At 60.6% G+C, this 57671-nt stretch carries 49 protein-coding genes and 1 other RNA gene (2 of these 50 running past the window's edge); 21 read left to right on the forward strand and 29 right to left on the reverse strand.

The window, feature by feature from the left end; genetic code table 11:
* The 8 genes from smc to ACI7M0_RS08155 all read left to right on the forward strand — a co-directional run.
* Positions 1–1407: the 3' portion of a chromosome segregation protein SMC gene (smc, locus tag ACI7M0_RS08120; RefSeq protein WP_129933253.1), read on the forward strand. It extends 2082 nt beyond the left edge of the window; the window shows 1407 of its 3489 coding nt (coding positions 2083–3489); its start codon lies off the left edge, out of view; its stop codon occupies positions 1405–1407.
* Positions 1408–1611: 204 nt separating this feature from the next.
* The gene (zipA, locus tag ACI7M0_RS08125) at positions 1612–2505 is read left to right on the forward strand and encodes a cell division protein ZipA (RefSeq protein WP_020193514.1); all 894 of its coding nucleotides are present in this window, start codon (positions 1612–1614) and stop codon (positions 2503–2505) included.
* Positions 2506–2724: 219 nt separating this feature from the next.
* Positions 2725–5055, forward strand: a complete 2331-nt coding sequence (gene ligA, locus ACI7M0_RS08130) for an NAD-dependent DNA ligase LigA (RefSeq protein ID WP_129933250.1) — start codon at positions 2725–2727, stop codon at positions 5053–5055.
* A 224-nt stretch (positions 5056–5279) separates the two neighbouring features.
* An RNA gene (gene ffs, locus ACI7M0_RS08135) (signal recognition particle sRNA small type) lies at positions 5280–5376 on the forward strand.
* A 396-nt stretch (positions 5377–5772) separates the two neighbouring features.
* Positions 5773–6411, forward strand: coding sequence for a DarT ssDNA thymidine ADP-ribosyltransferase family protein (locus tag ACI7M0_RS08140; protein WP_054830880.1), 639 nt, complete (start codon positions 5773–5775; stop codon positions 6409–6411).
* Positions 6412–6419: 8 nt separating this feature from the next.
* Complete coding sequence (locus ACI7M0_RS08145) at positions 6420–7124, forward strand: DUF6977 family protein (RefSeq protein WP_054830881.1); 705 nt, start codon at positions 6420–6422, stop codon at positions 7122–7124.
* Positions 7125–7609: 485 nt separating this feature from the next.
* Positions 7610–8326, forward strand: coding sequence for a hypothetical protein (locus tag ACI7M0_RS08150; RefSeq protein ID WP_129933247.1), 717 nt, complete (start codon positions 7610–7612; stop codon positions 8324–8326).
* Positions 8327–8372: 46 nt separating this feature from the next.
* Entirely contained in the window at positions 8373–9320 is a 948-nt protein-coding gene (locus ACI7M0_RS08155) for a hypothetical protein (protein ID WP_129933244.1), read from the forward strand.
* Positions 9321–9897: 577 nt separating this feature from the next.
* Here ACI7M0_RS08155 and ACI7M0_RS08160 read toward each other — a convergent pair.
* Positions 9898–10602, reverse strand: coding sequence for a recombinase family protein (locus ACI7M0_RS08160; protein ID WP_129933239.1), 705 nt, complete (start codon positions 10600–10602; stop codon positions 9898–9900).
* A 452-nt stretch (positions 10603–11054) separates the two neighbouring features.
* Positions 11055–11300 carry a helix-turn-helix domain-containing protein gene (locus tag ACI7M0_RS08165; RefSeq protein ID WP_087534842.1) on the reverse strand — a complete coding sequence of 82 codons (246 nt, stop codon included), beginning with the start codon at positions 11298–11300 and terminating at the stop codon, positions 11055–11057.
* A gap of 152 nt (positions 11301–11452) precedes the next feature.
* Here ACI7M0_RS08165 and ACI7M0_RS08170 point away from each other — a divergent pair, with 152 nt between their 5' ends.
* From ACI7M0_RS08170 to ACI7M0_RS08180, 3 genes are all read left to right on the forward strand, one after another.
* On the forward strand, positions 11453–11731 hold the full coding sequence (locus tag ACI7M0_RS08170; protein ID WP_256658264.1) for a hypothetical protein: 279 nt from the start codon (positions 11453–11455) through the stop codon (positions 11729–11731).
* A gap of 107 nt (positions 11732–11838) precedes the next feature.
* Entirely contained in the window at positions 11839–12276 is a 438-nt protein-coding gene (locus ACI7M0_RS08175; RefSeq protein ID WP_129933237.1) for a hypothetical protein, read from the forward strand.
* A 381-nt stretch (positions 12277–12657) separates the two neighbouring features.
* On the forward strand, positions 12658–12882 hold the full coding sequence (locus ACI7M0_RS08180) for a hypothetical protein (protein ID WP_087534844.1): 225 nt from the start codon (positions 12658–12660) through the stop codon (positions 12880–12882).
* 522 nt (positions 12883–13404) lie between these two features.
* Here the strand turns inward: ACI7M0_RS08180 and ACI7M0_RS08185 are convergent.
* The 3 genes from ACI7M0_RS08185 to ACI7M0_RS08195 form a co-directional block, all read right to left on the reverse strand.
* The gene (locus tag ACI7M0_RS08185) at positions 13405–14880 is read right to left on the reverse strand and encodes a DEAD/DEAH box helicase family protein (RefSeq protein ID WP_129933235.1); all 1476 of its coding nucleotides are present in this window, start codon (positions 14878–14880) and stop codon (positions 13405–13407) included.
* Positions 14881–15764: 884 nt separating this feature from the next.
* The gene (locus tag ACI7M0_RS08190) at positions 15765–17066 is read right to left on the reverse strand and encodes a site-specific integrase (protein ID WP_121161260.1); all 1302 of its coding nucleotides are present in this window, start codon (positions 17064–17066) and stop codon (positions 15765–15767) included.
* Between the two features lie 272 nt (positions 17067–17338).
* Entirely contained in the window at positions 17339–17758 is a 420-nt protein-coding gene (locus tag ACI7M0_RS08195) for a helix-turn-helix domain-containing protein (protein WP_129933233.1), read from the reverse strand.
* 83 nt (positions 17759–17841) lie between these two features.
* Between ACI7M0_RS08195 and ACI7M0_RS08200 the strand changes: the two genes are divergently transcribed.
* On the forward strand, positions 17842–18330 hold the full coding sequence (locus ACI7M0_RS08200) for a DUF2938 domain-containing protein (protein ID WP_104887837.1): 489 nt from the start codon (positions 17842–17844) through the stop codon (positions 18328–18330).
* A 15-nt stretch (positions 18331–18345) separates the two neighbouring features.
* On the opposite strand, the gene ACI7M0_RS08205 is transcribed toward ACI7M0_RS08200, so the two are convergent.
* The gene (locus tag ACI7M0_RS08205; RefSeq protein WP_010955016.1) at positions 18346–18525 is read right to left on the reverse strand and encodes a hypothetical protein; all 180 of its coding nucleotides are present in this window, start codon (positions 18523–18525) and stop codon (positions 18346–18348) included.
* Positions 18526–18557: 32 nt separating this feature from the next.
* The gene (locus ACI7M0_RS08210) at positions 18558–18752 is read right to left on the reverse strand and encodes a hypothetical protein (protein ID WP_020193510.1); all 195 of its coding nucleotides are present in this window, start codon (positions 18750–18752) and stop codon (positions 18558–18560) included.
* A 456-nt stretch (positions 18753–19208) separates the two neighbouring features.
* Between ACI7M0_RS08210 and ACI7M0_RS08215 the strand changes: the two genes are divergently transcribed.
* Entirely contained in the window at positions 19209–19484 is a 276-nt protein-coding gene (locus ACI7M0_RS08215) for a hypothetical protein (protein WP_012051686.1), read from the forward strand.
* A 62-nt stretch (positions 19485–19546) separates the two neighbouring features.
* Here the strand turns inward: ACI7M0_RS08215 and ACI7M0_RS08220 are convergent, their stop codons facing one another.
* The gene (locus tag ACI7M0_RS08220) at positions 19547–20500 is read right to left on the reverse strand and encodes an IS110 family transposase (protein WP_392523497.1); all 954 of its coding nucleotides are present in this window, start codon (positions 20498–20500) and stop codon (positions 19547–19549) included.
* Positions 20501–20819: 319 nt separating this feature from the next.
* Entirely contained in the window at positions 20820–21626 is an 807-nt protein-coding gene (locus ACI7M0_RS08225; RefSeq protein WP_129933785.1) for an ABC transporter substrate-binding protein, read from the reverse strand.
* Positions 21627–21747: 121 nt separating this feature from the next.
* Between ACI7M0_RS08225 and dnaX the strand changes: the two genes are divergently transcribed.
* Positions 21748–23823: a DNA polymerase III subunit gamma/tau gene (gene dnaX, locus ACI7M0_RS08230; protein ID WP_129933784.1), complete on the forward strand. Its 2076-nt coding sequence runs from the start codon at positions 21748–21750 to the stop codon at positions 23821–23823.
* Between the two features lie 63 nt (positions 23824–23886).
* Positions 23887–24222 (forward strand): YbaB/EbfC family nucleoid-associated protein, encoded by a 336-nt coding sequence (locus ACI7M0_RS08235; RefSeq protein ID WP_003254305.1) that lies wholly within the window; start codon positions 23887–23889, stop codon positions 24220–24222.
* Here ACI7M0_RS08235 and ACI7M0_RS08240 read toward each other — a convergent pair.
* Entirely contained in the window at positions 24219–24425 is a 207-nt protein-coding gene (locus ACI7M0_RS08240) for a hypothetical protein (protein WP_165366997.1), read from the reverse strand. The two genes, ACI7M0_RS08235 and ACI7M0_RS08240, sit on opposite strands and share 4 nt — an antisense overlap.
* A 155-nt stretch (positions 24426–24580) precedes the next feature.
* On the opposite strand from ACI7M0_RS08240, the gene recR reads away from it, so the two are divergent.
* Positions 24581–25183 carry a recombination mediator RecR gene (recR, locus tag ACI7M0_RS08245; RefSeq protein ID WP_003254304.1) on the forward strand — a complete coding sequence of 201 codons (603 nt, stop codon included), beginning with the start codon at positions 24581–24583 and terminating at the stop codon, positions 25181–25183.
* Positions 25184–25301: 118 nt separating this feature from the next.
* On the opposite strand, the gene ACI7M0_RS08250 is transcribed toward recR, so the two are convergent.
* The 12 genes from ACI7M0_RS08250 to ccoN (ACI7M0_RS08305) form a co-directional block, all read right to left on the reverse strand.
* A complete protein-coding gene (locus ACI7M0_RS08250) occupies positions 25302–25850 on the reverse strand; it encodes an adenine phosphoribosyltransferase (protein ID WP_009683910.1) in 549 nt (182 codons plus the stop codon).
* 55 nt (positions 25851–25905) lie between these two features.
* On the reverse strand, positions 25906–26640 hold the full coding sequence (gene fnrA / locus ACI7M0_RS08255; protein ID WP_003254301.1) for a Crp/Fnr family transcriptional regulator FnrA: 735 nt from the start codon (positions 26638–26640) through the stop codon (positions 25906–25908).
* Between the two features lie 186 nt (positions 26641–26826).
* Positions 26827–28209 carry an oxygen-independent coproporphyrinogen III oxidase gene (hemN, locus tag ACI7M0_RS08260; protein WP_010955013.1) on the reverse strand — a complete coding sequence of 461 codons (1383 nt, stop codon included), beginning with the start codon at positions 28207–28209 and terminating at the stop codon, positions 26827–26829.
* Between the two features lie 105 nt (positions 28210–28314).
* A complete protein-coding gene (locus tag ACI7M0_RS08265; protein ID WP_104961085.1) occupies positions 28315–28998 on the reverse strand; it encodes a sulfite exporter TauE/SafE family protein in 684 nt (227 codons plus the stop codon).
* Positions 28991–29206 (reverse strand): cbb3-type cytochrome oxidase assembly protein CcoS, encoded by a 216-nt coding sequence (gene ccoS, locus ACI7M0_RS08270; protein ID WP_010955011.1) that lies wholly within the window; start codon positions 29204–29206, stop codon positions 28991–28993. The genes ACI7M0_RS08265 and ccoS overlap by 8 nt, the downstream gene beginning before the upstream one ends.
* Positions 29185–31659, reverse strand: coding sequence for a heavy metal translocating P-type ATPase (locus tag ACI7M0_RS08275; RefSeq protein WP_129933782.1), 2475 nt, complete (start codon positions 31657–31659; stop codon positions 29185–29187). The genes ccoS and ACI7M0_RS08275 overlap by 22 nt, the downstream gene beginning before the upstream one ends.
* Before the next feature lie 136 nt (positions 31660–31795).
* On the reverse strand, positions 31796–32326 hold the full coding sequence (locus tag ACI7M0_RS08280) for a FixH family protein (protein WP_064493445.1): 531 nt from the start codon (positions 32324–32326) through the stop codon (positions 31796–31798).
* A gap of 15 nt (positions 32327–32341) precedes the next feature.
* Positions 32342–33757, reverse strand: a complete 1416-nt coding sequence (gene ccoG / locus ACI7M0_RS08285; RefSeq protein WP_129933781.1) for a cytochrome c oxidase accessory protein CcoG — start codon at positions 33755–33757, stop codon at positions 32342–32344.
* Positions 33758–34053: 296 nt separating this feature from the next.
* Complete coding sequence (gene ccoP, locus ACI7M0_RS08290) at positions 34054–35031, reverse strand: cytochrome-c oxidase, cbb3-type subunit III (RefSeq protein WP_014590224.1); 978 nt, start codon at positions 35029–35031, stop codon at positions 34054–34056.
* A complete protein-coding gene (locus tag ACI7M0_RS08295; protein WP_003254287.1) occupies positions 35028–35219 on the reverse strand; it encodes a CcoQ/FixQ family Cbb3-type cytochrome c oxidase assembly chaperone in 192 nt (63 codons plus the stop codon). The genes ccoP (ACI7M0_RS08290) and ACI7M0_RS08295 overlap by 4 nt, the downstream gene beginning before the upstream one ends.
* Positions 35220–35224: 5 nt before the next feature.
* Positions 35225–35833, reverse strand: a complete 609-nt coding sequence (ccoO, locus tag ACI7M0_RS08300) for a cytochrome-c oxidase, cbb3-type subunit II (RefSeq protein ID WP_010955006.1) — start codon at positions 35831–35833, stop codon at positions 35225–35227.
* Complete coding sequence (gene ccoN, locus ACI7M0_RS08305) at positions 35833–37275, reverse strand: cytochrome-c oxidase, cbb3-type subunit I (RefSeq protein ID WP_003254284.1); 1443 nt, start codon at positions 37273–37275, stop codon at positions 35833–35835. Before ccoN (ACI7M0_RS08305) ends, ccoO (ACI7M0_RS08300) begins: the two co-directional genes overlap by 1 nt.
* A 742-nt stretch (positions 37276–38017) precedes the next feature.
* On the opposite strand from ccoN (ACI7M0_RS08305), the gene ACI7M0_RS08310 reads away from it, so the two are divergent.
* Positions 38018–38929, forward strand: coding sequence for an IS110 family transposase (locus tag ACI7M0_RS08310; RefSeq protein ID WP_405314569.1), 912 nt, complete (start codon positions 38018–38020; stop codon positions 38927–38929).
* A gap of 332 nt (positions 38930–39261) precedes the next feature.
* Here the strand turns inward: ACI7M0_RS08310 and ccoP (ACI7M0_RS08315) are convergent, their stop codons facing one another.
* From ccoP (ACI7M0_RS08315) to ccoN (ACI7M0_RS08330), 4 genes are read right to left on the reverse strand one after another with little or no spacing between them, the layout of a single operon-like run.
* Positions 39262–40203 (reverse strand): cytochrome-c oxidase, cbb3-type subunit III, encoded by a 942-nt coding sequence (ccoP, locus tag ACI7M0_RS08315; RefSeq protein ID WP_010955004.1) that lies wholly within the window; start codon positions 40201–40203, stop codon positions 39262–39264.
* On the reverse strand, positions 40200–40394 hold the full coding sequence (locus ACI7M0_RS08320) for a cbb3-type cytochrome c oxidase subunit 3 (protein ID WP_010955003.1): 195 nt from the start codon (positions 40392–40394) through the stop codon (positions 40200–40202). The genes ccoP (ACI7M0_RS08315) and ACI7M0_RS08320 overlap by 4 nt, the downstream gene beginning before the upstream one ends.
* 5 nt (positions 40395–40399) lie before the next feature.
* Positions 40400–41008 carry a cytochrome-c oxidase, cbb3-type subunit II gene (gene ccoO / locus ACI7M0_RS08325; RefSeq protein WP_010955002.1) on the reverse strand — a complete coding sequence of 203 codons (609 nt, stop codon included), beginning with the start codon at positions 41006–41008 and terminating at the stop codon, positions 40400–40402.
* Between the two features lie 13 nt (positions 41009–41021).
* The gene (gene ccoN / locus ACI7M0_RS08330; protein ID WP_064493230.1) at positions 41022–42446 is read right to left on the reverse strand and encodes a cytochrome-c oxidase, cbb3-type subunit I; all 1425 of its coding nucleotides are present in this window, start codon (positions 42444–42446) and stop codon (positions 41022–41024) included.
* 50 nt (positions 42447–42496) lie between these two features.
* On the opposite strand from ccoN (ACI7M0_RS08330), the gene ACI7M0_RS08335 reads away from it, so the two are divergent.
* Positions 42497–43189 carry an alpha/beta family hydrolase gene (locus tag ACI7M0_RS08335; protein WP_010955001.1) on the forward strand — a complete coding sequence of 231 codons (693 nt, stop codon included), beginning with the start codon at positions 42497–42499 and terminating at the stop codon, positions 43187–43189.
* Positions 43190–43303: 114 nt separating this feature from the next.
* On the opposite strand, the gene ACI7M0_RS08340 is transcribed toward ACI7M0_RS08335, so the two are convergent.
* Together ACI7M0_RS08340 and ACI7M0_RS08345 are read right to left on the reverse strand one after the other, a co-directional pair.
* Complete coding sequence (locus ACI7M0_RS08340; protein ID WP_003254278.1) at positions 43304–43588, reverse strand: pyrimidine/purine nucleoside phosphorylase; 285 nt, start codon at positions 43586–43588, stop codon at positions 43304–43306.
* Positions 43589–43662: 74 nt separating this feature from the next.
* Entirely contained in the window at positions 43663–44214 is a 552-nt protein-coding gene (locus ACI7M0_RS08345) for an exonuclease domain-containing protein (RefSeq protein ID WP_019437882.1), read from the reverse strand.
* A gap of 171 nt (positions 44215–44385) precedes the next feature.
* Between ACI7M0_RS08345 and ACI7M0_RS08350 the strand changes: the two genes are divergently transcribed.
* Entirely contained in the window at positions 44386–45186 is an 801-nt protein-coding gene (locus ACI7M0_RS08350; RefSeq protein WP_010954999.1) for an ABC transporter substrate-binding protein, read from the forward strand.
* Between the two features lie 63 nt (positions 45187–45249).
* A complete protein-coding gene (locus tag ACI7M0_RS08355) occupies positions 45250–46263 on the forward strand; it encodes a GNAT family N-acetyltransferase (protein ID WP_014590234.1) in 1014 nt (337 codons plus the stop codon).
* A 227-nt stretch (positions 46264–46490) separates the two neighbouring features.
* Here the strand turns inward: ACI7M0_RS08355 and ACI7M0_RS08360 are convergent, their stop codons facing one another.
* A complete protein-coding gene (locus ACI7M0_RS08360; RefSeq protein WP_010954997.1) occupies positions 46491–47021 on the reverse strand; it encodes an RNA polymerase factor sigma-70 in 531 nt (176 codons plus the stop codon).
* A 305-nt stretch (positions 47022–47326) separates the two neighbouring features.
* Between ACI7M0_RS08360 and ACI7M0_RS08365 the strand changes: the two genes are divergently transcribed.
* Positions 47327–57671, forward strand: the 5' portion of a protein-coding gene (locus ACI7M0_RS08365; RefSeq protein WP_129933703.1) for a non-ribosomal peptide synthetase. It continues 2609 nt past the right edge of the window; 10345 of the gene's 12954 nt are visible here — the first part of the coding sequence; the start codon lies at positions 47327–47329; the stop codon falls past the right edge of the window.

Genomic DNA, 57671 nt, shown 5'->3' on the forward strand with positions numbered 1-57671 from the left:
CGCCGCCGCACCCAGGATGAAAACCGCCTGCACGGCGAGCTGAAGGCCAGTCTTTCGGCCAGCCGCGCGCGCGCCGAGCAGGTCGAACTGCGCCGCCGCCGCCTGCAGGAAGAGCTGAGCGAGCTGGAAGAACAGCGCGCCCTGGAACACGAGCAACTGGGCGAAGCGCGCCTGCTGCTGCAAGAGGCTCTGGAGCTCATGGCCCAGGACACCGAGCAGCGCGAACAGTTGATGGCCCGCCGCGATACTCTGCGCGAAAGCCTTGACCGGGTGCGTCAGGAGGCCCGCCAGCACAAGGACCACGCTCACCAGCTGGCGGTGCGTCTGGGGTCGCTGCGTGCCCAGCACGACTCTACCCGCCAGGCGCTGGAGCGTCTGGAGCAGCAAGCTGCGCGCCTGACCGAACGCCAGGAACAACTGAGCCTGAACCTGGAGGAGGGTGAAGCCCCGCAGGAAGAACTGCGTCTGAAGCTGGAGGAGCTGCTGGAGCGGCGCATGAGCGTCGACGAGGAAATGCGCCTGGCTCGCCTGCACATGGACGAAGCTGACCGCGAACTGCGCGATGCCGAAAAACGCCGCACCCAGGCCGAGCAGCAGGCCCAGCTGCTGCGTGGTCAACTGGAGCAGCTGCGCCTGGAGTGCCAGGGCCTGGATGTGCGGCGCAAGACCTTGCAGGAACAGTTGCTGGCCGACGGCTATGACCTGCAAGGCGTGCTCGCCACCCTGGAAGCCGAGGCCAGCGAGCAGGGCACCGAGCAGGAGCTGGAACAGCTTGAAGCGCGCATCCAGCGCCTGGGGGCGATCAACCTGGCGGCCATCGAAGAATACGAGCAGCAGTCCGAGCGCAAACGTTACCTGGACGCCCAGGACGCCGACCTGGTCGAAGCGCTGGAGACCCTCGAAAACGTCATCCGCAAGATCGACAAGGAAACCCGCAACCGCTTCAAGGATACCTTTGATCAGATAAATGCCGGATTACAGGCACTTTTCCCAAAAGTTTTCGGGGGTGGCAGCGCTTATCTGGAACTGACGGGCGAAGATTTACTCGATACAGGGGTGACGATCATGGCGCGCCCACCGGGCAAGAAGAACAGCACCATCCATTTGCTGTCCGGCGGCGAGAAGGCACTGACCGCCTTGGCGCTGGTGTTTGCCATCTTCAAGTTGAACCCCGCACCGTTCTGCATGCTCGACGAGGTCGATGCGCCGCTGGACGATGCCAACGTCGGGCGCTACGCGCGTCTGGTCAAGGAAATGAGTGAAAGCGTGCAGTTCATCTACATCACCCATAACAAGATTGCCATGGAGATGGCGGACCAATTGATGGGGGTGACCATGCATGAACCAGGTTGTTCACGCCTTGTTGCGGTTGATGTGGAGGCGGCCATGGCCATGGTCGACGCTTGATGCACGACGATAGGGGCACATTCTGCAGCGAAATGCCCCGCCGTGTGCGACAGACGGTGTAAAGTTGTCTTTGGTCGTGCTAGCTTAATGTCACTCGTTTTTTGCGTGGGTAAAACGCCTGTCAGAACATAGAGTTGGCGCCACGTGTTAAAGGGCTTTGAACCCTTTGTTTTCAAGCATATTTTTATAGAGGCACGGGATTACATGGAAATCGGTCTGCGCGAGTGGCTGATCCTCATCGGCATCATTGTTATCGCCGGGATTCTTTTCGACGGCTGGCGCCGCATGCGCGGCGGGAAAGGCAAGTTGAAATTCCGTCTGGATCGCAGTTATTCCAACCTGCCGGACGAAGAGGGTGGCAGTGCCGAGGTGCTCGGCCCGTCGCGAGTGCTCGATACCCACAAGGAGCCTGAGCTGGACGAAAGCGACCTGCCGTCGCTCAGCGCGTCTGCGCGTGATCGCGAGCGTGAGCCCAAGCCGGTCAAGGCCAGCAAGCGCGGCAAGCGTGCCAGTGCGGCTGCTGATGTGCAGCAGGGTGACCTGAACCTGAGCGCCGAGCCGCGCGAGCCCGACCTGTTTGCCGACAGCGATGACGACTTTGCCGCCGACAACAACCGTAGCAGCGGCGCAGCGCCTGCCAGCAACAGCGTCAAGGAGTTGCCACCTGCCGAAGAGGTGCTGGTCATCAGCGTGATCTCGCGCGACGAGGGTGGCTTCAAGGGCCCGGCGTTGTTGCAGAACATCCTGGAAAGCGGCTTGCGCTTCGGCGAAATGGACATCTTCCACCGCCACGAGAGCATGGCTGGTCACGGCGAGGTGCTGTTCTCGATGGCCAACGCAGTCAAGCCTGGCGTGTTCGACCTGGACGACATCGATCACTTCAGCACCCGCGCGGTGAGCTTCTTCCTCGGCTTGCCGGGCCCACGTCATCCGAAGCAGGCTTTCGACGTGATGGTTGCTGCGGCACGCAAGCTGGCCCACGAACTGAACGGTGAGCTCAAGGATGACCAGCGCAGCGTGCTGACTGCCCAGACCATCGAGCACTACCGCCAGCGTATCGTCGAGTTCGAGCGCCGTGCGCTGACCCAGAAACGCTGACAGATCCAGACGAAAGAGCAGCCTGAGGGCGTGCTGGCCGGTTCGGGTATCGTCGTTGCCTGTGCCGGCCTCTTCCCGGGTAAACCCGCTCCTACAAAGGCATGTGATGCCCTCGTAGGAGCGGGTTTACCCGCGAAGAGGCCGGCACAGTCAATAGACACCTAAAACTCCACGCACCACCCCAAGCTGCTCTTTTGCTTTGCAAGAGAAGACAATCCCATGACCGCCGAAACCCGTATCCTCGAACTGCGTGCCGAGCTCGATCAGCATAACTATCGCTACTACGTGCTCGACGAGCCCAGCGTGCCCGATGCCGAATACGACCGCCTGTTCAACGAGCTCAAGGCGCTGGAAGCTGAACACCCGCACCTGGTAACCCCCGACTCGCCCACCCAGCGTGTGGGTGGAGCTGCCTTGGCTGCGTTCAGCCAGGTGCGCCACGAAGTGCCGATGCTCAGCCTGGGCAACGCCTTCGAAGAAGCCGACCTGCGTGAGTTCGGCCGTCGCGTGGTAGAAGGCCTCGATCAGCCTGGCGCGGTCGACTACAGCTGCGAACCCAAGCTCGATGGCCTGGCCGTGAGCCTGCTATACCGCGACGGCCAGCTGGTGCAGGGTGCCACCCGTGGCGACGGCACCACTGGCGAAGACATCAGCGCCAACGTACGCACCGTGCGCAACATCCCGCTCAAGTTGCAGGGTAAGGGCTGGCCGGCAGTGCTGGAGGTGCGCGGCGAGGTGTACATGAGCAAGGCCGGCTTCGACCGGCTCAATGCCGCCCAGGCCGAGGCCGGTGGCAAGACCTTCGCCAACCCGCGCAACGCTGCCGCTGGCAGCCTGCGCCAGCTGGACTCGAAAATTACCGCCAGCCGCCCGCTGGAGTTCTGCTGCTATGGCGTCGGCCAGGTGTCCGAGAGCATCGGCGACAGCCACATCGGCATCCTCGAGCAACTCAAGGCCTGGGGCCTGCCGATCAGCCGCGAGCTCAAGCATGCGGCGGGCATCGAAGAATGCCTGGCCTACTACCGCGACATTGGCGAGCGGCGTAACAGCCTGCCGTATGAGATCGACGGGGTAGTGTTCAAGGTCAACAGCCTGGCCGCCCAGCGCGAACTGGGCTTCCGCGCCCGTGAGCCGCGCTGGGCGATTGCCCACAAGTTCCCGGCCATGGAAGAGCTGACCGAGGTGCTGGACGTTGAGTTCCAGGTTGGCCGTACGGGTGCCGTAACGCCTGTGGCGCGGCTGAAGCCGGTCAAGGTGGCCGGTGTGACGGTGTCCAACGCCACCTTGCACAACATGGACGAAATCGCCCGCCTGGGCCTGCGTATCGGCGACACGGTGATCATTCGCAGGGCCGGCGACGTGATCCCGCAGGTGATGCAGGTGGTGCTGGAGCGTCGTCCGCAAGGCGCCCGCCCGGTAGAGGTGCCAAGCGCATGCCCGGTCTGTGGCTCGCAGGTCGAGCGTACCCGGCTGGTAAAGCGCAGCAAGGGCAAGGAAACCACCAGCGAAGGTGCGGTGTACCGCTGTGTCGGCCGCCTGGCCTGTGGCGCCCAGCTCAAGCAGGCGATCATTCATTATGTGTCGCGCCGTGCCATGGACATCGACGGTCTGGGTGAGAAGAGCGTCGAGCAGTTGGTGGATGAAGGCCTGATCGGCTCGCCGGCTGACCTGTACAAGCTGCAGTTCGAGCAGATCGTCGGCCTGGAAGGCTTCGCCGAGGTGTCTACCCAGAAGCTGCTGGATGCCATTGAAGCCAGCAAGCGCCCGAGCCTGGCGCGCTTCATCTACGCGCTGGGCATCCCGGATGTCGGCGAGGAGACTGCCAAGGTGCTGGCCCGCTCGCTGGGCAGCCTGGCGCGCGTGCAGCAGGCATTGCCGCAGGTGCTGACCTATTTGCCGGACATCGGTCTCGAAGTGGCCTACGAGATCCACAACTTCTTTGAAGACGAGCACAACCAGAAGGTTATCCAGCAACTGCTCGACAGCGGTATGCAGTTGCAGGACGAAGGCGAGCTGGCTGCCGAATTTGCCGCCAGCACCACCTTGGCCGGGATGATCGCCAAGCTCGACATTGCCTCCGTCGGCCCGACCGGTGCCGAGAAGTTGGTGGCCAAGCTCGACAGCCTGGACAAGATCATCGCCGCCGACGGCATTGACCTGCGCCAGGCCCTGGCGGCCAAGCAGGCCGACGCAGTGCGTGAGTTCTTCAAGGATGAAGCAAACCAGAAACTGGCCCGGGACATCGAAGCGCAGCTGCTGGCGTTCGGCATGCACTGGAGCAGCGAGAAGAAGGTGGCCGAAGGCTTGCCGCTGGCCGGCCAGACCTGGGTGCTGACCGGTACGCTGGAGCGCATGAGCCGCGACATTGCCAAGGACAAGCTGGAAAGCCTGGGGGCCAAGGTTGCCGGTTCCGTTTCCGGCAAGACCCACTGCGTGGTCGCAGGGCCGGGGGCAGGTTCCAAGCTGGCCAAGGCTGCTGAGCTGGGTGTGAAGGTACTGGACGAAGATGCCTTCGTTACCTTCCTGGCCGAACAGGGCATAGCGGTCTAGGCATCCGTGCCCCCCAGTTGGGGGCAACTGTCTTCTCAAAACTTGAAAAGCCTGCGCGGTCGCCCGTAGGAGCGGGTTTACCCGCGAAGAGGCCCGTCCAGGCCGTCTCGACCCTGACAAGTCATTGAGAAATGATGACTTTTTCTGCCGCGGTGGTTGTATCTGCTCCAAAGACCGGTACAATGGCGCCACTCGCTGCTCAGCGAGGCATGTAGTGGTGGCCCCATCGGTCCCCCCGCATTGATTACCCGTTAACCTGGTCAGGCCCGGAAGGGAGCAGCCATAGCGGGAACATCGAGTGCCGGGGTGTGGCTGGTGGGGCCGCCTCCATTCTGTAAGTCCTTAATTTTAAAGGACTTTCTCGCTAGAAAATCTCGAAGTGGACCAGTGCTGTAGTACACCTGAGTGGTGCACTGTGCTGAGCATTCTATTCTCAGACTTCCTTCCGTCCAAGCCCGGTGTAGACCTCGCTTGTGCAAAGTCGTTATGGAAAAGATTTCCGCCCCGAGGTGCTGGCTCCTGTGGTCGAAACGGGTCAGCTACTCTTGCATGCTGATGAAAGAGGCGGGGCGGTCTGTAGGGCCTTCACTGAATGTGATTTGAGCTAAAGGATTAGCCTATTGGATAACGTGATGGCTGTTTGCTACGCTAGGTAGTGGCCACTGGCTATATTTGGCGCAGTGAAAACGACTATATGGCTACTTACCGGGAGGCACGATGCCACGGCAAGCGATCCAAAATCACGCGACCGCTTTACAAGTACCCTACCTACTCCACTTCACTCGGACGGAGAACCTATCGTCAATCCTGGCACACGGGTTGTATCCGAGAGCGCGAGTAGCCGAGTTGGGTGCTGCGCCCGTTGTGAACGATCAATACCGTTGGGATGGGCACACAGATAGCAGTTCATTGTCCATAGGTTTCCCAAACTGCCAGATGTTGTATCGGTATCGCATGGCTGATGAAGCCTCAGAATGGGCGATCCTTGTAATCAACCCTGCGGTGCTCTGGGTGAAGGAGTGTGCGTTCTGCCGTCACAACGCTGCCGATGGTCGGATCAGCAGTCAGCAACTTAGGGACCTGACCACACCTGAAGCCTTTATCGGGATGTTTGAGGAGATCGAGGGGCTCGAAGCTCGATCTGATCAGAAGCTCAAGCCATTTGATCCCACTGACGTTCAAGGTGAGGTGCTGGTTTTCGATGTGATTGAGCCGTCCCTCATTTATGCTGTGGTTTTCCAAACAGAAGCGGCTCGGGATCGTTATGCGGATCACACGGGCGAACGGAAGGTGTACATTCACCCGAATAGCAAGGGTATGTTTGGAACCCGGAATTATGTGCGGAAATTTTCATAGGTGACTTGATGGCAGCTCGACCTCTATTCATTCCGGCCCCAAACGGCCCTGCACTGGTTCGGACGGAGTACGTCGATTTCCATTGGTTTTCAGGTATGGCCGCTTCCCAAAAGCAAAAGTCCATCGATTCTTTGCATGCGGCATCGCAGGAATTACCAGGTATTACCAATGTGCTGGAGGTTTCAAGTAAGTCCCGAACGGATCTTGGAGTGGCGCTAAGCGCCTTCAATCTTACGTTTACAACCTTGAAGCAGGGCCGCACTTTCAGCGTCGAATGTGCTTTTCAGGGAAGCAAGGTCTTTGAGTTCGGCGGTCCCTACGTGGACCTTTTCACCAAGACGTCGCGTGAAGCGAAGAAGGATGAGCGCTTACAGTCCTCGGGACGGCTTACTGGATTCCGCTTTTTTGGCACTGATTGGGAGTTGGAACCACAGACAGCGTTCTACGACTGGTTGTACATCAATGCCTTGAAAAAGCTTCCAGATGTGACCGAAGCGCTGCTGGGCTACTCAGCTTTCACGGACATTGAATTCAACCCCAGTCGTTCCATCAATTGCCAGGCCTACTCGGTGGCACTGTACGTGTCACTAACAAGGCGTGGGCTGCTCGACTCTGCGACTGCTTCGAAGGAGGCCTTTCTCCAAGTCGTTGGGGATGCAGTGGTTAGCAATGCCCAAGTAGACGAGACTCGTCAGCGCGGCTTTAGGATGTGAGCTGTCTCACAAGCCCGTGGGACATTTCACTCACTTTGAGGGAAAGTCTCGCCACACCCACGCCCCTGAAAATTCAGGAACGTTGCTGGCTCTCGGCAAGTGGCTCCAGCTATTGCAGGGCGAAATATGCAGCGGGAGGATGAACCAGCTTTGGTTCATCAATGGACAACCGGTTGAGTCCTGCCGGATGTGGGTCGGTGCTTAACGCCATGGGCTCTGGCGTCTGGCCCGGTTGGCTTTGATTGCGAAATATTGCAGACACTGTGAAGCCGCCCCGAAGGCGGCTACGAGCGTAGGCGTTCTATTGCTGATGCAATGGTTTCTGCGTTCGTATCGAGCGACTGAAGGGCAATCATCGCGCTCTGAAAATATTCTCTGAACCGCTGCTTCTCAGCCATAGGGTCACGTCCTCAATGGTCGCACGTGTCCAGTTCGAGTGTAGAATCTCCTGACCTTATCAGGTCACGATCTAGAGCGAGGCGAACATGGGCGTGGTGACGAAGCAGGAAGTCGAGAGGCGATACTTCGAACAATTTGGTGTCCATTACCAATTGCCACCTGGAGATGTCCAATATGGCGACAAACCCGATGTAATTATTAAGGGGCCTGCTTCAATCGGCATTGAAATTGCTCGCCTCTACAAGTTGGACGGCAAAGAGCCTGACAGCGAACAGCAGCAGAGTCCAGATAGGATGCGCGTATTGAAGCTTGCTGAGGCCGCTCATCTTGCTGCTGGTGGACGGGCGATAGAGATCAATGTAGGGTTCAATTCTACGCATCCCATTAAAAGGGGGCGCTTGACGTCAATATCAAGGGCGTTAGCCGAGCTTGTGCTTGAGGTTTCTGAAAATGAAGAGCCTTGTATTTTGCGTAATCCAGCGGAGAATTGGCCGGAACTAGAGTTTATCTACCACAGCGGAAAGAGCTACAGGGACAACTCTTGGAAGTTAGTCCAAAGCTTCGACATACCGGCTTTGTCTATCGAGCGCGTCAATGAGATAGCGATGCAGAAGAGTGAGAAAATCAAGGCTTATCAACCCTGCGATGAATACTGGTTGCTGCTAATTGTTGACTACTGGGACTCAGCCCAAGATCAAGGGGTAGTATGGCCACCCGAAGCTATAATTCCGCGAACTCCATTTGAGCGCATCCTGATATTTAAAACCGTTTTCTCAACAGTAACGGAGGTGATCCAGCGATAGCCTCTATCCCTTCAATAATAGCCCGTACAACTTCGGAGCGGCACTCATGGCAACATCAAAGCGTAACGACGGCAAGCTATTAGAAAGCGTGGTTTCGTATATTGAGGGGTTGCGACTTCCTCCAGGCTGGAAGGTGACGCCCCGAAAACTAATGCCGTCCACGGCTGGCGGTACGGCTGCGGAATTAGACATCGTCATTAGTGGAAAAGTTGGCACAATGGACTTCACTTGGCTGATCGAGTGTCGCGATAGGCGTCAAGGTAAAGCTCCAGGGAGCTGGATAGAACAGCTAGTTACTCGCAGGGCGAGATTCAATCTATCTCGTGTTACAGCCGTCTCGACATCGGGCTTTAGCCGTGGAGCGGTAGAGCTGGCACAGCAGTATGGGATTGACCTTAGAGAGTTCAAGAAACTGACCGCTGAAGAGTTCTCTAGCTGGCCTGAACTAAACTTTATGCCGCATAGAACAGATATAATTCTACTGGAGAGCGCCATGCTGGGGTTTGATAGTTACGATTCTGCCGAGATAGAGGAGGCGATCAAGAGAAAGGTGGCTTCCCTAAATGGTTTATCTACTTTGAAATCTGTACCTGCTGGAACTGAAGTGACTATGCAGTCGATCTTCACAAAGGTAATAGATGTAAATCCCGTGATACTTGCCGAGCTGGAAGTTAACGGCCCAGCACTACCAGTTAGCTTCAAAGTAAGCATGCGCGGAAATAATAAATACATGCTAGAAACAGATGCTGGTTCAATTCCGGTGGCGATAGTAATTTTTAAGGGAAGCGTACAGCGCATCGAAGAATTTCAGCCTTTAATTGTGGCAGGAGAATACCTGCACACCCAGGATCGTACCTCCATAGCTCGTATCAGAACCTTCGCCCCTCAGAGCTTGCCTGGCATTAATATTCAAACGGAAATCCATGAGAGCCCAGATCAGGATGGAGCGACGCTCGTCCTCAGAGCTACAGAAGAGCCGCTGATCAATAAGTAGGTAGGCATGTGCTCTGAAGAGCGCTATCACCGACACTACCTTGTCACAAGTTAGTGGCCGAGCTAGGGTTTCAGCAAGGCAGGTGGCGATTAGTCCTGCCTCGTAACACTGAACGCCATATATACCATTCGCTCTGTAACGTTATATTAACCGTGCTGGAAGGAAAATATGCACCGATATGGCGGGGCATGCCGGGAGATTCAGCAGTATATGGGTCGGTATTTAACCCTATTCCCGCGCCAACTTGATACCACTATCTGAAATTTTAAAATATGGCGAGCATTAAAAACCCGCCCCGAAGGCGGCTATGAACGTAGGCTCTCTATTGCAGAGGCTATGCTGCTTGCCTGAAGGTCTAGAGCCTCCAGTGTCGCCATCACGTTATCGTGGATACTGACTGATCCCCGCTGTCTGATCCATGTACTTACCTCTTCCACCGCTGCCCTTAACGCAGTCTGGTTCATTTGCAGCGCTTCAAGGGCGTCCGCTATCGCCGCGTCCAGGTCTTCCATGGTGTGCTCACTCTAGGGGCTGATGCCGCAGGATAGATGCACATAGCACTTTGTTCTAGTGCCCCTCACTTGACCAGTTGCAATTCCAGTCGCTGCATCACTCGCATCACTGCTGTTGCTGACCATTGACCTCCACGGGCGGTAGGTATGTTGCGTGCTATCAGGCAGTCGGCCACGGCCTGTAGGCTGCTAGCGCCCTTGAGTACACACAGTTCTATAGCGTCCTTGACAAGTGCGGCTCGGTCGTCTGCCTGGCGCCGCTGGGTGGCGTGCCCTTTACCTCTGTTCAACATACTACGGCCCTTGGCGAGCGCCTGAGTGCGGTTCTCGATCTTCTGCACCGCTTCTGAGTCCCCTGCTGCTGCACGGGCTTCCAGCGACTTTAATGCGGCTTTGGTGCGTTCGCTGATAAAAGTGCGTTCCTGCTCGGCCAGAACGGCATAGATATGCAACTGGAACGTGTCGGCAGTGGGCATAGTGGCTACACGAAACTTGTGGCGCTTCATCAACCCCGCTATATGCTCTACGTCGCGGCTTAGGCGGTCCAGCTTGGCTACCACTACTGGGCGCCCGTCTGCGAAAGCCTTGGCGCCTGCTGGGCGCTCTAGCGGGTGCATGCCACCAGACACGCCCACATCTTCAAATTCAGCCACCACCATCCAGCCATGCTGCTCGGCAGCGAACTTGATGTATTCCCGCTGGGCCTCAAGACCCAAGCCCGATTCCCCTTGGCCCTTGGTGCTAACGCGGTAGTAGGCAACAACTTCCATGGTGGTGATTCCTTGCAGGTAGCTGATAATGTGACTTTACATCTGTTACAACGACCGATCAACAGTTGTAATAAGCATTTCACAACCAGACGAAAGCGCCGCCCGATGGTGGGGTAAGCCTGGGCTTGCATCACCATTCCCTCCATTAAAGGCAGGTTACTTCCCCACGTTGGGGGAAAGTCCAGGAAGCTTAGAGGCTGAATGCCACCGAATTGCGGGATGTAAGGCCGTGTAGCGTCATTTGCTTAGCGCCTTCACCGTCAATGCCACGTAATTTGGGCCTTAGATGCTAATGAGAGCAGGGCATTTCTAGGAAAGATGCCTTTGGACAATTAGTTCGGGATTAGTTATGCGTTTAGTAAACGAAGGCTTGATCTGAAGGGGCTGTGGCGCAAGGTAGCGTTACCTGGCCTCGGGTTAAGCTGGCCGGGGTGCTGTCGTAGCGAGCAAGGTCAATCGTGGGTGAGCGTCTCGACGTCTGCAACGAGGTCAGACGGTTTGCACCCGAGTGCAGAGGCTAGCTTGAAGATGATGTTGATTGTGGGTTGATGTACACCCCTCTCAATAAGGCTGACGTAATTCCGCTGCACATCTGCCTCCAGCGCCAGCTTCTCCTGTGTCAGTCCTGCCTGCTTCCGCCGCTCGCGTAGAACCTTGCCGAATGCCAACCCTGCGTCCAAACCGTACCCCCTCTGCATGAGGTAGCACTCTCGGATCGGGTTGTGCTGGCGTCTTCACAGGATACTGTGAATTTCGTTCGGGGCGTGGCATCATTCTGCTCGGACAATGGCAAGTGGCCATTGCGGCGGCGGCTGTGATGGTCGCTACTTAAGCAGAGGCAGGAATATTGATGTTGAAAGGAAGATGGTTGGCCTTGCTGGTTGCCGGCGCTGTGGTGTTGATGGCTGGATGTAGTACCCCGCAGTATCGGATGGTCAAACCTGGGGCCTCTGATGAGACGGTGATGCAGGATGACGCCAAGTGCCAGAACCAGTCTGCGATGATCCAGGTTGCAGACTGGGAGTACCGTGGCACCATTGCCGAGGGTGCAAATATCCAGCTCAAGCAACAGAAGGCATACCAGAATTGCATGATCGGCAAGGGCTACAGCGCCATCAGAATTCAGTGAGACCACTACGAGAGAAATTGACGATGCGTTGTACGATTCGAAGCGTAGCGATCACAGGAGCGCTGACTCTTCTAGCTGGGTGTACTCAGTCACGGTATGAACCAATCGTGTACACAGATGCTGCACTTGCCGAGCGATGGACGTTCACGCCGATTGAAGTTAAGTACAAAGATACCTTCTCTCCGGCTTGGAATTTCCAGAATGTGCTTGAGCATAACGCCGGGAGATGCAGCCAGGAGGCCGCAATGGGCTACATCCTTTACAGCCAGCTCCGTGGCTACGGATCGAGTAAGCGACCAGACGACCGTGCTGAAGCCTTAGCGGATTGCCAGCAATACGCCTTCCAGCGGGGGAATGAGGCCATTGCTCGCCTCAAGCAAGCCAAGGTGACCACTGAGACCTTGGAGCTGAGTAAGGATTTGTACTCGAAGTGGTCGGTTTATATGGCTGGAATGACCATATCCACACCGAAGGATGCCATGGCTGCGACCCAGTACGAGACGAGTAGGCGGGCACTGCTGACGGCGGAGAAGTTTTCCCAGTAGCTTGTCTGCGAAGCGTGACCCAGGAGTAAGTCGGTAAGCCAGTAAGTCCGTAAGACAAACGAACTTTCAACTGCGTTGCAGAGGATTACTTATGACTGAACGACACGTTTCACCCACAAGCATCTCCGGTATTGAGCAAGACAAGGCGTGGGCCAGTCAAGCTCTATTCGAGGAACTGGGTAAGCTGGCCCGGACGAAGCATCATGCAGGAGTATTGCTGTTAGCCTTTATTTGCAACGTGCGGGGTATCAGCTGATGGCGGATAAATGGGAAGGCAGACCCCCTTTGAGCTATGACCATGGTGAGCCAGTACATCCTCCGCGATGTACATTCGAACTGATGGCAGCGCTGATACAAGCGTGCCCAGATGAGGTGTCACTGATGCTGCTTCTCTTGGCACGGATGGACAGTGAAGGACGGGCGAAAATTGAGATTGAATACTTACCTCGCCTTTGTTGCATCGATAGCCAACGTATTTCTCGGGCCATGACGAGGCTGTCTGAGCTTGGCTGGCTGGATGCTGTGAACGAAGACGCGAAGCAGGATGGAATCTTCGATTGCGTCATTAGAGCTTCGATCCTTCAGCCGGGAATGGTCTTGCGTTAAATCGCTCATTGCGTCCAGTAGTGATCAAGCAAGGGGCATGCATTGTATGCTCCCTGCTTACTTCCGTCTTCGGTTATCGGCACCGTTATCCCATACCTGTTCCGCTGAGCACGGAGTGATGCTTGTAACTATGTTCAGGGGGAGGGAGGAGGAAAAGCCCTCCCCGCTCTGCTGATACCTCTAAAATAATGTAATGGTGTACAGTAAGCACACCTTGTTAAATTTGATCATGGTTGCTGCGTGCTATTGAGTGTGTCCTAATCGTGGCTGAGGCCACAGGTAATATCTAGGCAGTAGGATCAAGAGCGGGAAGGGGCTCTGCTCGCCCTTGTTCCTTCCCTCTGCATAGAATTTTATTCTCGCCTCACGGCAGGGCTATAAGAAGGGGTAGTGGTAGTTTTACCTCCCTTCTGGATTCAATTTTTTCCTCTGGTTGGCTCGACTGTTGATGAACCTGATCCTGATGATCATTGGCGATGGAAAAAATCTCTTAGAGAATTCCTAAGGGAAAATTTCCAGTGTCTAGCCTTCTTGTATGGCTTTAAGCTGCTTGTGGGGTTTTAGCCAGCTCCTTACTGTTCTAGTGGTTTTCTTTACTTGCTCTGCAATGAATTCTTCTTCGTGCCCACTCTTCCATAACATGACTGCTTGCTGTTGAAGGCTTTCTCTATTGGTCATCGAGGGTGACTTTCCTATCACCACTACCTCGGAGTAAGTGTTGTCTATGATGCAGTCTTGAATTTTATCGAGAAGAAATTCAGCTATGCTCTGGTCTTGGACGAAAAGTAGAATTTCATCTCCATGGTCTCGTGAGCGTAGAGCGGTCCTGCAGACAGATTGCAGAGTAGATTCATAAAATCTCTCGTACTTGATAGCCTCTCTAATGTCCTTCGCATCAACCGTGCGTTTTTTCGAAAGGAGGTCCGCCAGGGTCGGAATACTTCTGTTCTCGATAGGCGTTATGTTGCCATGCTGAAGACAGACAGCAATGCTGTAATCATCATATTCATTGACCCCACGACTATCGATCTTAATGGGCGTTATGTTACTGGACTCAGGTAGAGGAAGTGTGCACCAAGCGTGTGCAACTAGAATCGCCCTCTTAGAGCCAATTAATCGCAGAACGTCTTTTCTCAGCCAGGCGTCAAGAAGGCAGTCCTCTTGGTACTCGTTATATTCCTTGCCTCCTCTCATTAGTGCAATTTTCTTCGAGTAGGATTTATTTTCGAGGAACGGGTGAATGATTACTCTATTTTGGTAGCCTCTAAAGTCAAGGTTCGCATTGATCGGGGTGGTAGACCAGCCTGCTCCCCTCAAGATAACGCCAAGAAGAGATTTATCAATCTCTGCTCCCATGATAGTAGTTGACTCTGCTGCCTCGAATGCAGGGATGTAGTCTTTGACTCCGATTACTCGGACGGTTCTATTTTTCTTGGCGTCCAGTGGATCAACTTCAATCACGTACCTTTGATCTAAAAGCGATTTAAATAATTTGCGAGCTTCTTTCGATATTGTAGTGTCGTGTTTTGTGGCGAGTTCGTGAATTAATTTGTTGCAGGTGGATTTTGCTTTTATTCGCTTGCTGCCTGCTTCGCTATCGTCAATGTACTGCGCTATTACTGCTTGATATGAAATTTCTGTGAAGGTGAGTGTTTCACAATCCCATGTTGTAGGTATTTCGTCTATGTATACATGCCAGCCTTGTAATGTGCTTGGTCTAATCAGGCTGAGAGACTCATGGGTGCATATGATTATCTGATCGTTCTGTTGTAGTAGGTTTGTCTCCAAGCATTGAGTCACGGAGCCTTCTACTGTGTCGCTATCAATTGCATCGAATTTAAGGTTTAAGGTTCTCAACCTGCTTTGCACTTCTGTGGAAAGAAGCTTGGTCGGAAATGCAATGATACAGCGGTGATCCTTGTTGTGATTGAGATGGTTGATCAACCAAGTGGTTTTACCTGCTCCCGGAGGGGCTATTAGGGTATTGATGATCTTCATTGGCTTCAGTTTAATCAGGGCGCACTAGTGTGACCAAGGCGTGCCGCCCTGAAGTTGGTGGTGGAATGAATTTACAGTGGAAGGCTAATGACTTGAAGAGTATGTTTGCTAATGGCTATTAATGCGCGTGCCTGATGGAGTCGATCTTCCGCACTTGCTCCGTAGGGCATTCATCTTCGTGACCTCGTCTGATTCGGTAGAGTTCCATGCTGGCTTTGATGTAGTTTCGATAAAGTTGTAGCTCCCAGAAATATGGGTTTGCTTCTGGTCAGTTATTTTGAAACTCCGTGAGGAATGTAAGGTCAGCCTTGCTTGCGGCAATGCAGTGATCATCTTCACCTTCAGACGGATCGTCGGTAATTCCAAGGATTTCCTCATTCGCTGTCATCAGAAAGTAAAGTGCAGGGCAGTGCTCATCGTCATCAGTTAGCTCGCAATAACGGGATGCTACCGTGCGGACTACATATGGGTGCATATCATGTGGTTTATCCGAGGCTGCTGTTGTGAGGTCGCATTCTAGATATTCGAATTCTATTGTCAATGGCCATTTGAAGATTAAATTCCGAAGCGATTCTTTCCATAAGTATTGCTTGATTACTTAATTGCGTAATTCTTCAAGTAACCAAGTAACCAAGTAACCAAGTAACCAAGTAACCAAGTAACCAAGTAAGCAAGCAACCAAGCAAGCACGTGCTCACGTGAGCCATTGACCAAGTGATTGCTTGATCCATTGATCAATGGCTTACCTATACAAGTGCGTACGTGCGTACGTACGTAAATGAGTAGATGTATAGACAACCAGGCACCGGTGTGGATACTCACCGTAAGTACCCAGTGGTATAGACAACCTAGGGTTCAGGCTAGCGCTTCTGCGTGCAAAGCATTCAGCCAGGGATGTGGATGTGCTGGAGGGCTTCTAGCATCGCCTTCAGGGGGCTACGGCTGCCGTAGACGCTGAAGGTTACCGCTCCATCCTCGTGCCCAGCGATCCGCTTGATGAGCGAATCTTGCACCCCAGCATCGCGCAGGTCGTCTATGAGCGTGTGGCGGAAGCTGTGGAACGTTTTCCGGGTATCGGTAATGCCCAGCTTCGTCTTGTAGCGACCGAACCACTTCGAGGGCGCATGGCCCAGCTTGCCCCGCACTGCTTCTAGCTCAGGGAATACACGATCAGCGCCGGTAGCTTTGACTGATTCAACATACTGAAGCAGGCCCAGGTCCAGCAGGAGAGGGTGCAGGGGAAGCAGTCGTCGGCTGCTGGCGTTCTTGAGGTTCTGGCCTTCACGGCTGTCATCAATGCGAATGCACTGAATACCCTGGTGCTCAGGGAAGTCATCAACCCGCAACTGGCATAGCTCTTCTAGTCGTGCCCCGGTAAGTCGCCCCATTAGAGGCAACCAGTAGCGCCACGGGTGCTTACGTGCTTCCTTCAGTAGTGCTTCATGGTTCAGTATCGTTGCCAAGTCGCTGCGGTCGAATGAGAGTCGTGCTTCCTTTGCGGAGCCTGTCATCACCTTCATGCCAACGAGTGGATTCTCTGCAACATAGCCGTTCGTCCTGCACCAGCTAAGAAAGGCGGTGAGTTTGCGTAGCCGGTTGTTCACTGTGACCGCAGTGATGGTTTTGTAGCCGCTACCGGACTCAACCACCTGCTTCAGTGTTTTGCCCTTGAACTCTGGCCGTAACCCGAAATACTGGGGGCAACGGCTGAGCCGTTCTTTTAGCAGGCGAGCTTGTTGAGCATCGAACGCTACCGCAGGCATGTCACCCATCAGCTCGAACAGGTCGGCTAGTGCACGTTCCACATCGTCGATGCTGCCTTGCCTCCATGTGCCACCGCGTTTGCCTTCCTCTATATAGTGCTTGGAAAGGGTTGCCAGGGTAGGGCCGCCACTTGTTGGCTTCGCTGTGAGCCCCATAGCTTGCTGTGGTGCAGCGCGCGGGTTTGGCATAGGTGACGACTTGCACCATTGCACGCAAAGCACACGCAGCGTTTCCGGAGGTGTTAGGGGGTGCTCGCTCAGGTGACTGCTCACCCGCTGAGCTAAGGAGGTGGCAAGGTACAAAGCTGCTTGCCGTTCTCGCACTCGCAGGGATATGCGGAGGGTGTGCCGGTTCGGAAACAGGTGCTTTGGCAGTCGAAGGTTCAGGTAGTAAACGGACTGGCGGCGGACGATGTAGGCCATGAATGAACACCAGAGTGGACCAGTAAAGTGGACCAATTGAGTGGAACAATTCTGGACACACCCCGAGTCTTGAGCGAGCGTGCTTGGTGTCTGCACGGGTAGATGACGATCTACCTCATCAGCCTGAAACCCTTGCCCCATAAGGCCCGCATTGATTACCAAGCATGCTCGCATGCGACCTGGTCAGGCCCGGAAGGGAGCAGCCATAGCGGGAAAATCGAGTGCCGGGGTGTGGCTGGTGGGGCCGCCTCCATTTCTGGGGTCGGAAAACCTCAATCTGTAACGAACGCCTTCGTTCTTTCCTGCTTTTCGCCCAATGCTCCCGCCGCCGACAGCTTCATCAGCCGCTGGAATTTCGGGCATGCCAGATGATCTTTCTCAGGGCATTGCGCGGCATGCCGCAACCCCTTGCTCATAGCCTGCAACCGCTTGATCCGCGCATCCAGCTCGTCCGCCTTGGCCATCAGCATCTGCCGGTCGACCTGCAGGTCCACCAGCATCGCCCCCACTTCATCCAGCGAAAACCCCGCGGCCTGCCCCAGGGCGATCAGCGCCAACCGGTCTGCCACATCGGCTGCAAACTGTCGACGCTGGCCGCGCCCGGCCAAGGACTTGAGCAAGCCTTTCTTCTCGTAGTAACGCAGTGTCGATGCGGGTACGCCTGTGCGTTTGGCGACGTCGGCAATATCCATTTCGGGCCCTTGACTTGAAGTTGACTTCAACTTCTATGCTGCGCGGCATGGTAATGACCGTCAACCTTCGAGGGCTTGTTCAAATGACGTTTACTGCGATGTTTCTAGCTGCGTTGCCGATTGGCATCGGCGCCACTGTAGTGATGGACCTGTGGGGGCTGCTGCTGAGGCGGTTGGGTGTGGCAACGCTGAACTTTGCCATGGTCGGACGTTGGGCGGGGCACCTGCTAGGCGGGCGTGTTTCTCATCAGGCGATTGCCAAAGCGGAACCGGTGCGAGATGAGTTGGCGTGGGGATGGGTGATTCACTACGCCACCGGCGTGCTTTTCGCGATGCTGCTGGTTGTGATCGTAGGGGAGGGCTGGTTGCGGTCGCCTACTCTTTTACCTGCAGTAGTTGTGGGTGTGGGTACAGCCGTGGCGCCGCTGTGCTTCATGCAGCCAGCGATGGGGGCAGGGTTCTTTTCGTCCAGGACGCCGACGCCTGCGCGTAACTGCCTGAAGAGCCTGGCCACGCATTTTGTGTTTGGTGTGGGGTTGTTCTTGAGTGCGGGTTTACTTGCTTTGGTGTGACGGCAGGGAGTTGGGTCAGAGCGAGCGCAAAATCAGCATGCCTGCTAACAGCAGTACCCCTGTAGAGATTGCGCCGATGTAAAAAAGGAGCACACCCGTCCATGGCGAAGACGCTCGAAGGTTGCGCATTTCTTCGGCGAACGCTTCTGCTTCATTCAGTGCTGTTCTGGTGTGATCCTGGGCGGCGCGGTGCATTTGTTACTCCTTGTGGCTGGATTAATCGAAGCTCAGAGCTTGCTGGCCAGTGCCATTACGCCAACTATGGTCGTGACAACTGCTGAACCCGTTGCGATTGGGTACCAGAACGCCTCCTGCCGGAGCTTACGCGCTTCCGCTACAAATTTCTGTGCCTCGGCCCTTAACTTGCGGCCTTCATTTTGTAACTTCTCAAGTTCGAGATGTTCACGATCATCCTGATGCATCGGGCTGTCTATTCTGTTGCGGCGAAGGTGCCGGGGGGCGGGCTTGATTGTGTGCGGTTTGGTTCGGCCGCGAAACCGCCGTCTTCCAGTGAGTGTTGTAGTCCAATTGCGATCAAGATCGTCATGTATGTCACGTCGGAGTAATTTTAGACGGATCTGATATCAATCGAAGAAAGCTCCTACATGTCAGGTAGGTATAGCGAATTATCCTACGATCTCCGTCGTCTCCCGTCTGATTGTCCCGGTCAACCTCGCCCACTAGGCTTTTTCGGTCGCTGTCAGTTCAGCGATCGGGTGTGGAAGCCTGGGTGGTTTGGCGGCTGTCGATATGACGGTTGTGCGTGGGAGGCCTTCGGGCCTGCCGGGTTTGCCATACCCCTGGTCTTCCACCCCGCGTACAACTGTCACCCTAAGTGTGGAAGCGAAAGGGTGCTCTCAGCCCGGTATGGTGAACTCATGAAAAAACTGGTCCCCGATCCACCCCACGTCTTCGATCTTCCCCAAGGCAAGTCCCTTTCCCGCGCGATCAGCGAAGGCATCGTCCCGATGGAGTTCGCGTTGATGAATGTTTCCCACTACCTGATGTTCGCCTACAGCGATAGCCGGCGGGCGCTTGAGCGTATTCAGGACGAAGAAACCAGGCAGTTATTGGAGCATGGGTTGCGGGCCATGCAGATTGCCTGGGGGCAGGCGGATGCTGTCAGCTTGGCGTTTGAACGTAAAGGCCGGTGACATTGAGTTTGTGATAGAGATTGTGAGTGTGCCGCACAACGCTGTGGGAGATTCTATGGTTTTCAGCAAGCCAATTTGCGGCTTTTGGTGACGTATTCGCCCTGATCTCGCATCAGGGCGAATGCGACGCGAGCGAGCTTGCGAGCCAAGATCACTAATGCCTGAGTCGTTGCTTTACCGTTGCTCCGATACTGCTCATACACGTCTTTCCAGGTAGCTGACCTACTGGCCGACATCGCTGCGTTATGCAACAAACGACGGATCTCCGAACAGCCTCGCTTTGTAAGGCGGCGGCGTCCATTCTTTTGCCCGGAGTCATTCACTCGCAGATCCATCCCCAAGAAGGCGATGTAAGCGTCACTGCTTTTGAATTCGCCTCTGATAAATGCCATTACCAGTGCTGACGCTGTGAGAAAACCAATACCTTCCACGGCTTGGCAGCGAATAACCTGTTCAAGCAGCCCTGCCTCTCGCAATACTTCTTTGATCTTCTTTTGTATCAGCAAGTCCAGCCGTTCTATCGACTTGACGAAGGTTTCGAAGGCCGCTTTCAACAGGCCCTCGTTAGCCCAGCTCTGCGTCATTGCAGTACGTGCCGATACCAGCGCAGCCCTGCGCCGCAGAAGGCTCTGCAGCTTGCCGTAGACGGCGGGAGGCGGGGTCCAAGGGCGAAGATCCTCACCCTCGTTTTTCAGAAAACGGGACAGTAACCGCGCATCGGACGGGTCAGTTTTGACTCGGCCGCCAACACTCTTGCGATAGTTACTCAGTTGAAATCCATCAATGACATAAACATCGAAGCCCATGCCATGGGCTAGCTCGACCAGATCCAAGTGATAGATGTTGGTCGCTTCAACGGCGATAGCCGTGTTCAGTGGCTGCTGCCTGAGCCACTTATTGATTTCAGATTTAGAGTTTTTCAGCTTGATGATCTCATCACGCTCCTCGTGATGGATCACCAATTCAGCTTTTGCAACGTCCGCTCCGATGATCGACTTCACTACCTGCATTGCCATCGGCGGCTCTCCACGTTATGGTTTTTCGGCTTGAGGGGCTTTCACCAAGAGGCGCTGGCTTGCTTCTATCGTCGCTTGCAAACGATGCATTCTTTATCGGCGCTTTGGTGGAAGGGGTGGGGCGATGTCTCCCACGGTCTGTACTGCTCGTAACAGTCAGAATCGGGCATTTAGTCCCACCACCCCTTCAAGTCTAACCATACAAGCGGGCGTGCCCGCGAAGAATATAGCGCGGTGGATGGCACGGGCTTCGCCCGTGTTCGCGGGCAAGCCCGCTCCCACAGGGATTGCGCAAGCGGTCGCGAAATGAGCAGGGCCGTTAGTTGCGCTGGCTGTGTGCCGGCATTTTGCTGGGTATTTCGGGGCGGGCCACAGACATACTGTCCGGGTCGCCCGTCGCTTCATACCGCTGCAAAATCCGCTCTATCTCCCCCGACTGCTTCATCCTTACCAACGCCCGCAACAGCCCTTGTGTCGGTATCGCCGGATCGTTGCGCACCATGCACCCCAAATCCTGTTCGTCCAGCACCGCCAGCGCTTGCAATTGCTGCTCCGCTGGCAACCCTTGGTTGAACCACTGCAACGACAACTGGTTGCTCACCGCATGGCGATACCGGCCGGCCTGCAGCTTTTGCAGTACCAGCAACTGGTTGCGGCTGTCCTCACGGTGCAACTGGCCGTGGTCCAGCAGTGGTTGCAGGGTTGAATAGGTGTAGCCCAGCACCGTGCCGATCGCCTGGGGTGGCAGTTGCTCCGGGGGCATCGGGGTGCTGTCGCCGGCGCGGCCCACCAGTACGTCGCGCTGATGAATCAGCGGGATACTCCACACAAAATCCCTTGGACGGTCGTTGAGCCACTGGGTACTGACGTAGCAACGCACATCAATATCGCCGCTGCTCATGGCTTCCTCCAGGCGCAGGCGGGCCATGACGTGGAACTCGGGGCGAGCGCCCACTTGCCTGGCAACAGCTTGCATCAGGTCGTAAAGCAATCCCTCCACTGGCTGATCGCCTTCGAAGCGTACCAGGGGCATGCTCCAGCTCTCGGCTACGGAGAAGCGCAGCACCGGCTGGTCAGCCAGGCTGTTTGTAGACCACAGCAGTAACAGGGCCAGCAGTCTTCGCAAAGGCAATCCTCCCTGGACAATGCGCCATTCCAAGCTTAGACGAGTTGCGCAGGGTGCAATTTTGCCCCCGCTCCGCTAGCATTAGCGATCTTCCGCTCGATCAGGCTACGATGGTTTTTCGATGAGTTATCAGGTTCTTGCACGAAAATGGCGTCCGCGCTCGTTCCGCGAAATGGTCGGCCAGACCCATGTGCTCAAGGCCTTGATCAATGCCTTGGACAACCAGCGCCTGCACCATGCCTACCTGTTCACCGGTACCCGCGGGGTGGGCAAGACGACCATCGCCCGTATTATCGCCAAGTGCCTGAACTGTGAAACCGGCATCACCTCCACGCCCTGTGGCACCTGTTCGGTGTGCCGGGAAATCGACGAAGGCCGTTTCGTCGACCTGATCGAGATCGACGCCGCCAGCCGTACCAAGGTCGAGGACACTCGCGAACTGCTCGATAACGTGCAGTACGCCCCTAGCCGTGGGCGCTTCAAGGTCTACCTGATCGACGAAGTGCACATGCTCTCGACCCACTCGTTCAACGCCTTGCTCAAGACGCTGGAAGAGCCGCCGCCCTACGTCAAGTTCATCCTCGCCACCACCGACCCGCAGAAGCTGCCGGCCACCATCCTGTCGCGCTGCCTGCAGTTCTCGTTGAAGAACATGAGCCCGGAGCGGGTGGTGGAGCACCTCAGCCACGTACTGGCCGCCGAGAACGTGCCGTTCGAGGAAGATGCCCTGTGGCTGCTGGGGCGTGCGGCCGACGGCTCCATGCGGGATGCCATGAGCCTGACCGACCAGGCCATCGCCTTCGGTGAAGGCAAGGTACTGGCCGCCGATGTACGTGCCATGTTGGGTAGCCTCGACCATGGCCAGGTGTATGGGGTCTTGCAGGCACTGCTCGAAGGCGATGCCAGGGCTTTGCTGGAGGCCGTGCGTAATCTGGCCGAGCAAGGGCCGGACTGGTCGGGCGTTCTGGCCGAAATGCTCAATGTGCTGCACCGTGTAGCCATTGCCCAGGCGCTGCCCGAAGCGGTAGACAACGGCCAGGGTGATCGCGAGCGGGTATTGGCGCTGGCTTCGGCGCTGCCGGCCGAGGATGTGCAGTTCTATTATCAGATGGGCCTGATAGGCCGCCGTGACCTGCCCCTTGCGCCGGACCCGCGCGGTGGCTTCGAGATGGTGCTGCTGCGTATGCTGGCGTTCCGCCCGGCGGACACGGACGACGCACCGAAGCCGGTGCTAAAGCCAACGGGGATCAGCCAGGCCACAGCTGATCCTGCAGGGCAGGTGGCAACTGCGGCGCCGGTCGCGCTTTCACCGCCTGTCGCGGCTGTGCCGGCGGAGCCTGTTGCGCAAGCCCCGCAGCTGGAAGTGCCAGCACCCGCGACGGCTGATCATGAGCCGGAGGCCGAGGCAGATGTTGAGCTGAAGGCCGAAGCCGAGGCCATCTCCGTACCTGAGCCGGTCGCCGAAGTGGTCGACCTGCCATGGGAAGAGCCAGCCGTTGCACCCGCGCCGTTAGCGGCTGAACCTGCGCCTGAACCGGCACCTGCGCCCGAGCCTGTTGCCCCGGTGGCGCCCACACAGGCCGCCCCGGCACACGACGAGCCGCCTTTCGACCCGTCTGCCTACGCTGCCGTGGGGATGGAGCGCGACGATGAGCCGCCGCTTGACGAAGACTATTACGGTGGCGAAAGCGATCCGGCAGGTTTCAGCTACCTGGACGAATTGGCCGAACATGTTCAGGAAGACGTGTCCAAACCGGCTGCCGAACCGTTGCCGGCAGCCAAACCGGCCACCGGCCTGGCCTTGCAATGGCTGGAATTATTCCCACAGTTGCCTGTGTCCGGGATGACAGGCAACATCGCGGCAAACTGTACGCTGATTGCCGCCGATGGCGACGACTGGTTGCTGCACCTGGACCCTGGCCAGGGGGCGCTGTTCAACGCCACCCAGCAGCGGCGCCTGAACGAAGCGCTCAACCAGCACCTGGGGCGCACGCTGAACCTGCGCATCGAGCTGATCCTGCCCGAGCAGGAAACCCCGGCTCAGGCGGCGGCACGCAAGCGAGCCGAGCGCCAGCAGGACGCCGTCGCGTCGATCGAGCAGGATCCGTTGATCCAGCAGATGATCAAGTTGTTCGGCGCCAAGGTGCGGCAGGATACTATTGAGCCTGTAGAAGCCCTGGCTAGTCAGGGCCAGTAATGGATAACCATGCGGCCGGCCCGGTGCCGGGCCGCATCACATGACCCAATCGAGGTATACCCCATGATGAAAGGTGGCATGGCCGGCCTGATGAAGCAGGCCCAGCAGATGCAGGAAAAAATGCAGAAGATGCAGGAAGAACTGGCGAACGCCGAAGTCACCGGCCAGTCCGGTGGCGGGCTGGTGAGCGTGGTGATGACCGGTCGTCATGACGTCAAGCGCGTCAGCATCGACCAGAGCCTGATGTCGACTGATGAAGATGACAAGGAAGTACTGGAAGACCTCATTGCCGCTGCGCTGAACGACGCCGTGCGCAAGGTTGAGCAAAGCAGCCAGGAAAAGATGGGCGGCATGACCGCCGGCATGCAGCTGCCGCCAGGCTTCAAGATGCCGTTCTAAGGCATTGAGGTACTCAAAAACGCCGCTGATATCAGCGGCGTTTTTTTTGCGTAGATTTCAACCCAGACGCGGTCTGCTTTTTTATGTCGGGACAACTGTTTTGCTCGAACTTTGAAATTTTGCACGATCACTGTGGGAGCGGGCATGCCCGCGAACACGGGCGAAGCCCGTGCCATCCACTGTGCAGCCTGCTTCGCGGGCATGCCCGCTCCCACAGTGATCACACTGGCTTTCCAGTTTTGTGCAAGGCAGTTGCTCTCATAAAGCTGCAGGCCGCGTAGACTTGGGGTGACCTGATTTGACGCCACCGCCCCCGCTGGGTATAAACCGCCTCTTATTGAATTGTCAGGCCTTTCCCATGAGCTTCAGCCCTCTCATCCGCCAACTGATCGATGGCCTGCGCATCTTGCCAGGCGTTGGCCAGAAAACCGCCCAGCGCATGGCCCTGCAACTGCTCGAGCGCGACCGCAGTGGCGGGCTGCGCCTGGCTCAGGCCTTGACCCAGGCCATGGAAGGGGTAGGGCATTGCCGCCAGTGTCGCACCCTCACCGAGCAGGAACTGTGCCCGCAGTGCGCCGACCCGCGCCGTGACGACACACAGCTGTGCGTGGTCGAGGGGCCGACCGATGTGTATGCGGTGGAGCAGACTGGCTACCGTGGCCGTTACTTCGTGCTCAAGGGGCACCTGTCGCCGCTGGATGGCCTGGGGCCTGAGGCGATCGGTATTCCGCAGCTGATGGCGCGGATCGAAGAGCAGGGCACCTTTACCGAGGTGATCCTGGCGACCAACCCGACGGTGGAGGGGGAGGCGACGGCGCATTACATTGCCCAGTTGCTGAGCGAGAAGGGCTTGGTGGCGTCTCGCATTGCCCATGGTGTGCCGCTGGGCGGCGAGCTGGAGATGGTGGACGGCGGTACCCTGGCCCATGCCTTTGCAGGGCGCCGGCCCATTTCGCTCTGATTCATTGGGGCCGCTTGGCGGCCCATTCGCGGGTAAACCCGCGCCTACAAAACATACGCGGCCTTCGTAGGAGCGGGTTTACCCGCGAATGGGCTGCAAAGCAGCCCCAAAGGCCCACTCAGTACTCGCTGAGGGAAAACTCGGTCAGGCAGAAGGTAGGCACCCCGGCCGCTTGCAACCGACGCGACCCGTCCAGTTCCGGCAGGTCGATGATCGCCGCCGCCTCGAACACCTGCGCCCCGGTACGACGCACCAGGTTGGCCGCCGCCAGCAGCGTACCGCCAGTAGCAATCAGGTCATCGAAGATCAGCACCGAGTCGCCTTCACACAGGCTGTCGGCATGCACTTCCAGGAAGGCTTCGCCGTACTCGGTCTGGTAACCCTCGCTCAGCACATCGGCTGGCAGCTTGCCCTGCTTGCGGAACAGGATCAGCGGCTTGTTCAGCTGGTGGGCGATGATCGAGCCGATCAGGAAGCCCCGCGCGTCCATGGCGCCGATGTGGCTGAATTCCGCCTCGACATAGCGCTCGATGAACTGGTCGGCCACATAGCGCAGCCCGCGTGGCGACTGGAATAACGGGGTAATGTCGCGGAAGATCACGCCCGGTTTGGGGAAGTCCACTACCGGGCGGATCAGGGCTTTGAGGTCGAAGGCGTCGCTGTGCATTGTTGCGGGTATCCTGGGAAAACGAATGCCCAAGTATACCCGCTAAAGACCAGCGTCAGGCCTCGATTGCACCACCGGCCAGCGCGCACAGCTGGATCGGGTCGAGGATGTGCACTTCCTTGCCCTCGGCGCGCAGCAGGCCGTTCTGCTGGAAGCGGGTGAACACCCGCGACACGGTTTCTACCGCCAGGCCAAGGTAGTTGCCGATTTCGTTGCGCGACATGCTCAGGCGGAACTGATTGGCCGAATAGCCGCGGGCGCGGAAGCGCGCCGACAGGTTGACCAGGAAGGTGGCAATGCGCTCGTCGGCGGTTTTTTTCGACAGCAGCAGCATCATTTGCTGGTCGTCGCGGATTTCACGGCTCATTACCCGCATCAGCTGGCGGCGTAGCTGTGGCAGTTGCACCGACAGCTCGTCCAGCCGCTCGAAGGGGATTTCACACACCGAAGTGGTTTCCTGAGCCTGGGCCGATACCGGGTAGGCCTCGGTATCCATGCCCGACAGGCCGACCAGTTCGCTGGGCAGGTGGAAGCCCGTGATCTGCTCTTCGCCGCTGTCGCTGAGGCTGAAGGTTTTCAGGGCCCCGGACCGTACTGCGTAGACCGAGCCAAAACTGTCACCCTGGCGGAACAGAAACTCGCCTTTCTTGAGCGGCCGCCCGCGTTTGACGATTTCATCCAGCGCGTCCATGTCTTCCAGGTTCAGCGAAAGAGGCAGGCACAGAGGGGCCAGGCTGCAATCCTTGCAATGGGCCTGGTTGTGTGGGCGCAGTTTGACTGGCTCGGACATTTGAATCGATCCTTGTGGGAAAGCACACATAAGTCGTAAGGGTAACTCACGACACAGGGTGTAGGCCAGTGTGCGCGGTGATGGTGCGCGCTGGCGAAACCCCGGCAGGTGGCCTGCCGGGAGTCCTTGTGTGCTCATAGTGTGCCTGACAAGGAAGCTTGTCCATGCGGTTGAACGCCTTGTTTTTCAGATCACTCGCGAGAAGCGCTGGCGGTTGTGCATCGCCAGATAGGCGTCGAACACCATGCATACCGAGCGCGCCAGCAGCCGGCCGGCGGGCAGGATGCGAATGCCCTTGTCGTCCAGGCTGATCAGGCCGTCGCGCTGCAAGGTCAGCAGCTCGGGCCAGAGGTCGTTGAAGTAACCGCGAAAATCCAGGGTGAAAGCCTGTTCGATGGGTTCGAAATCCAGCTCGAAATGGCAGATCAGTTGCTGGATCACCGCCCGGCGTATGCGGTCGTCGTGGTTGCACAGCAAGCCGCGCTGGGTGGCCAGCTGGGCGTTGGACAGGCTGTCCTGGTAGGTGTTGAGGTCACTGCTGTTCTGGCAGTACAGGTCGCCGATCTGGCTGATCGCCGACACGCCCAGGCCAATCAGGTCGCAGTGCCCGTGGGTGGTGTAGCCCTGGAAGTTGCGCTGCAAGGTGCCTTCTTCCTGGGCAATGGCCAGTTCGTCGTCGGGCAGGGCGAAGTGGTCCATGCCGATGTAGCGGTAACCGGCGGCGGTCAGTTGGTCGATGGTGGCGTGCAGCATCTCCAGCTTGGCGGCGGCGCTGGGCAGGTCGTTGCTGTCGATGCGCCGTTGCGGCATGAAGCGCTCGGGAAGGTGGGCATAGTTGAACACCGACAGGCGGTCGGGCTGCAGGCGGATCACTTCTTCCACGGTGCGGGCAAAGCCTTCCGGGGTTTGCTTGGGCAGGCCGTAGATCAGGTCGAGGTTGACCGAGCGAAACTGCAGCGTGCGCGCAGCCTCGATCAGGGTGCGGGTCTGTTCCAGGCTCTGCAGGCGGTTGATCGCGCGCTGCACGGCCGGGTCGAGGTCCTGTACACCCAGGCTGACGCGGTTGAAGCCCAGTTCGCGAAGCAGGCCCATGGTCGACCAGTCGGCTTCGCGAGGATCGATCTCGATGCCGTAGTCGCCGGAATCGTCGTCCAGCAGGTGGAAGTGCTGGCGCAGGGTGGCCATCAGCTGGCGCAGTTCCACATGGCTGAGGAAGGTCGGTGTGCCGCCGCCAAAATGCAGCTGTTCAACACGCTGTTTAGGGTCCAGGTGGCAGGCGACCAGCTGGATTTCCTGCTCCAGGCGCTGCAGGTAGGGCGCAGCGCGGGCGCGGTCTTTGGTGATGACCTTGTTGCAGGCGCAGTAGTAGCAGATGTTGGCGCAAAACGGCACATGCACGTACAGCGACAGCGGGCGCACGGCCCGTCGGCTCTCGCGCAGGGCGTTGAGCAGGTCGAACGAACCCACCTCGCTGTGCAGTTGCACGGCGGTTGGGTAAGAGGTGTAGCGTGGCCCGGCGAGATCGTAGCGGCGGATCAGGTCGGTATCCCAACGGAGGTCGTCGAGCATGAGGGTAGTCCCCGGAAAGAGCAGCAGTGCACCGGAGTCTATGGCCGTCTGTAGGAAACTGTGTTGATTTGTATCAAGGGCATTGGGGCTGCTTTGCAGCCCCCGTCAATGGCCCATCAGCCAGTGCTGGTGTGGGCCCGGCAGTGTCCAGACACCGAATAGCATCACCAGTACACCGCCCGCCACGCGCACGCTGCGTCGCCGCAACAGGGCGTTCACCCGTTCGGCAGCTAGCCCGGTTGCCAGCAACACCGGCCAGGTACCCACCCCGAACGCCAGCATCAACCCGGCGCTGTAGCCGGCATTGCCCTGGCTGGCCGCCCACAGCAGGGTGCTGTACACCAGCCCGCACGGCAGCCAGCCCCAGAGGGCGCCCAGCAGCAATGCCCGAGGGAGGCTGGACACTGGCAGCAATCGCGACGCCACCGGCTGGATATGCCGCCACAGCCCGCGGCCCAGTGCCTCGATACGGGTCAGCCCGCTCCACCAGCCGGCCAGGTACAGGCCCATGGCAATCAGCAGCAGTGCCGCAACCACCCGCAGCGCCAGCGCTGCCGGGCTGCTGGCCACGGCCCAGCCGGCCAGGCCCAGCAACAGGCCGGCGCAGGCATAGCTGAAAATGCGCCCCAGGTTGTACGCCAGCAACAGGCGCAGGCGCTTGCCGCGTTGTTCGGGGGGGATGGCCAAGGTCAGTGCGCCCATCAGGCCGCCGCACATGCCCAGGCAGTGACCGCCCCCTAGCAGGCCAAGGACCAGTGCCGAGCCCAGCAGCGGAAGCAGGTCAGGCACGGGGTGGTGGTTCCTTGTCGGTGTCGGCTGCGGCATCGTCAGGCTTCACTGCCGCCTGGTGGCGCGGGTCCTGATCGTCGAACAGGATGCTGTGGGCGGGGCCTTCAAGGTCATCGTACTGACCGCTGTCTACCGCCCAGAAGAAGATGTACACGGCCACGCCGACCAGCAGCAGGGCTGCCGGGATCATGACATAGAGGGCGGGCATGGCGACTTCCTCCCGGGTATAGGGGCTTCGTGGGGCAGCGGGCCCGATGCCACGGGCATCCGGGTCAGGCGCAGGGCATTGAGCACCACGATCAGCGAGCTGACCGACATGCCGATGGCGGCCCACACCGGCGTGATCCAGCCGAGCGCGGCGAACGGCAACATCAGGCCATTATACAGGGTCGCCCACAGCAGGTTCTCGAGGATGTTGCGGCGGGTGCGGCGGGCCAGCTCGAACGCCTGCACCAGCGCTTGCAGGCGGTTGGACAGCAAGACGGCGTCGGCACTGGTCTTGGCCAGGTCGGTGGCGCTGCCCATGGCGATGCTGATATCGGCGGCGGCCAGTACCGGTACATCGTTGACCCCGTCGCCGAGCATCAGCACCTTGCGCCCGTCAGCCTGCAGGGCTTTCAGGCGGTCCAGTTTGTCATCCGGGCGCAGGCCGCCAATGGCCTGGTCGATACCCAGCTGCGCGGCCACTTCGGCAACCATCGGCGAGCTGTCGCCCGACAATAGCAGGGTGTGCCAGCCGCGCGCCTTGCAGGCAGCGAGCAGGGCCGGGGCATCGTCGCGCAGGCGGTCGTCCAGGCCGAACCAGGCCAGTGGCCCCTGGCGGTCGCCCAGCAGCAGCCACTGGCCGCGCGGCTCGGGTACAGCGGGGATTTCCGTACCACTCAAGGCGCAGACGAAGGTAGCCTGACCAATGCGCAGGCGCTGGCCGTCGACCACCCCCTCCAGGCCCAGGCCGGGTACGCTCTGTACGTCATCGGCAGGTGTGGCGGTACGACCAAAGGCGCGAGCGATGGGGTGTTCAGAGCGGTTTTCCAGCGCCGCGGCCAGGGCCAGGCAGCGGTCGGCGGCCTGGCTGCCGAGCGGGCGGATGCTGCGCAAGGTCAGGCGGCCCTCGGTCAGTGTGCCGGTCTTGTCGAAGATCACCGTGTCGATCTGATTCAGGCCCTCCAGCACATGGCCGCGGGTCACCAGCAGGCCAAGCTTGTGCAGGGTTCCGGTGGCGGCGGTCAGTGCGGTTGGCGTAGCCAAAGACAGGGCACAAGGGCAGGTGGCCACGAGCATTGCCAGTACGATCCAGAACGCCCGTGTCGGGTCCAGGTGCCACCACCACAGGCCGATGGCTACCGAGGCCAATAGCGAGAACAGCAGGAACCACTGCGAGGCGCGGTCGGCAATTTCCGCCAGGCGCGGTTTTTCAGTCTGGGCGCGCTCCAGCAGGCGGACGATGGCCGACAAGCGTGAGTCATGGCCGAGGGCTTCCACTTCCACATTCAGCGCGCTTTCGACGTTCAGCGTACCGCCAGTGACCCGCTCACCCACCCGGCGTGGTTGCGGCAGATACTCGCCGGTTAGCAGCGATTCGTCGACGCTGGAGCGGCCCTCGACGATGCGCCCGTCGGCAGGGATGACCGCGCCGGGCAGCACCTGCACGGTGTCGCCGCACTGTAACTCGCTGAGCAGAATGCGTTCGCTGCGCCCGATGGCGTCCAGGCGCAGGCATGAGGCTGGCAGCAGGTTGACCAGCTGCGCAGTGGCCGCCGCTGTGCGCTCGCGGGCGCGGCGCTCCAGGTAGCGGCCGGTCAGCAGGAACAGGGCGAACATGCCCACCGTGTCGAAATAAAGCTCGCCGCTGCCAGTGATGGCTGTCCAGATGCCAGCGCCGAACGCCAGGCCAATGGCCAGCGACACCGAAACGTCCATCGTCAGGTGGCGCGTTCGCAGGTCGCGCGCCGCGCCCTTGAAGAAGGGCGCGCAGCTGTAGAACACGATGGGAATGGTCAGGAACAGCGCCACCCAGCGCAGGATGGCATGCAACTCGGGTGTCAGGTCGATGTTGAATTCCGGCCAAGTGGCCATGGTCGCCATCATCGCCTGGAACCACAGCAGCCCGGCCACGCCCAGGCGGCGCAGGGCGCTGCGGTTTTCCCGGGCCAATTGCTCGGCGGCCTGGTCAGGCTGGTAGGGGTGGGCGGCGTAGCCGATCTGGCGAAGTTCGGCCAGCAGGCGCGACAGCGGTAGCTGCTTGTCATCCCAGTTCAGCAGCAGGCGGTGATTGGACAGGTTCAGGCGCGCTTCGGCAACACCGGGCAGGTTGCGCAGGTGCTTTTCGATCAGCCAGCCGCAGGCGGCGCAGCTGATGCCCTCGACAAGCAAGGTGGTTTCGGCCAGCTCACCCTGGTGGCGGACGAAGGTTTGCTGCACGTCGCTGCGGTCGTACAGGGCCAGTTCGTCCTGCAGTTGCTTGGGCAGGGCTTCGGGGTTGGCGCTGTTGTCGCTGCGGTGCTGGTAGTAATGTTCCAGGCCTCCAGCGACGATCGACTCGGCCACCGCCTGACAGCCGGGGCAGCAGAACTGCCGGGGCTGGCCGAGGACCACGGCGGTGAAGCGGCTGCCGGTGGGGACGGGCAGGGCGCAGTGGTAGCAGGGGGTCGGTTGGGTCATAGGGCAGACACTGCTCAGGCAGATAGGAAACCCTGTGGGAGCGGGCGCGCCCGCGAATGCGTCAGACCTGGAAATACCTTTGCCTGAGCTATCGCATTCGCGGGCGTGCCCGCTCCCACAGGGATTTGCGGTGTTGCTACTGTTGGTGTTCGGCGCCTTGCAGGGCTTCGTCACCCAACTGCAAGGTCACACCATGCGCCACTTTTTCCTCTTCGAACAGGCGCCATACTTGGCCCCCTTCACTGCCCAGCAGCTCGACAAAGCGCCGGCCCTCGACCTTGTCCTCCAACTGCCCCACATAGCGTCCTGCTTCGACCCGGCTCAGCAGCACCTTGCGGTCCTTCTCTGGCTGGGTCGGCGAAATCAGGTTCAGCTCCAGGTTTTGCGGGTCACTGCTACCGGTCAGGCGCAGGTCCACTTCGCCGGTCAGTTCGTCCAGATGCACGCTGGCTTTCAGGCCCAGCTGCTGCGCCAGCAGCTCGCGGTCCAGCGAGCGGTTGATGCCCTTGCCGGCCTCGTAGTAGTTGTCGTTCACCAGGTTGTCCGGGTTGTGCACAGCGATGCTGACCATGGTCAGGCTCAGGCACACCGAGGTGGTGAGGATGCCGATGATGATCCAGGGCCAGAGGTGCTTGTACCAGGGGCTGGCGGCGGTGGCGGCAGGCATTGTGCGTTATCTCTCTTAGCGGATCTGTGGGCCGATGAAACGGCTCTTGGCTTCAACCTGGGCGTCGCTGTCGTCGGCGCTCTTGAGGATGAAGGTGATTTCGTTGGTGGTCGATGGCAGCTTCTCGGGGGCAACCGACAGCTGCACGGGAAGGCTGACGATGTCACCGGCGGCCACGCGGATCTCGCGCTGGCCTTCGAGCTTGAGGTCCGGCAGGCCGGCGGCGTCCAGCACGTAGAGGTGATCGCGCTGGTCCTTGTTCATCACCTTCAGGCTGTACACGTTCTCGATCCGGCCCTGGGCGTTTTCGCGGTACAACACGCGGTCTTTGCTGACGTCGAAACCGACCAGCGAACGGGTGGCGAAGGCCGTCGCCAGCCCGATCATCATTACCAGCAGTACCACGGCATAGCCGATCAGGCGCGGGCGCAGCATGTGGGTCTTCTGCCCGGACAGGTTGTGTTCGGTGGTGTAGCTGATCAGGCCTTTGGGGTAGTTCATCTTGTCCATGATGCTGTCGCAGGCGTCGATACAGGCGGCGCAGCCGATGCACTCGATCTGCAGGCCGTCACGGATGTCGATGCCGGTCGGGCAGACCTGCACGCACATGGTGCAGTCGATGCAGTCGCCCAGGCCTTGGGCCTTGTAGTCAGCGTCCTTTTTTCGTGGCCCGCGGGTTTCGCCACGGCGTGGATCGTAGGACACGATCAGCGTGTCCTTGTCGAACATCACGCTCTGGAAACGTGCATAGGGGCACATGTACACGCACACCTGTTCGCGCAGCCAGCCGGCGTTGCCATAAGTGGCGAGGGTGAAAAAGCCGACCCAGAAGTAGGCCCAGCCATCGGCCTGGCCAGTGAAGAATTCAATCACCAGTTCACGGATCGGCGAGAAGTAGCCGACAAAGGTCATGCCGGTGACAAAGCCGATCAGCAGCCACAGGCTGTGCTTGGCGAATTTGCGCAGAAATTTGTTGCCGCTCATGGGGGCTTTGTCGAGCTTCATGCGCTGGTTGCGGTCACCTTCGGTGACCTTTTCGCACCACATGAAAATCCAGGTCCATACGCTTTGCGGGCAGGTGTAGCCGCACCACACCCGGCCAGCGAACACTGTGATGAAGAACAGGCCGAAGGCGGCGACGATGAGAATGCCCGAGAGCAGGATGAAGTCCTGCGGCCAGATGGTGGCGCCGAAGATGTAGAACTTGCGCTCGGGCAGGTTCCACCACACGGCCTGGTGACCCCCCCAGTTCAGCCACACGGTGCCGAAGTACAGCAGGAACAGTGCGGCACCCCCGACCATGCGCAGGCGACGGAACAGGCCGGTGAAGGCGCGGGTGTAGATCTTTTCCCGGGAAGCGTAGAGGTCGACGGAATCCTTCCCTTTGTTGGCAGGCGGGGTCACATCATGTACCGGAATTTGCTTGCTCATCATCAAGTCCCACGGCAGTGGAGAAACGCCGCGGCCTGTGCGTGCGGGCCGCAGTCTCGCGCAATCTGCTAGCGCTCTGCGGCCCATGATACGCCGCTGATGGCAGTATGGGTTCGCACTGCGACCTTTAGTCGCGTTGGGTTCGTGGTATGAAACGTGTTATGGCGGGTGTCAATTGATCCAGGTCATCAGCCTGCTAGAAATGCTGTGCCAGTACCGGCCTCTTCGCGGGTAAACCCGCTCCTACAAGGATCCTGTGTAGGAGCGGGTTTACCCGCGAAGAGGCCAGGCCTGCCTTACTCAGCCTTGGCTGGCTCAGCCTGGTGCGACAGGCTGTAGACGTAAGCCGCCAGCAAGTGCACCTTGTCGTTGCCCTGCAGTTGTTCCTGGGCCGGCATCTGCCCCTGGCGGCCATAACGAATGGTTTGCTGCAACTGGGCAAAGCTCGAGCCGTAGATGAACGCCTGCGGGTGGGTCAGGTTCGGAGCGCCCATGGCGGGCGTACCTTTGCCTTCCGGCCCGTGGCAGGCCACGCAGTTGGCTGCGAAGATCTTCTGCCCGTTCTCCACATCGGCCTTCGCGCCTTCAGGCAGTGTGCGGCCATCGAGTTTGCTGACCACGAACGCAGCCACATCGGCCACGCCCTGGTCACCGATCACTTCGGCCCAGGCCGGCATCACGCCATGGCGACCGGCCATGATGGTGGTCTTGATGGTTTCCGGCTCGCCGCCCCAGCGCCAGTCATTGTCGGTGAGGTTGGGGAAGCCGAAGGCGCCCTTGGCGTCGGAACCGTGGCACACCGAGCAGTTGGAGGCGAACAGCCGCGCACCCATTTTCAATGCCTGCGGGTCCTTGGCCACTTCTTCGATCGGCATGGCCGCGAACTTGGCGAAGATCGGCCCGAAGCGGGCGTCGGCCTTGGCCATTTCCTTTTCCCACTCGTGCACACCGGTCCAGCCCGGCTGGCCGTTGGAAAACTCGGTCTGCTTGTCGTTATCCAGGTACGAATAGCCCGGCAGGACGCCTTTCCAGTTGCCCAGGCCTGGGTACAGCACCAGGTAGCCGAGGGCGAAGATGATGGTGCCGACGAACAGCCAGAACCACCATTGCGGCAGCGGGTTGTCGTATTCCTCGATGCCATCGAAGGCATGCCCGACGGTTTCGTCGGTAACCTCTTCGCGCTGGCCCTTGCGGGTCGACAGCAGCAGCCAGGTCAACGAGAAGATGGTGCCCAGGGTCAGGACGGTAACGTACAGACTCCAGAAGGTTGTCATTGTTGTTTGCTCCCAGAAGCTTTTGCTTGCTCGACGTGCCGGGTGGCCTCGGGGTCATCCGCGAAGGGCAGTTGGGTCGCTTCGTCGAAGTCCTTTTTACGCCGTGGGTTGAACACCCACAGCGCCAGGCCCACGAACGCCACCATCACCACGACGGTGCCCAGGCCGCGAATCATCCCGATATCCATCAGCGTCACCGTTTGCTCTTGATGATGGTGCCAAGACCTTGCAGGTACGCGACGATGGCGTCCATTTCGGTCTTGCCCTTGACCGCGTCACGTGCGCCGGCAATGTCGGCGTCGGTGTACGGGGTGCCGAGTGTGCGCAGCACTTCCATCTTCTTCGCGGTGTCCTTGCCGTCGAGCTTGTTCTCGACCAGCCACGGGTAGGAAGGCATCTTCGATTCCGGTACCACGTTGCGCGGGTTGTACAGGTGCGCTCGGTGCCAGTCATCGGAGTAGCGGCCGCCGACGCGGGCCAGGTCCGGCCCGGTACGCTTGGAGCCCCACAGGAACGGGTGGTCCCACACGCTTTCACCGGCTACCGAGTAGTGGCCGTAACGCTCGGTTTCAGCACGGAACGGGCGGATCATCTGCGAGTGGCAGCCCACGCAGCCTTCGCGGATGTAGATATCGCGGCCTTCCACCTCCAGCGCGGTGCGTGGCTTCATGCCCTCGACCGGCTTGTTGGTGACGTCCTGGAAAAACAGCGGGACGATCTGGGTCAGGCCACCGACGCTCACGGCGATGACCATGAAGAAGGCCAGCAGGCCTATGTTCTTCTCGACGGCTTCATGCTTCATCAGTGCGCTCCCACAACGACGATCTTGGCGGCCTCTTCAGCCTGTGCCGGGTTGGCGGCACGTACGGTACGGAACACGTTGTAGGCCATCAGCAGCATGCCGCTGGCGAAGAACGCACCGCCCAGGGCGCGGACGATGTAGCCGGGGTGGCTGGCCTGCAGGGCTTCGACGAAGGAGTAGGTGAGGGTGCCGTCATCGTTGATGGCGCGCCACATCAGGCCCTGGGTGATGCCGTTGACCCACATCGAGGCGATGTACAGTACGGTACCGATGGTGGCCAGCCAGAAGTGCGCGTTGATCAGGCCGATGCTGTGCATCTGCTCGCGGCCGTAGAGTTTCGGGATCATGTGGTACACGGCGCCGATCGAAATCATTGCCACCCAGCCGAGGGCGCCGGCGTGGACGTGGCCGATGGTCCAGTCGGTGTAGTGCGACAGTGAGTTCACGGTCTTGATGGCCATCATCGGGCCTTCGAAGGTGGACATGCCGTAGAACGCCAGCGACACCACCAGGAAGCGCAGGATCGGGTCGGTGCGCAGTTTGTGCCAGGCGCCCGACAGGGTCATCATGCCGTTGATCATGCCGCCCCAGCTTGGCGCCAGCAGGATGATCGACATCACCATGCCCAGCGACTGCGCCCAGTCAGGCAGGGCGGTGTAGTGCAGGTGATGCGGGCCGGCCCAGATGTACAGGGTGATCAGCGCCCAGAAGTGCACGATCGACAAGCGATACGAGTAGATCGGCCGCTCGGCCTGCTTGGGCACGAAGTAGTACATCATCCCCAGGAAGCCGGTGGTGAGGAAGAAGCCCACGGCGTTGTGGCCGTACCACCACTGGATCATCGCGTCGGTGGCGCCGGAGTAGGCCGAGTACGACTTGAACAGGCTCACCGGCAGCGAGATGTGGTTGACGATGTGCAGCATCGCGGTGACCACGATGAACGCACCGTAGAACCAGTTGCCGACATAGATGTGCTTGGTCTTGCGCTTGACGATGGTGCCGAAGAACACCAGGCCGTAGGTTACCCAGACGATGGCCAGCAGGATCGCCAGCGGCCACTCCAGCTCGGCGTATTCCTTGGTGGTGGTGTAGCCCATCGGCAGGGTGATCAGCGCGCCGACGATCACGGCTTGCCAACCCCAGAAGGTGAAGGCGGCCATGCTGTCGGAGATCAGCCGGGTCTGGCAGGTGCGCTGCACCACGTAGTAGCTGGTGCCGAACAGCGCACAGCCCCCGAAGGCGAAGATCACCAGGTTGGTGTGCAGCGGGCGCAGGCGGCCGAAGCTGGTCCAGGGAAGGTCCAGGTTCAGCTGCGGCCACACCAGCTGCGAGGCGATGAAGACGCCGAGGCCCATGCCAAGGATCCCCCAGACCACCGTCATGATGGCGAACTGGCGGACGACCTTATAGTTATAAGCAGTCGGACTGATTGCTGTGCTCATTCTAAGGTTCCACGGTTTTGATGTTCTTGTTGGTCGAAAAATCGGCGCCAGTATTGATAACCAGCAAGGTTACCGCAACGCAACTTTGGTACGCCGACCCGTGTCCAGACCCGTTCACTGATGTCCCGCAGGGATCGGGTTAGGGCGATTGTACACAAATAAATATTTGTAATGTGTACCGTTTTTCATCTTTTTCTGATCGATCGGTCAAGCTTTTTCTGGGGCGGCGACAGGCCATGCGCCGCGTCTGCTCCGGTCCTTTCGGAGCGAAGCCCACTGAGGCAACAAGCTTAGTTGTGTTCGGTGGGGGTGCAAGGGAAGGGGCTGAGGCTGGTGGTGGGCGGGGGAGTGTAAGGCTTGAGGGTTATGGGGGGCGGGGGTGTAGGGGTTGGGTGTTGTGGTGGGGCGGGGGTGTAAGGTTTGAGTGTTGTGGTGGGGCAGAGATCGAGCGCCGCCCGCGCGGCGCTTCGCGGGTAAACCCGCTCCTTGTATGTTGTCCTTAGCCTGGCGGGAGAGGTTATTCTCGTCAGGCTGAAGAAGCACTTCCGGGGAGGCCGATCGCTCCTAAAGGCAGGGATTACCCCTGACCTTGTACGTAGAGAGGCCCCCGCCTCATTGCCCACTGCGAAGAGTATCGAGAAGCCGACAAGTCGGACTTCGCATTACAAGGTTGCAGCAGCATGAAGTTCGAGGTCGGGGAACCGGAGGCCATTGTTACCTAACTCGCTGGGGAGAGGGAAGAATGAGTGTCTGTGTTGGCCTCGATATCGGCTCACGCACTTCGATCGTCGGGGTACGTAAAGATGGGCGTCCGGCCGGACAGTGGGATATCGCTCAAACCCCTGCAGGCCGTAAGGCTGCGGTGAAAAAGCTGCTGGCACTCAAGCCCAAGTCGATCGTGATGGAGGCGACCGGAATCTATTACCTAGACTTGGCTCTTGAGCTACATGCGGCTGACCTCCCTGTTTCAGTGATCAACCCCAAGAGCTTTCACAATTTCGCCAAACTGATGCTGGTGAACAGCAAGACCGATGCAATAGATGCTCAGTTGCTGTCCGAGTACGGCGAGCGTATGACACCGCGCTTGTGGACGCCTCCAAGCCCTGTGCAGCTTGAGCTGAGGGCTCTGGGCCGGCACATCAACCGTTTGGTGGGACACCGTACCAGGGCGAAGAACGAACTTCATGCGCTGCAGGCGACCTCTACGACCGTGTCGATGCTGATCGAAGATCAAGAAGAAGCCATTGCTTCACTGGATAATCGAATTGAACGCTTTCGTAAGGCTGGCCGCGAGATGGTCGCCCAGTGTCCGACGCTTACTCGGCAGTACAAGCAGCTGCTCGCAGGCCCAGGAATAGGAGAAGTCTCAGCACTTGCTGCATTGGCTGAGCTGACCACCCTTCCTCAAATGCTCAAGTCCTCGCAGGTAGCTCGTCACGCGGGGCTGGATGTTCGGCAGACACAGTCGGGGACGAGCATTGACAAGCCCGGTCGGCTCGGCAAAAGCGGGAATGCTTATCTGCGGGCAGCCATGTACATGCCTGCCTTGACCGCAGTGCGCTGCGACCCTTATGCGAAGGCTTTTTACGAATCCCTGGTCAGTAGGGGCAAGAAAAAATGCAGGCTATCGCTGCTGTCATGCGCAAGTATCTGACAGGCATCTGGGCATGCATGCGTGGGGATGTGCCATTTGATACGGTGAAGCTTTTCAGCTCTGAACACCTCGGAAAAGCTTGACCGCCAACAGAGTATCTACGTTTGTTTCGGGCCAATTATTCCTGTGGGATTTGCGCGCGACCGCCTTGGCGCATGTCTCGATATCGCGTCGTACAAACAAGGCGGTCGCGCGCGCCTGGCACAGGAGGGACTGGCCCGAAACAAACGTAGGAGCGGGTTTACCCGCGAAGCGCCGCGCGGGCGGCGCTCGATCTCACAGGCGGCGAATGCCTTTCGGCGAACTCACTTGGCAAATCCCTTTCGGCAAACTCACTTGGCCGTCACAGCCTCAGCCGAACCATCCTGCGACAGGCTATACACGTAAGCCGCCAGCAGATGCACCTTGTCATTCCCTTGGATCTCGGCCTGCGCCGGCATTTGCCCCTGGCGACCATAACGAATGGTCTGCTGCAGCTGGGCAAAGCTCGAACCGTAGATAAACGCCTGCGGGTGGGTCAGGTTCGGTGCGCCCATGGCGGGCGTGCCTTTGCCTTCCGGCCCGTGGCAGGCCACGCAGTTGGCTGCGAAGATCTTCTGCCCATTCTCCACATCGGCCTTCGCGCCCTCAGGCAGTGTGCGGCCATCGAGTTTGCTGACCACGAACGCAGCCACGTCGGCCACGCCTTGGTCACCGATCACTTCGGCCCAGGCCGGCATCACGCCATGGCGACCGCTCATGATGCTGGTCTTGATGGTTTCCGGATCGCCGCCCCAGCGCCAGTCATTGTCGGTGAGGTTGGGGAAGCCGAAGGCGCCCTTGGCGTCGGAACCGTGGCACACCGAGCAGTTGGAGGCAAACAGGCGGCTGCCCATTTTCAGTGCCTGCGGGTCCTTCGCCACTTCTTCTACGGGCATGGCGGCGTATTTGGCGAAGATCGGACCGAACCTGGCATCGGCCTTGTCCATTTCCTTCTGCCATTCATTGGCGCCAGTCCAGCCATTTTCATAGCCCGGCAGGATGCCTTTCCAGTTGCCCAGGCCCGGGTAGAGGATCAGGTAGCCGACCGAAAACGCCAAGGTGCCAACGAACAGCCAGAACCACCACTTGGGCAGCGGGTTGTCGTACTCCTCGATGCCGTCGAAACTGTGGCCCATGGTCTCGTCGGTGGTGTTGTTGCTCTGGCCCTTGCGCGTGGCGAGCAGCAGCCAGGTCAGGCCAATCAGGCTACCGATGGTCAGTACGCTGATGTACGTACTCCAGAAGGTGGTCATTGCCCGTTACTCCTTTTTGCAGCAGGCTCCTGCCCGGCAGTGGGCAGGCGGTCGTCGACGAAGGGCAGCAGGCGCGCTTCGGCGAAATCACGGTCGCGGCGGCGGTTGAAGACCCACAGGGTGAGGCCGATGAAGGCAATCATCACCACCAGGGTGCCCAGCCCGCGGATCATGCCGATGTCCATTTCCATCGCACTCACCTCTTGTTCTTGATCGCGGTGCCGAGCACCTGCAGGTAGGCGACCAGGGCATCCATCTCGGTCTTGCCTTTGACCGCTTCACGGGCGCCGGCAATGTCGTCGTCGGTGTACGGCACGCCCAGGGTGCGCAGGGTGCGCATCTTGACGTCGGTGTGGCTGTTGTCGACCGGCTGGGCAACCAGCCACGGGTAGGACGGCATCTTCGACTCCGGCACCACGTTGCGCGGGTTGTACAGGTGCGCACGGTGCCAGTCGTCCGAGTAGCGGCCACCGACCCGGGCCAGGTCCGGCCCAGTGCGCTTGGAGCCCCACAGGAACGGGTGGTCCCACACGCTTTCACCGGCTACCGAGTAGTGGCCGTAACGCTCGGTTTCGGCGCGGAACGGGCGGATCATCTGCGAGTGACAGCCCACGCAACCTTCGCGGATGTAGACATCGCGGCCTTCCAGTTGCAGCGCGGTGTAGGGCTTCATGCCTTCGACCGGTTTGTTGGTGACGTCCTGGAAGAACAGCGGGACGATCTGGGTCAGGCCGCCGATGCTGACGGCAAATACCATCAGCAGGGCCATCAGGCCGACGTTTTTCTCGATGACTTCATGTTTCATCAGGCGTTTCTCCTCAAGCCAACTGGGCGTTCGCAGGGGCGACGTCAAGCGCTGGCGAACGCACGGTGCGCCAGGTGTTCCAGGCCATCAGGAACATGCCGCTGAGGAAGATCGCGCCGCCGACGAAGCGCACGACGAAGCCTGGGTGGCTGGCCACCAAGGTTTCCACGAACGAGTAGGTGAGCGTGCCGTCGCTGTTGACTGCGCGCCACATCAGGCCCTGGGCGATGCCGTTGACCCACATCGAGGCGATGTACAGTACGGTACCGATGGTGGCCAGCCAGAAGTGCGCATTGATCAGGCCGAGGCTGTGCATGCGTTCTTTGCCGAACACTTTGGGGATGGTGTGGTACAGCGCGCCGATCGAGATCATCGCTACCCAGCCGAGGGCGCCGGCGTGGACGTGGCCGATGGTCCAGTCGGTGTAGTGGGACAGGGCGTTGACCGTCTTGATGGCCATCATCGGGCCTTCGAAGGTGGACATGCCGTAGAACGCCAGCGACACCACCAGGAAGCGCAGGATCGGGTCGCTGCGCAGTTTGTGCCAGGCGCCCGACAGGGTCATCATGCCGTTGATCATGCCGCCCCAGCTGGGTGCCAGCAGGATCAGCGACATCACCATGCCCAGCGACTGCGCCCAATCGGGCAGGGCGGTGTAGTGCAAGTGGTGCGGGCCGGCCCAGATGTACAGGGTGATCAGCGCCCAGAAGTGCACGATCGACAAGCGATACGAATACACCGGCCGTTCGGCCTGCTTGGGCACGTAGTAGTACATCATCCCCAGGAAGCCTGCGGTCAGGAAGAAGCCCACCGCGTTATGGCCGTACCACCACTGCACCATGGCATCGGTGGCGCCAGCGTAGACCGAGTAGGATTTGGTCAGGCTGACCGGCAGCTCCAGGTTGTTGACGATGTGCAGCAGCGCCACGGTCAGGATGAAGGCGCCGAAGAACCAGTTGCCGACGTAGATGTGTTTGGTGTTGCGCTTCATCAGCGTGCCAAAGAACACGATGGCGTAGCCCACCCAGACGATGGTGATCAGAATGTCGATCGGCCATTCCAGTTCGGCGTATTCCTTGGAGCTGGTGTAGCCCAGCGGCAGGCTGATGGCCGCCAGCAGGATAACCAGTTGCCAGCCCCAGAACGTGAACGCGGCCAGACCCGGTGCGAACAGGGTGGTCTGGCAGGTGCGTTGCACCGAATAATAGGAGGTGGCGAACAGTGCGCAGCCGCCGAACGCGAAGATCACCGCATTGGTATGCAGGGGGCGCAGGCGGCCGAAGCTGGTCCAGGGGAGGTCGAAGTTGAGGGACGGCCAGGCGAGCTGGGCGGCGATGAAGACGCCGAGCCCCATCCCGACGATTCCCCACACCACCGTCATGATGGCGAATTGGCGGACCACCTTGTAGTTATAGGCGGTACTGCTGGTTGTGTTCATGTATGGGTTCCCATCCACGGTTATTTGGCAGGCTTTACAGCGAGGCAAGCATGATTAATGGGCAAAGTGCCGGTATTGACGGGGATCAATGGGCGAAGGTCGCAAATGTCCCAGGCTTGCGCTGCGATCCTCCGCGGGTTGCAGGTCAGGATGACTACAAGGGGTGCCTGATTCTGGCCCATGGCGCGGGCGCGCCGATGGACAGCGGGTTCATGGACGAAATGGCGCAAAGGCTTGCGGCTCTTGGGGTAGCGGTAGTGCGCTTCGAGTTCCCGTACATGGCCGAGCGCAGGGTTACCGGTGGCAAGCGGCCGCCGAACCCGCAGAAGGTGTTGCTTGAATGCTGGCGCGAGGTGTACCGGCAAGTGCGACCTTTGGTCGCGGGCAAGCTGGCCGTGGGTGGCAAGTCCATGGGCGGGCGCATGGCGAGCCTGCTGGCCGACGAACTGGGCGCGGATGCGCTGGTGTGCCTGGGCTATCCGTTCTACGCGGTGGGTAAACCCGAGAAGCCACGGGTAGAGCACCTGGCCGAGTTGAAGACACCGACGTTGATCGTGCAGGGCGAGCGGGATGCGCTGGGTAACCGCGAGGCGGTGGCGGGGTATGCGTTGTCGCCGGCGATCGAGGTGAGCTGGCTAGTGGCGGGGGACCATGACCTGAAGCCGTTGAAGGCTTCGGGGTTCAGCCATGAGCAGCATTTGCAGGCGGCGGCTGAACGCGTTGCTGATTTTCTGAAGGATTAGTGCTGGATTCTTCGCGGGTAAACCCGCACCTACAAGGACCGCACAACATCGAAGGTCGGCTCAGCACCCTGTAGGAGCGGGTTTACCCGCGAAGAGGCCGGAACAGGTCGGCGCTTAGTCGCGGTATTCGCACAGGTAAGCGGTATCCACCTTCACCTGCAGCTGGAACTTGCTGTCAGCCGGCACGTTGAACTTGTCACCGGCGTTGAAGGTTTCCCAGTTGTCGCTACCTGGCAGTTTCACGGTCAGCGCGCCCGATACCACATGCATGATCTCGCGCTTGGCAGTGCCGAATTCGTATTCGCCCGGAGCCATGACGCCGACAGTGGCCGGGCCTTCTTCGCCCGAGAATGCGATCGACTTGACGGTGCCGTTGAAGTACTCGTTGACCTGGAACATGGGCGACTCCTGAAAAGAGGTGCTGAAAAAGGGCTGGCCAGTATGCCCAAGCCCACAGGCGTCGTCATCTGCTTTCAGGGGCTGTTGGCGGGCAGGGTCAACGGTAATAGCCGCGCCGTGTTGCGCGCATCTTCCAGGGCCCTGTGCTGCTGCCCGCAAAAGTGCATGCCGGCCAGTTGCAGGGCGCCGTTCAGGCCGGTGGGGCGCTGCAGGTGGCGGGCCTTGGCAAAGCGTTGCTTGAGGTTGATGTGCGGCAATGTGCGCAGCAGGCTGTCGAGGCTGTGCTGCTGCCACTCCTGGTGCAGTTGCTGGCGGTCGTAGTCGCCCCAGCTGACCCAGGCCTGAAGCTGCCCGCGGTGGTGCCCCAGCCAGCGCTCGAAGCTTGCCCACACCTCGCGAAACGGCGCGGCGCTGTCCACGTCGGCCTGGCTGATGTGGGTCAGCTCACGGCAGAACGGGGTCAGCTGCGGCCGCCGCCGTGGCTTTACAAAACGCTGGAAATGGTCGACCTCGCGGCCTTCGCGGGTAACCAGGCTTGCGCCGATTTCAATGACTTCCATCTCTGTAACCGGCCACCCACCATCGTCGGTGGTGGCTTCCAGGTCGATCACCAACCAATGGCCCATACCAGGCTCCCCTGCAGATCCTGCTAGAGCGTAGCCAATGTCCGGGCATACGGCATCCTATGGCATTTTGCCGCCTGCTTTGGCACAAAGAGCAGGCGTCAGTAGTTGTGTCGCCCCTGGAAAACGCCTAGCTTAAGCGCATACAGGCATAAACCGTGATGAGTGTCCGTCTTGACTCCAGCGCCCGGCCTCAAGGCCTTGTCCACCCTGATGCTGCTGGCCGTGTTCTGGTTGGCGGCACCGGTATGGGCTGGCGAGGCGGTTGAAGTGAAGATTGGCGCAGCCCATTTCCCGCCTTACACAGTGCGCCCCGAGCAAGGTGCCGATACCGGTTTGCTGCCGCAGTTGGTCGATGCACTCAACCGGGCGCAGCAGCACTATCACTTCGTTCTGGTGCCTACGTCTATCCAGCGGCGCTTCGGTGACTTCCAGCAGGGCCGCACCGACATGGCGATTTTCGAGAACCCACAATGGGGCTGGGAGCAGATTGCCCATCAGGCCGTGGACATGGGCCTGGAAGATGCCGAAGTGTTCGTCGCCCGCAAGGCAAACGGCAATGATCCGCATTATTTCGATGACCTGCGCGGCAAACGCCTGGCCTTGTTCAACGGCTACCACTACGCGTTTGCCAGCTTCAACGCTGACCCGGACTACCTACGCAAGACATACAACGCGACCCTGACCTATTCCCACGACAGCAACCTGCTGATGGTGCAGGCCGGCCGCGCCGATATTGCCCTGGTCACGCGTTCCTACCTCAGTGATTTCCTGGCACGCAACCCGGCGAGCAGGGCGCAGCTGGTGCCTTCGCAACGCATTGACCAGGTCTATCACCACTACGCCTTGCTGCGCCCGGGGGCGCCTATCGGCGAGCAGTCGTTCGCTGCCCTGCTGCGTGGCCTGCGTGACAGCGGTGAACTGGCGCGCATCTTCGAGCCGTACCGTATCAAGGTGGCTGCACCGCAAGACTAAATTCCCGTGTTGCGGCAACGTTCCCTGCAGTGTGCCTTTTCTTCATTTTCGTGAGTCAAGCCCATGCCGTTCGATGCCGCTTCGCAGCCACAGTCACCGCCACGCTGGCGCAGCCTCAGTGCCGAGGAGGGCGACAGCTGGCTAAGCCTGGCCCTTGAAGGCCGCCCCCTGATCCAGTTGCGACTGGAGGCTGGCGCTTCTCTGCACGTTCACCTTGAGCGCTTTTGCCCCGAGCGCCCCTACCAAGCCTTGTGGGCCGCCTGTTATTGGTTACTGTCGCGCGATACGGCCTGCCAGCGCCTGACCTGGCACCTGCCCGAAGTGTTGCCGCAGGCGTTGGCCAGTGGCCTGCTGCTGGCCGGTGAACAGCCTGGCCAGTACCTGTGCGAGCGCGCACTGTTCTGGCAACTGCCGCAGCCGTGGCTGGGCGAGTCGGTTGCCGGGGTATATCCGCAGCAGATGCAGATCAGCAACGGCAAGCGCCACCCGCGCCGGGCGCCCAAGCCGCGGGGCGAAGTGTACCGGCGCTTCGATGCGCGCTTGGGCAGTTGGGTATCGCTGCGTACCCTGGAGATCGAGCATGACCTGGAGCGTTTCAACCGCTGGCAGAACAACCCTCGCGTGGAGGCGTTCTGGCAGGAGGGTGGCACGCTGGCGCAGCACCGCGAATACTTGGCCAAGCTCGAAGCCGACCCGCATACGTTGACGTTGATCGGTTGTTTCGATGACGAGCCGTTTGCCTACTTCGAGGCGTACTGGGCCAAGGAGGACCGCATTGCCCCCTTCTACCCGGCCGATGACTACGACCGCGGTATCCATATGCTGGTGGGAGAGGAGAGCCACCGAGGGCCGCACAAGGTGGCCAGCTGGCTATCGGCGTTGGTGCACTACCTTTTCCTGGATGACCCGCGCACCCAGCGGGTGGTGGCCGAGCCGCGCGCCGACAATGGCAAGATGATTGGCTACATGCACGACCAATGTTTCCATTGCGACAAGGAGTTCGACTTTCCACACAAGCGGGCGGCGTTGATGATTCTGGGGCGGGAGCGGTTTTTCGATCGTTGCAAGCTGACGTAGGGGCTAGTGTGGTGTTTCACAAATAACGACCATAACTCGCGGCGCTTTTTGCGCTCATGCGGCGTTGTCGCTCCTCGCCGTAGCTGGGCTACGACTCGTCGCGACGCCTTGCCTGAACGCAAAAATCGCTCGCGAGTTATTGGCCGTATTTGCAAAACACCACACTAGCGCTGCAAGCAAAAGCGAGAGCGATCCAGGTTCGCTCTCGCGTTTGCTTGAAGCTATCTTCAGGCCTGCCGACTGGCCGTCTTGCGGCAATGCACCAGTGCATCGCGGATCATGAAGTTGACCAAGGTCGGCGATACGCCCAGTTCCTTGGCAATGTCCTTCTGCGGCACGCCATTAAGGCGGTACATCTCGAAAGCATAGCGGGTGCGTGGCGGCAGTTCGTTCAAGGCCTCCGCGATGTCGTTCAGCGCGGCGCGGTTGATATGGGTGGCTTCGGGCGAGGCGTTCTGCACCACCACGTTCATGCCTTCCTCTTCACTACCGGAGTACTTCAGCTCCATCGCCTGCTTGCGATAGTGGTCGATCGCCAGGTTGCGCACGATCTGGAACAGGTAGCTCAGCTGGGCCTTGAACGATGAGGTGATCTGCGGGGCGGTGCTGAGCCGGAAAAAGGCATCCTGTACCACGTCCTCAGCCCGCGAGCGGCAGCCTGTGATGCGGGCGGCGATCTTGACCAGAATGCTGCGGTTGTCGACGAAGGCCTGCAGTAATGGTGAATCGCACTTACTTGTGGATAGTTGTTCCGCCATGGAAATCACCTTGTCACAGAGGGGAGAGGAGGCGCCCAAGGTTGGGAAGCTTCCTACGACGTGCGACAAACTATGCAAGATGATAATAATTGTCAAATGCGAAATGTAATTAGTATCTGTGGGTTTCAGTTCTAAAGCGCGGTTGGCTTTGGGGGTATGCCTTATCAACCCTTAATGCCTGACCTGCCCGCTAATTTCTCCCCCTGCCCATCCGTTCCCCTGTGTACATCCCCGGTCGCATACGTTGCCCGCCCACGTTAGCGGAGCAGCTGTCAGACCTAACCAGACACTGGCAGGAACACCCAATGACGGACGCCTTCGAACTCCCGCTCTCGCTGGTCCAGGCCCTGGCGCAACGCGCCGCGCAGACCCCGGACAGGATTGCCCTGCGCTTTCTCGCCGACACGCCCGGTGAGCAGGCCGTGCTCAGCTACCGGGACCTCGACCAGCGTGCACGCACCATCGCCGCCGCCTTGCAGGCGCGCGCCAGCTTCGGTGACCGTGCCGTGCTGTTGTTCCCCAGCGGGCCAGATTACGTGGCGGCGTTCTTCGGCTGCCTGTATGCCGGGGTCATCGCGGTGCCGGCCTACCCGCCGGAGTCGGCGCGCCAGCACCACCAGGAGCGTTTGCTGTCGATCATCGATGACGCCGAGCCGTGCCTGCTGCTGACCGTGGCGGCGCTGCACGACAGCCTGCAGGGCCTGGAAGCCCTGGCGGCGGACAATGCCCCCCAACTGCTGGCAGTGGATGGCTTGGACCCGGCCCTGGCTGCGAACTGGCGTGAACCCGTGCTCAAGGGCGATGACATCGCCTTCCTGCAGTACACCTCCGGTTCCACCGCGCTGCCCAAGGGCGTGCAGGTCAGCCATGGCAACCTGGTGGCCAACGAGCAACTGATCCGCCAAGGCTTTGGCATCGACCTCAACCCCGACGATGTGATCGTCAGCTGGCTACCGCTGTACCATGACATGGGCCTGATCGGCGGCCTGCTGCAGCCGATCTTCAGTGGCGTGCCTTGCGTGCTGATGTCGCCGGGGTACTTCCTGGCCCGGCCGTTGCGCTGGTTGCAGGCCATCAGCGAATACGGTGGCACCATCAGCGGCGGGCCCGACTTCGCTTATCGCCTGTGCAGCGAGCGGGTCAGTGAGGCTTCGCTGGCCGGGCTCGACCTGAGCCGCTGGCGCGTGGCCTATTCCGGCTCCGAGCCGATCCGCCAGGACAGCCTGGCCACCTTCGCCGACAAGTTCCAGGCCTGTGGCTTCGACCCGCAGAGCTTCTTCGCCAGTTATGGCCTGGCCGAAGCCACCCTGTTCGTCAGCGGCAGCCGTCGTGGCCAGGGTATCGCCGCGCTTGAGCTGGATGCCAAAGCCTTCGCCGCCAACCGCGCCGAACCCGGCACTGGCAGCGTGCTGATGAGTTGCGGCTTCCCGCAGCCGGGGCACGCGGTACGCATCGTCGAGCCGCAACAGTTGCAAGTGCTGGGCGACAACCAGGTGGGGGAAATCTGGGCAGGCGGCCCGAGCATCGCCCGGGGCTACTGGCGCAACCCAGAAGCCAGCGCTCGAACCTTCGTCGAAATGGACGGCCAGACCTGGCTGCGTACCGGCGACCTGGGCTTCATGCGTGACGGCGAGGTGTTCGTTACCGGGCGCCTGAAAGACATGCTGATCGTGCGCGGACAGAACCTGTACCCGCAGGACTTGGAAAAAGCCCTCGAGCGTGAAGTCCAGGTGCTGCGCAAAGGCCGTGTGGCAGTGTTCGCCGTCGAGCACCAGGGCGAGGAGGGCATCGGTGTCGCGGTGGAGATCAGCCGCAACGTGCAAAAGGCACTCAAGCCCCAGGACCTGATCAAGACCCTGCGCCAGGTCGTCGCCGACGCCTGCCGACAGGCCCCGGCCGTGGTCCTGCTGCTGAACCCCGGCGCGCTGCCGAAGACCTCCAGCGGCAAGTTGCAGCGCTCTGCCTGCCGCCTGCGCATGGACGATGGCAGCCTGGACTGCTATGCCCGTTTCCCTGAGGTGAGCGAAGCCGGTACCCGTGCATCCGCTGGCGACGAGCTGCAAGCACGCATCGCCGCTGTGTGGCGCGACATCCTCAAGGTAGAGGCGGTGGCCGCGGACGACCACTTCCTGCTGCTGGGCGGTAACTCCATCGCCGCCACCCAGGCCACAGCGCGCCTGGCCGATGAGTTGGGTATCGACCTGAGCCTGCGTACCCTGTTCGAGGCGCCGGTACTGGCCGACTACAGCAAGGCCGTGGCACAGATCATCGCCGATGGCGCCGCTGGCACCGCAGCCATCACCACGCTGGAGCGCGCCCAGGCGTTGCCCCAGTCGCTGGCGCAAAACCGCTTGTGGCTGCTGTGGCAGCTGGAACCGCAATCAGCGGCCTACAACATTCCCGCCGGCTTGCACCTGCGTGGCGAGCTGGATGTCAATGCTCTGCAAGTGAGCTTCCAGGCACTGGTGGCGCGCCATGAATCGCTGCGTACTGTGTTCAGCGAAGAGAATGGCCAGGCGCTGCAGCGTATCCTGCCTCAACAGCCGTTCAGCCTGCACCGCCTGGACCTTGAAGGGCACTCGCCCGAGCAGGTCGCCGCGCTGCGGGAAACCGAGGCCCGCCAGCCGTTCGACCTCACCCAGGGCCCGCTGCTGCGGGTAACCCTGGTGCGCCTGGGCGACGAAGAGCATCAGCTGTGGGTGACCCTGCACCACATCGTTGCTGACGGCTGGTCGCTGAACATCCTGCTCGAAGAATTCGCCAAGCTGTATGCCGCTCGCTGCCAAGGCCTGGAGGCCAACCTGGCGCCGTTGCCCCTGGGTTACGCCGACTACGGCAGCTGGCAGCGGCAATGGCTGGCTGACGGTGAAGCCGAACGCCAGTTGCAGTACTGGAAGGCACACCTTGGTGGTGAGCTGCCGGCGCTCGACCTGTGCACTGACCACCCGCGCGCCAGCCAGCGCGAGCACAGCGCTGCGCGCTTCAACCTCAAGGTGCCGGCCAGGCTTGGCGAAGCGCTCAAGAGCCTTGCCCACCAGCAGCAGGCCAGCCTGTTCATGGTCCTGCTGGCAGGTTGGCAGGCGCTGCTGCAGCGCTACAGCGGCCAGGCCGATATCCGCGTCGGCGTGCCCAACGCCAACCGCCCGCGCCTGGAAACCCAAGGCATGGTCGGTTTCTTCATCAATACGCAGGTGCTGCGCGCGCAATTCGATGGCCGTCACTCGTTTACCCAGTTGCTGACCCAGGTACGACAGGCCACGTTGCAAGCCCAGGCTAATCAGGACCTGCCCTTCGAACAGCTTGTCGAAGCCCTGCCCGATGCGCGCGAGCAGGGCCTGTTCCAGGTCATGTTCAACCACCAGCAACGCGACCTGTCAGCCCTGCGGCGTCTGCCGGGGCTGTTGGCCGAAGAGCTGGCGTGGCACAGCCGCGAAGCCAAGTTCGACTTGCAGTTGCACAGTGAGGAGGACCATCTGGGCCGCCTGAGCCTGGCCTTCGACTACGCCACGGAGCTGTTCGAAGCCAGCACCGTCGAACGTCTGGCCCATCATCTGCTGGCGCTGCTGGAACAGGTGTGTGCCGCGCCGCAGCAGGCGCTGGGCGACGTGCAACTGCTGGATGAGCCCGGCCGTGCGCAGCTGCTGGGTTGGGGCCAGGCACCGGCCGCCGCAGCGCAGCACCTGTTGGTCGAACAACTCAATGAGCAGGCACGCCTGACGCCGCAGCGCACCGCCCTGGTTTGGGACGGCGGCAGCCTGGATTACGCCGGGCTGCACCAGCAAGCCAACCGCCTGGCCCACTACCTGCGTGACAAAGGCGTCGGCCCCGATACCTGTGTGGCCATTGCCATCGAGCGCTCACCGCAATTGCTGGTCGGCCTGCTAGCCATTCTCAAGGCCGGCGGTGCCTACGTGCCGCTGGATGTCGATTACCCTGCCGAACGCCTGGCCTACATGCTGGCCGACTGCGACGCCCGGTTGCTACTGAGCCACAGCAGCCTGCTGGGCAAGCTGCCGCAGGTCGACGGTGTCAGCGCCATTGCCCTCGACCAGTTGCACCTGGACAGCTGGCCCAGCCATGCCCCCGGCCTGCACCTGCACGACGACAACCTGGCCTACGTTATCTATACCTCCGGCTCCACCGGGCAGCCCAAGGGCGTAGGCAATACCCATGCGGCGTTGGCCGAGCGCCTGCAGTGGATGCAGACGACCTATGCGCTGAATGACAGCGACGTGCTGATGCAGAAAGCGCCGATCAGTTTCGACGTCTCGGTGTGGGAATGCTTCTGGCCGCTGGTCACCGGCTGCAAGCTGGTGCTCGCCGGCCCTGGTGAACACCGCGACCCGCAGCGTATCGCTGCCCTGGTGCAGGCTTATGGGGTGACTACGCTGCACTTTGTACCGCCGCTGTTGCAGGTGTTCGTCCAGGAGCCGCAGGCGGGGGCCTGCAGTAGCTTGCGCCGGGTGTTCTCGGGTGGCGAAGCGTTGTCCGCCACGCTGCGTGACCGCGTGCTGCAGGTGCTGCCGCAGGTGCAGCTGCACAACCGGTACGGCCCGACCGAAACCGCCATCAACGTCACCCACTGGCACTGTCAGGTGGTGGACGGCGAGCGCTCGCCCATCGGCCGCCCGCTGGGCAATGTGCTGTGCCGCGTGCTGGACGATGAGCTGGAACTGAGCGCCCCCGGTGTGCCGGGCGAACTGTACCTCGGTGGCGCGGGCCTGGCCCGTGGTTACCTGGGCCGCCCCGGCCTCACTGCCGAGCGCTTCGTACCCCAGGCCGACGGCAATGGTCAGCGTCTGTACCGCAGTGGCGATCGCGCCCGCTGGCAGGTTCAGCTGGAGGCCCTGGAATACCTTGGCCGCCTCGACCAGCAGGTCAAGGTGCGCGGTTTCCGCGTCGAGCCCGAGGAAGTGCAGGCCTGCCTGCTGGCACAGGCAGGTGTGGAACAGGCGCTGGTGCTGATCCACAAGGACGCCGTTGGCGCGCAACTGGTCGGCTATTACAGTGGCAGCGCCCAGCCTGCCGAGGTGCTGGCCGTACTGGCTGAGCAATTGCCAGCCTACATGGTGCCGGCGCAACTCATCCCTTTGGCACAGATGCCACTGGGCCCCAGCGGCAAGGTCGACCGCAAGGCACTGCCTGCCCCAGTGTGGCAGCAGCGTGAGCATGTCGAGCCACGAACCGAGCTGCAACAACAGGTCGCGGCCATCTGGCGCGACGTGTTGAATCTGCCGCGCATTGGCCTGCAGGACGACTTCTTCGCCCTTGGTGGCCACTCGTTGCTGGCTACCCAGATCGTTTCGCGCACCCGCCAGGCCTGCGATGTCGAGCTGCCGCTCAAGGCCCTGTTCGAAGCCAGCGAGCTGGGCGCCTTCTGTGCCGAGATCACCCGCCTGCGCGCGGCCGGCGAGCGCAACCTGCAAGGTGCAATCACCCGTGTCGACCGCCGACAGGCGGTGCCGCTGTCGTATTCGCAGCAGCGAATGTGGTTCCTCTGGCAGATGGAGCCGGACAGCCCGGCGTACAACGTCGGCGGCATGGCACGCCTGCGCGGCACCCTGCACGTGGACGCCTTCGAGCGTGCGCTGCAGGCGCTGATCGTGCGCCACGAAACCTTGCGCACCACGTTCCCCAGCATCGACGGCGTGCCGTACCAGTGCGTGGCCGAAGACAGCGGCCTGCATCTGGACTGGCAAGACTTCAGCGCTTTGTCAGACGATGCCCGCCAGCAACGTTTGCAACAACTGGCCGACGACCAGGCGCACCAGCCCTTCGACCTGGAGCGGGGTCCGCTGCTGCGCGCCTGCCTGGTCAAGGCCAACGAGCGCGAGCACTTCTTTGTGCTGACGCTGCACCACATCGTCACCGAAGGCTGGGCCATGGACATCTTCGCCCGCGAGCTGGGCGAGCTGTACGAAGCCTTTGTCGATGACCGCGAGTCGCCACTGGCGCCGCTGCCGGTGCAGTACCTGGACTACAGCGTGTGGCAACGGCAATGGCTGGAAAGCGGCGAGGGCGCTCGACAACTGGCCTACTGGAAGCACCGCCTGGGCGACGAGCACCCGGTGCTGGCGTTGCCTGCCGACCGCCCGCGTCCGGCAGTCCAGAGCCACCGTGGCGAGCTGTACCGCTTCGAACTCGATCCGGCACTGGTGGCCCGCGTGCATGCTTTCAATAGCCAGCGCGGCCTGACCCTGTTCATGACCATGACCACCACCCTGGCCGCCTTGCTGCACCGCTACAGCGGCCAGCGCGACCTGCGTATCGGCGCGCCGGTGGCCAACCGCATCCGCCCGGAAAGCGAAGGCCTGATCGGTGCCTTCCTCAACACCCAGGTGCTGCGCTGCGAGCTGGACGGCCAGATGACCGCCAGCGCGCTGCTGGAGCAGATTCGCCAGGCTGCCATCGAAGGCCAATCGCATCAGGACCTGCCATTCGACCAACTGGTAGAGGCCCTGCAGCCCCCACGCAGCAGTGCCTACAACCCGCTGTTCCAGGTGATGTGCAACGTGCAGCGCTGGGCCTTCCAGCAAAGCCGCACGCTGGCCGGCATGCAGGTGGATTACCTGGTCAACGATGCCAGCGCCACCAAGTTCGACCTGTACCTGGAGGTGACCGACCTGGACGGCCGGCTGGGCTGCTGCCTGACCTACAGCCGCGACCTGTTCGACGCGCCGCGTATCGCGCGCATGGCCGAGCATTGGCAACAACTGCTGGTCGGTTTGCTCGACAACCCGCAACACCGCCTGTGCGAACTGCCAATGCTGAGCAGTGCCGAGCAACAAGTGCTTACAGGCCAATTGCAAGGCGAACACGATTTCGACCTTGGCCAGACCCTCCACGGTCTGTTCGCCGCCCAGGCCGCGCGCACGCCACAGGCGGGCGCGTTGACCTTCGCCGGCCAGCACTTGACCTACGCCGAGCTCGACCAGCAGGCCAACCGCCTGGCGCGTGCCCTGCGCGAACGGGGTGTCGGCCCGCAGGTGCGGGTGGGCCTGGCGCTGGAGCGTTCGCTGGAAATGGTCGTCGGCCTGCTGGCCATCCTCAAGGCCGGCGGCGCCTATGTACCGCTCGACCCCGAGTACCCGCTCGACCGCCTGCGCTACATGATCGAAGACAGCCGCATCGGCTTGCTGCTCAGCCAGCGTGCGCTGCTGCACACCCTGGGCGAGTTGCCTGAAGGCGTGGCCAGCTGGAGCCTGGAAGACGATGCCGCCAGCCTGGCGGCCTACAGCGATGCGCCGCTGGACAACCTCAGCCTGCCGCAGCACCAGGCTTACCTGATCTACACCTCAGGCTCCACTGGCAAACCCAAGGGCGTGGTGGTCAGCCATGGGGAGTTCGCCATGCACTGCCAGGCGGTGATCGCCGCATTTGGCATGCGCAGCGATGATTGCGAGCTGCATTTCTATTCGATCAACTTCGACGCTGCCAGCGAGCGCCTGTGGGTGCCGCTGTTGTGTGGTGCGCGTGTGGTATTGCGCGCCCAGGGGCAGTGGGGCGCCGAGGACATCTGCCAATTGGTGCGCGAGCAGCAGGTGAGCATTCTGGGCTTCACCCCCAGCTACGGCAGCCAGCTGGCGCAGTACCTGGGCGGGCGGGGCGAACAATTGCCGGTACGCCTGGTGATTACCGGTGGCGAGGCGCTGACCGGCGAGCACCTGCAGCGTATTCGCCAGGCCTTTGCGCCGCAGCAGTGCTTCAATGCCTACGGCCCGACCGAAACCGTGGTCATGCCGCTGGCGTGCCTGGCGCCAGACGCGTTGCCAGCAGACCTTGGCAGCGTACCGATCGGCCGCGTCATCGGTAGCCGTACGGCCTACATCCTCGACGAGGATCTGGCCTTGTTGCCGCAAGGCGGCATTGGCGAACTGTATGTCGGCGGCGCCGGCCTGGCCCAGGGTTACCACGACCGGCCAGGCCTCACTGCCGAGCGCTTTGTCGCCGACCCGTTCAGTGCCGAAGGCGGGCGCCTGTACCGTACCGGCGACCTGGTACGCCTGGGTACCGATGGCCTGGTGGAGTATGTCGGCCGTGCCGACCAGCAGGTGAAGATCCGCGGCTTCCGCATCGAACTGGGCGAAATCGAGAGCCGCCTGCAGGCGCACGACGATGTCGACGAGGCCGTCGTGCTGGCGCTGGACTTGCCGGGCGGCAAGCAGTTGGTGGGCTATCTGGTGTGCAGGCAGGCCACCGCCGGTAGCGACGCGCAACAACTGCTGCGCGAAGCGGTCAAAGCCGATGCCCGCCAGCACCTGCCCGATTACATGGTGCCTGCGCACCTGGTGCTGCTCGACAGCCTGCCGCTGATGGGCAACGGCAAGCTCGACCGCCGTGCGCTGCCATTGCCGGACCTTGAGCAGGCGCGCCAGCAATATCAGGCCCCTGGCAGTGAGGTGGAAGCACAGCTGGCGCAGATCTGGCGCGAGGTGCTCAACGTTGCCCGGGTCGGCGTGCAGGACAACTTCTTCGAGCTGGGGGGCGACTCGATCCTGTCGATTCAGGTGGTCAGCCGCGCCCGGCAGGCCGGCTTGCAATTCACCCCGCGCGACCTGTTCCAGCAACAGACCATCCAGACCCTGGCAGCTGTGGTTCAGCTCAGCGAAGCCGTGAGCACGGTGGAGCAGGGACTGCGCCAGGGCCAGGCCGGGTTGACGCCGATCCAGCACTGGTTCTTCGACAGTGACGTGCCACAGCCGCAACACTGGAACCAGGCCGTGCTGCTGGAGGTGCGCCAACCCTTGGTTGAGGCCACCCTTGCACAGGCATTGGCTGCGCTGGTGCAGCACCATGACAGCCTGCGCCTGCGCTTCAGCGACGCCCAGGGCCGCTGGCAGGCCCAGTACGTGCAGCCTGGCGCCGAGCAACTGCTGTGGAGCGCCACTGTCGCCGATTTCAATGATTGTCAGGCACTCTACACCGACGTGCAGCGCAGCCTGGACCTGCAACAGGGGCCGCTACTGCGCGCCTTGCTGGTGCGTGACGGGCAGGGCACCCAGCGGTTGCTGCTGGCGATTCATCACCTGGTGGTTGATGGCGTGTCCTGGCGTGTGCTGCTGGAAGACCTGCAGGCGCTGTACCGTGGCCAGTCTCTGCCGGCCAAGACCCACGCCGTCGGCGACTGGGCCGCGCGCCTGGCCAGCTACGCCGGCAGCGATTCGCTGCGTGACGAACTGGCCTGGTGGCAAGGCCAGCTGGGCGGTGTGCGTCGCGAATTGCCGTGCGACCATCCGCAGGGTGGCAATTTGCATCGCCACGCTCAAACCCTGGCCATCGGCCTGGACGTGGAGCAAACCCGGCAGCTGTTGCAACTGGCCCCGGCGGCTTACCACACCCAGGTCAACGACCTGCTGTTGACTGCACTGGCGCGGGCCTTGTGCCGCTGGAGCGGCGATGAAGAAGTGCTGGTGCAGCTCGAAGGCCATGGCCGTGACGGCCTGTTCGAAGACATGGACCTGACCCGCAGCGTCGGCTGGTTCACCAATGCCTACCCACTGAGCCTGCGTCCGCTGCCAGGTGAAGACGACGCGGCGCGGGCCGGTTCGATCAAGCGCATCAAGGAACAACTGCGCCATGTGCCGCACAAGGGCCTGGGCTACGGCGTACTGCGTTACCTGGCGGATGCCGCCGGGCGCGAACAGATGGCGGCCTTGCCGCAGGCGCGCATCACCTTCAACTACCTGGGCCAGTTCGACCAGCAGTTCGACAGTACAGCCCTGTTCCAGCCCCTGGAGGCCCCGGCCGGGTTGGCGCATGACCTCGATGCGCCGTTGCCCAACTGGTTGAGCGTCGATGGCCAGGTGTATGGCGGTGCTCTGCAATTGCGCTGGACCTTCAGCGCCGAGCGCTACGACCAGCAGACCATCGCGGGTCTGGCCGAGGCCTATCGTCAGGAGCTGCTGGCGCTGGTCGCGCATTGCCTGGCCGATGGCAATGGCAGCTTCACCCCATCGGACTTCCCGCTGGCGCACCTGACTCAGGAGCAGATCGACGCATTGCCGGTACCGGCCGCGCAGATCGAGGACGTTTACCCGCTGACGCCGATGCAGGAAGGCATGCTGCTGCACACCCTGCTGGAGCCGGGCACTGGCCTCTACTACATGCAGGACCGCTACCGTATCAACAGCGCCCTCGACCCTGAGCGTTTCGCCCAGGCCTGGCAGGCGGTGGTGGCGCGCCACGAAGCGTTGCGCGCATCGTTCAGCTGGAACAGCGGCGAGGCGATGCTGCAGATCATCCACAAGCCGGGCAACCTGGCGGTGGACTACCAGGACTGGCGCGGCCTGGCTGAGGATGCCCAGGAGCAGCGCCTGCAGGCCCTGCACAAGCAGGAGCGCGAGGCCGGCTTTGCCTTGCTCAGCGAGGCACCGTTCCACCTGCGCCTGGTGCGCGTGGCCGATGAACGCTACTGGTTCATGATGAGCAACCACCACATCCTTATCGATGCCTGGTGCCGCTCGCTGTTGATGAACGATTTCTTCGAGGTCTACCAGGCCCTTGGCGAAGGCCGTCAGGCCCAACTGCCGGTGCCGCCGCGTTACCGCGATTACATCGGTTGGCTGCAACGCCAGGGCCTGGACGACGCACGCGCCTGGTGGCAGGCCAACCTGGCCGGCTTCGAACGTGCCACAGCCATCCCTAGCGACC

This window comes from Pseudomonas sp. 10(2024) (assembly GCF_045164175.1).
Lineage (GTDB): Bacteria > Pseudomonadota > Gammaproteobacteria > Pseudomonadales > Pseudomonadaceae > Aquipseudomonas > Aquipseudomonas alloputida.

Coding starts and splice junctions, on each gene's coding strand:
- zipA (WP_020193514.1), top strand. CDS start 1,612: ATGGAAATCGGTCTGCGCGAGTGGCTGATCCTCATCGGCATCATTGTT.
- ligA (WP_129933250.1), top strand. CDS start 2,725: ATGACCGCCGAAACCCGTATCCTCGAACTGCGTGCCGAGCTCGATCAG.
- ACI7M0_RS08140 (WP_054830880.1), top strand. CDS start 5,773: ATGCCACGGCAAGCGATCCAAAATCACGCGACCGCTTTACAAGTACCC.
- ACI7M0_RS08145 (WP_054830881.1), top strand. CDS start 6,420: ATGGCAGCTCGACCTCTATTCATTCCGGCCCCAAACGGCCCTGCACTG.
- ACI7M0_RS08150 (WP_129933247.1), top strand. CDS start 7,610: ATGGGCGTGGTGACGAAGCAGGAAGTCGAGAGGCGATACTTCGAACAA.
- ACI7M0_RS08155 (WP_129933244.1), top strand. CDS start 8,373: ATGGCAACATCAAAGCGTAACGACGGCAAGCTATTAGAAAGCGTGGTT.
- ACI7M0_RS08160 (WP_129933239.1), bottom strand. CDS start 10,602: ATGGAAGTTGTTGCCTACTACCGCGTTAGCACCAAGGGCCAAGGGGAA.
- ACI7M0_RS08165 (WP_087534842.1), bottom strand. CDS start 11,300: ATGCAGAGGGGGTACGGTTTGGACGCAGGGTTGGCATTCGGCAAGGTT.
- ACI7M0_RS08170 (WP_256658264.1), top strand. CDS start 11,453: ATGTTGAAAGGAAGATGGTTGGCCTTGCTGGTTGCCGGCGCTGTGGTG.
- ACI7M0_RS08180 (WP_087534844.1), top strand. CDS start 12,658: ATGCTGCTTCTCTTGGCACGGATGGACAGTGAAGGACGGGCGAAAATT.
- ACI7M0_RS08185 (WP_129933235.1), bottom strand. CDS start 14,880: ATGAAGATCATCAATACCCTAATAGCCCCTCCGGGAGCAGGTAAAACC.
- ACI7M0_RS08190 (WP_121161260.1), bottom strand. CDS start 17,066: ATGGCCTACATCGTCCGCCGCCAGTCCGTTTACTACCTGAACCTTCGA.
- ACI7M0_RS08195 (WP_129933233.1), bottom strand. CDS start 17,758: ATGGATATTGCCGACGTCGCCAAACGCACAGGCGTACCCGCATCGACA.
- ACI7M0_RS08200 (WP_104887837.1), top strand. CDS start 17,842: ATGACGTTTACTGCGATGTTTCTAGCTGCGTTGCCGATTGGCATCGGC.
- ACI7M0_RS08205 (WP_010955016.1), bottom strand. CDS start 18,525: ATGCACCGCGCCGCCCAGGATCACACCAGAACAGCACTGAATGAAGCA.
- ACI7M0_RS08210 (WP_020193510.1), bottom strand. CDS start 18,752: ATGCATCAGGATGATCGTGAACATCTCGAACTTGAGAAGTTACAAAAT.
- ACI7M0_RS08215 (WP_012051686.1), top strand. CDS start 19,209: ATGAAAAAACTGGTCCCCGATCCACCCCACGTCTTCGATCTTCCCCAA.
- ACI7M0_RS08220 (WP_392523497.1), bottom strand. CDS start 20,500: ATGGCAATGCAGGTAGTGAAGTCGATCATCGGAGCGGACGTTGCAAAA.
- dnaX (WP_129933784.1), top strand. CDS start 21,748: ATGAGTTATCAGGTTCTTGCACGAAAATGGCGTCCGCGCTCGTTCCGC.
- ACI7M0_RS08235 (WP_003254305.1), top strand. CDS start 23,887: ATGATGAAAGGTGGCATGGCCGGCCTGATGAAGCAGGCCCAGCAGATG.
- ACI7M0_RS08240 (WP_165366997.1), bottom strand. CDS start 24,425: ATGCCCGCGAAGCAGGCTGCACAGTGGATGGCACGGGCTTCGCCCGTG.
- recR (WP_003254304.1), top strand. CDS start 24,581: ATGAGCTTCAGCCCTCTCATCCGCCAACTGATCGATGGCCTGCGCATC.
- ACI7M0_RS08250 (WP_009683910.1), bottom strand. CDS start 25,850: ATGCACAGCGACGCCTTCGACCTCAAAGCCCTGATCCGCCCGGTAGTG.
- fnrA (WP_003254301.1), bottom strand. CDS start 26,640: ATGTCCGAGCCAGTCAAACTGCGCCCACACAACCAGGCCCATTGCAAG.
- hemN (WP_010955013.1), bottom strand. CDS start 28,209: ATGCTCGACGACCTCCGTTGGGATACCGACCTGATCCGCCGCTACGAT.
- ccoS (WP_010955011.1), bottom strand. CDS start 29,206: ATGCCCGCCCTCTATGTCATGATCCCGGCAGCCCTGCTGCTGGTCGGC.
- ACI7M0_RS08275 (WP_129933782.1), bottom strand. CDS start 31,659: ATGACCCAACCGACCCCCTGCTACCACTGCGCCCTGCCCGTCCCCACC.
- ACI7M0_RS08280 (WP_064493445.1), bottom strand. CDS start 32,326: ATGCCTGCCGCCACCGCCGCCAGCCCCTGGTACAAGCACCTCTGGCCC.
- ccoG (WP_129933781.1), bottom strand. CDS start 33,757: ATGAGCAAGCAAATTCCGGTACATGATGTGACCCCGCCTGCCAACAAA.
- ccoP (WP_014590224.1), bottom strand. CDS start 35,031: ATGACAACCTTCTGGAGTCTGTACGTTACCGTCCTGACCCTGGGCACC.
- ACI7M0_RS08295 (WP_003254287.1), bottom strand. CDS start 35,219: ATGGATATCGGGATGATTCGCGGCCTGGGCACCGTCGTGGTGATGGTG.
- ccoO (WP_010955006.1), bottom strand. CDS start 35,833: ATGAAGCATGAAGCCGTCGAGAAGAACATAGGCCTGCTGGCCTTCTTC.
- ccoN (WP_003254284.1), bottom strand. CDS start 37,275: ATGAGCACAGCAATCAGTCCGACTGCTTATAACTATAAGGTCGTCCGC.
- ACI7M0_RS08310 (WP_405314569.1), top strand. CDS start 38,018: ATGAGTGTCTGTGTTGGCCTCGATATCGGCTCACGCACTTCGATCGTC.
- ccoP (WP_010955004.1), bottom strand. CDS start 40,203: ATGACCACCTTCTGGAGTACGTACATCAGCGTACTGACCATCGGTAGC.
- ACI7M0_RS08320 (WP_010955003.1), bottom strand. CDS start 40,394: ATGGAAATGGACATCGGCATGATCCGCGGGCTGGGCACCCTGGTGGTG.
- ccoO (WP_010955002.1), bottom strand. CDS start 41,008: ATGAAACATGAAGTCATCGAGAAAAACGTCGGCCTGATGGCCCTGCTG.
- ccoN (WP_064493230.1), bottom strand. CDS start 42,446: ATGAACACAACCAGCAGTACCGCCTATAACTACAAGGTGGTCCGCCAA.
- ACI7M0_RS08335 (WP_010955001.1), top strand. CDS start 42,497: ATGATTAATGGGCAAAGTGCCGGTATTGACGGGGATCAATGGGCGAAG.
- ACI7M0_RS08340 (WP_003254278.1), bottom strand. CDS start 43,588: ATGTTCCAGGTCAACGAGTACTTCAACGGCACCGTCAAGTCGATCGCA.
- ACI7M0_RS08345 (WP_019437882.1), bottom strand. CDS start 44,214: ATGGGCCATTGGTTGGTGATCGACCTGGAAGCCACCACCGACGATGGT.
- ACI7M0_RS08355 (WP_014590234.1), top strand. CDS start 45,250: ATGCCGTTCGATGCCGCTTCGCAGCCACAGTCACCGCCACGCTGGCGC.
- ACI7M0_RS08360 (WP_010954997.1), bottom strand. CDS start 47,021: ATGGCGGAACAACTATCCACAAGTAAGTGCGATTCACCATTACTGCAG.